The 46708-nt window shown below is 45.6% G+C and carries 44 protein-coding genes and 3 pseudogenes; 25 read left to right on the top strand and 22 right to left on the bottom strand.

Features of this window, described 5'->3' with window-relative positions; genetic code table 11:
- The 3 genes from IQQ51_RS09740 to nfsA form a co-directional block, all read left to right on the top strand.
- Window positions 1-1074: DUF1254 domain-containing protein (locus tag IQQ51_RS09740; RefSeq protein ID WP_228012777.1), on the top strand; the 1074-nt coding region annotated here is incomplete at its 5' end.
- Window positions 1075-1214: 140 nt separating this feature from the next.
- Window positions 1215-2327 (top strand): OmpP1/FadL family transporter, encoded by a 1113-nt coding sequence (locus tag IQQ51_RS09735; protein WP_193840928.1) that lies wholly within the window; start codon window positions 1215-1217, stop codon window positions 2325-2327.
- 227 nt (window positions 2328-2554) lie between these two features.
- Window positions 2555-3277 carry an oxygen-insensitive NADPH nitroreductase gene (gene nfsA / locus IQQ51_RS09730; protein ID WP_012600115.1) on the top strand — a complete coding sequence of 241 codons (723 nt, stop codon included), beginning with the start codon at window positions 2555-2557 and terminating at the stop codon, window positions 3275-3277.
- A gap of 152 nt (window positions 3278-3429) precedes the next feature.
- Here nfsA and IQQ51_RS09725 read toward each other — a convergent pair whose 3' ends face one another.
- Window positions 3430-4962 (bottom strand): phospholipase D family protein, encoded by a 1533-nt coding sequence (locus IQQ51_RS09725; protein WP_059017673.1) that lies wholly within the window; start codon window positions 4960-4962, stop codon window positions 3430-3432.
- 161 nt (window positions 4963-5123) lie between these two features.
- Window positions 5124-5687: a TetR/AcrR family transcriptional regulator gene (locus IQQ51_RS09720; RefSeq protein ID WP_193840927.1), complete on the bottom strand. Its 564-nt coding sequence runs from the start codon at window positions 5685-5687 to the stop codon at window positions 5124-5126.
- A gap of 60 nt (window positions 5688-5747) precedes the next feature.
- Here IQQ51_RS09720 and IQQ51_RS09715 point away from each other — a divergent pair, with 60 nt between their 5' ends.
- The 4 genes from IQQ51_RS09715 (at window position 5748) to IQQ51_RS09700 (ending at window position 8486) form a co-directional block, all read left to right on the top strand.
- A complete protein-coding gene (locus IQQ51_RS09715; protein ID WP_193840926.1) occupies window positions 5748-6314 on the top strand; it encodes a dihydrofolate reductase family protein in 567 nt (188 codons plus the stop codon).
- Between the two features lie 162 nt (window positions 6315-6476).
- Window positions 6477-7268, top strand: a complete 792-nt coding sequence (locus IQQ51_RS09710) for an oxalate:formate antiporter (RefSeq protein WP_048609909.1) — start codon at window positions 6477-6479, stop codon at window positions 7266-7268.
- A gap of 222 nt (window positions 7269-7490) precedes the next feature.
- A complete protein-coding gene (locus tag IQQ51_RS09705; protein WP_193840925.1) occupies window positions 7491-7988 on the top strand; it encodes a hypothetical protein in 498 nt (165 codons plus the stop codon).
- 207 nt (window positions 7989-8195) lie between these two features.
- Window positions 8196-8486 (top strand): putative quinol monooxygenase, encoded by a 291-nt coding sequence (locus tag IQQ51_RS09700; protein ID WP_017062386.1) that lies wholly within the window; start codon window positions 8196-8198, stop codon window positions 8484-8486.
- A gap of 120 nt (window positions 8487-8606) precedes the next feature.
- On the opposite strand, the gene IQQ51_RS09695 is transcribed toward IQQ51_RS09700, so the two are convergent.
- Window positions 8607-9488 (bottom strand): LysR family transcriptional regulator, encoded by an 882-nt coding sequence (locus IQQ51_RS09695; protein WP_193840924.1) that lies wholly within the window; start codon window positions 9486-9488, stop codon window positions 8607-8609.
- Between the two features lie 246 nt (window positions 9489-9734).
- Here IQQ51_RS09695 and IQQ51_RS09690 point away from each other — a divergent pair, with 246 nt between their 5' ends.
- Complete coding sequence (locus tag IQQ51_RS09690) at window positions 9735-10922, top strand: MFS transporter (protein WP_029222798.1); 1188 nt, start codon at window positions 9735-9737, stop codon at window positions 10920-10922.
- A 92-nt stretch (window positions 10923-11014) separates the two neighbouring features.
- Here the strand turns inward: IQQ51_RS09690 and IQQ51_RS09685 are convergent, their stop codons facing one another.
- From IQQ51_RS09685 to IQQ51_RS09675, 3 genes and pseudogenes are all read right to left on the bottom strand, one after another.
- A complete protein-coding gene (locus IQQ51_RS09685) occupies window positions 11015-11578 on the bottom strand; it encodes a sugar O-acetyltransferase (protein ID WP_193840923.1) in 564 nt (187 codons plus the stop codon).
- 203 nt (window positions 11579-11781) lie between these two features.
- A pseudogene (locus tag IQQ51_RS09680) lies at window positions 11782-12783 on the bottom strand (LacI family DNA-binding transcriptional regulator); the annotation flags it as partial.
- Window positions 12784-12879: 96 nt separating this feature from the next.
- Window positions 12880-14319 (bottom strand): 6-phospho-beta-glucosidase, encoded by a 1440-nt coding sequence (locus IQQ51_RS09675; protein ID WP_193840921.1) that lies wholly within the window; start codon window positions 14317-14319, stop codon window positions 12880-12882.
- Window positions 14320-14636: 317 nt separating this feature from the next.
- Between IQQ51_RS09675 and IQQ51_RS09670 the strand changes: the two genes are divergently transcribed.
- Together IQQ51_RS09670 and IQQ51_RS09665 are read left to right on the top strand one after the other, a co-directional pair.
- Window positions 14637-16199: a bifunctional metallophosphatase/5'-nucleotidase gene (locus tag IQQ51_RS09670; RefSeq protein WP_193840920.1), complete on the top strand. Its 1563-nt coding sequence runs from the start codon at window positions 14637-14639 to the stop codon at window positions 16197-16199.
- Between the two features lie 61 nt (window positions 16200-16260).
- Entirely contained in the window at window positions 16261-17640 is a 1380-nt protein-coding gene (locus IQQ51_RS09665) for a hypothetical protein (protein ID WP_193840919.1), read from the top strand.
- Between the two features lie 47 nt (window positions 17641-17687).
- Here the strand turns inward: IQQ51_RS09665 and IQQ51_RS09660 are convergent, their stop codons facing one another.
- Window positions 17688-18212 carry a hypothetical protein gene (locus IQQ51_RS09660; protein WP_193840918.1) on the bottom strand — a complete coding sequence of 175 codons (525 nt, stop codon included), beginning with the start codon at window positions 18210-18212 and terminating at the stop codon, window positions 17688-17690.
- 51 nt (window positions 18213-18263) lie between these two features.
- A complete protein-coding gene (locus IQQ51_RS09655; protein WP_048609928.1) occupies window positions 18264-18653 on the bottom strand; it encodes a VOC family protein in 390 nt (129 codons plus the stop codon).
- A gap of 209 nt (window positions 18654-18862) precedes the next feature.
- On the opposite strand from IQQ51_RS09655, the gene IQQ51_RS09650 reads away from it, so the two are divergent.
- The gene (locus tag IQQ51_RS09650) at window positions 18863-19762 is read left to right on the top strand and encodes a DMT family transporter (protein WP_193840917.1); all 900 of its coding nucleotides are present in this window, start codon (window positions 18863-18865) and stop codon (window positions 19760-19762) included.
- Here IQQ51_RS09650 and IQQ51_RS09645 read toward each other — a convergent pair.
- On the bottom strand, window positions 19759-20661 hold the full coding sequence (locus tag IQQ51_RS09645) for a LysR family transcriptional regulator (RefSeq protein WP_048609931.1): 903 nt from the start codon (window positions 20659-20661) through the stop codon (window positions 19759-19761). The genes IQQ51_RS09650 and IQQ51_RS09645 overlap by 4 nt on opposite strands.
- A 188-nt stretch (window positions 20662-20849) precedes the next feature.
- Between IQQ51_RS09645 and IQQ51_RS09640 the strand changes: the two genes are divergently transcribed.
- Entirely contained in the window at window positions 20850-22922 is a 2073-nt protein-coding gene (locus IQQ51_RS09640; RefSeq protein WP_193840916.1) for an alkyl/aryl-sulfatase, read from the top strand.
- A gap of 128 nt (window positions 22923-23050) precedes the next feature.
- Here the strand turns inward: IQQ51_RS09640 and IQQ51_RS09635 are convergent, their stop codons facing one another.
- The gene (locus IQQ51_RS09635) at window positions 23051-23965 is read right to left on the bottom strand and encodes a LysR family transcriptional regulator (RefSeq protein WP_048614380.1); all 915 of its coding nucleotides are present in this window, start codon (window positions 23963-23965) and stop codon (window positions 23051-23053) included.
- 9 nt (window positions 23966-23974) lie between these two features.
- On the bottom strand, window positions 23975-25348 hold the full coding sequence (locus IQQ51_RS09630) for an MATE family efflux transporter (RefSeq protein ID WP_193840915.1): 1374 nt from the start codon (window positions 25346-25348) through the stop codon (window positions 23975-23977).
- Window positions 25349-25675: 327 nt separating this feature from the next.
- Here IQQ51_RS09630 and IQQ51_RS09625 point away from each other — a divergent pair, with 327 nt between their 5' ends.
- The 3 genes from IQQ51_RS09625 (at window position 25676) to IQQ51_RS09615 (ending at window position 28637) form a co-directional block, all read left to right on the top strand.
- Window positions 25676-26521 (top strand): enoyl-CoA hydratase/isomerase family protein, encoded by an 846-nt coding sequence (locus IQQ51_RS09625; protein WP_048609935.1) that lies wholly within the window; start codon window positions 25676-25678, stop codon window positions 26519-26521.
- A gap of 210 nt (window positions 26522-26731) precedes the next feature.
- A complete protein-coding gene (locus IQQ51_RS09620; protein WP_193840914.1) occupies window positions 26732-27553 on the top strand; it encodes an SDR family NAD(P)-dependent oxidoreductase in 822 nt (273 codons plus the stop codon).
- Between the two features lie 208 nt (window positions 27554-27761).
- Window positions 27762-28637: a radical SAM protein gene (locus tag IQQ51_RS09615; protein WP_017087617.1), complete on the top strand. Its 876-nt coding sequence runs from the start codon at window positions 27762-27764 to the stop codon at window positions 28635-28637.
- Window positions 28638-28768: 131 nt separating this feature from the next.
- Here IQQ51_RS09615 and IQQ51_RS09610 read toward each other — a convergent pair whose 3' ends face one another.
- Window positions 28769-29353: a TetR/AcrR family transcriptional regulator gene (locus tag IQQ51_RS09610; RefSeq protein ID WP_017082605.1), complete on the bottom strand. Its 585-nt coding sequence runs from the start codon at window positions 29351-29353 to the stop codon at window positions 28769-28771.
- Window positions 29354-29472: 119 nt separating this feature from the next.
- On the opposite strand from IQQ51_RS09610, the gene IQQ51_RS09605 reads away from it, so the two are divergent.
- Entirely contained in the window at window positions 29473-30363 is an 891-nt protein-coding gene (locus tag IQQ51_RS09605) for a DMT family transporter (protein WP_193840913.1), read from the top strand.
- A gap of 33 nt (window positions 30364-30396) precedes the next feature.
- Window positions 30397-30798: a tRNA (N6-threonylcarbamoyladenosine(37)-N6)-methyltransferase TrmO gene (gene tsaA / locus IQQ51_RS09600; protein WP_193840912.1), complete on the top strand. Its 402-nt coding sequence runs from the start codon at window positions 30397-30399 to the stop codon at window positions 30796-30798.
- Window positions 30799-30855: 57 nt separating this feature from the next.
- Here the strand turns inward: tsaA and IQQ51_RS09595 are convergent, their stop codons facing one another.
- The 3 genes from IQQ51_RS09595 to IQQ51_RS09585 all read right to left on the bottom strand — a co-directional run bounded on the left by IQQ51_RS09595 (window position 30856) and on the right by IQQ51_RS09585 (window position 32515).
- Window positions 30856-31557 carry a lipoate--protein ligase family protein gene (locus IQQ51_RS09595; protein ID WP_193840911.1) on the bottom strand — a complete coding sequence of 234 codons (702 nt, stop codon included), beginning with the start codon at window positions 31555-31557 and terminating at the stop codon, window positions 30856-30858.
- Between the two features lie 72 nt (window positions 31558-31629).
- Window positions 31630-31977 carry a DUF3024 domain-containing protein gene (locus IQQ51_RS09590; protein WP_193840910.1) on the bottom strand — a complete coding sequence of 116 codons (348 nt, stop codon included), beginning with the start codon at window positions 31975-31977 and terminating at the stop codon, window positions 31630-31632.
- Between the two features lie 61 nt (window positions 31978-32038).
- Window positions 32039-32515, bottom strand: coding sequence for a hypothetical protein (locus IQQ51_RS09585; protein WP_193840909.1), 477 nt, complete (start codon window positions 32513-32515; stop codon window positions 32039-32041).
- 94 nt (window positions 32516-32609) lie between these two features.
- Here IQQ51_RS09585 and IQQ51_RS09580 point away from each other — a divergent pair.
- The 5 genes and pseudogenes from IQQ51_RS09580 to IQQ51_RS09560 all read left to right on the top strand — a co-directional run.
- Window positions 32610-32807: pseudogene (locus IQQ51_RS09580) on the top strand (IS110 family transposase); the annotation flags it as partial.
- Window positions 32808-32943: 136 nt separating this feature from the next.
- Window positions 32944-33843, top strand: a complete 900-nt coding sequence (locus IQQ51_RS09575) for a homocysteine S-methyltransferase family protein (protein WP_193840908.1) — start codon at window positions 32944-32946, stop codon at window positions 33841-33843.
- A gap of 113 nt (window positions 33844-33956) precedes the next feature.
- A complete protein-coding gene (locus IQQ51_RS09570) occupies window positions 33957-34967 on the top strand; it encodes a Gfo/Idh/MocA family protein (RefSeq protein WP_193840907.1) in 1011 nt (336 codons plus the stop codon).
- Window positions 34968-34977: 10 nt separating this feature from the next.
- Window positions 34978-36498 (top strand): SgrR family transcriptional regulator, encoded by a 1521-nt coding sequence (locus tag IQQ51_RS09565; RefSeq protein ID WP_193840906.1) that lies wholly within the window; start codon window positions 34978-34980, stop codon window positions 36496-36498.
- 152 nt (window positions 36499-36650) lie between these two features.
- Complete coding sequence (locus IQQ51_RS09560; RefSeq protein ID WP_193840905.1) at window positions 36651-37049, top strand: DUF1090 domain-containing protein; 399 nt, start codon at window positions 36651-36653, stop codon at window positions 37047-37049.
- 102 nt (window positions 37050-37151) lie between these two features.
- On the opposite strand, the gene IQQ51_RS09555 is transcribed toward IQQ51_RS09560, so the two are convergent.
- The 4 genes from IQQ51_RS09555 to IQQ51_RS09540 form a co-directional block, all read right to left on the bottom strand.
- The gene (locus IQQ51_RS09555) at window positions 37152-38246 is read right to left on the bottom strand and encodes an HDOD domain-containing protein (RefSeq protein ID WP_193840904.1); all 1095 of its coding nucleotides are present in this window, start codon (window positions 38244-38246) and stop codon (window positions 37152-37154) included.
- 236 nt (window positions 38247-38482) lie between these two features.
- Window positions 38483-39538 (bottom strand): alcohol dehydrogenase family protein, encoded by a 1056-nt coding sequence (locus IQQ51_RS09550; RefSeq protein WP_048610362.1) that lies wholly within the window; start codon window positions 39536-39538, stop codon window positions 38483-38485.
- On the bottom strand, window positions 39535-40053 hold the full coding sequence (locus IQQ51_RS09545; protein ID WP_017061096.1) for a TetR/AcrR family transcriptional regulator: 519 nt from the start codon (window positions 40051-40053) through the stop codon (window positions 39535-39537). Before IQQ51_RS09545 ends, IQQ51_RS09550 begins: the two co-directional genes overlap by 4 nt.
- 189 nt (window positions 40054-40242) lie before the next feature.
- Window positions 40243-41376 carry a multidrug effflux MFS transporter gene (locus IQQ51_RS09540; RefSeq protein ID WP_193840903.1) on the bottom strand — a complete coding sequence of 378 codons (1134 nt, stop codon included), beginning with the start codon at window positions 41374-41376 and terminating at the stop codon, window positions 40243-40245.
- A gap of 97 nt (window positions 41377-41473) precedes the next feature.
- Here IQQ51_RS09540 and IQQ51_RS09535 point away from each other — a divergent pair, with 97 nt between their 5' ends.
- A complete protein-coding gene (locus IQQ51_RS09535) occupies window positions 41474-42247 on the top strand; it encodes an AraC family transcriptional regulator (RefSeq protein WP_193840902.1) in 774 nt (257 codons plus the stop codon).
- Window positions 42248-42347: 100 nt separating this feature from the next.
- On the opposite strand, the gene uxuA is transcribed toward IQQ51_RS09535, so the two are convergent.
- From uxuA to IQQ51_RS09520, 3 genes are all read right to left on the bottom strand, one after another.
- A complete protein-coding gene (gene uxuA / locus IQQ51_RS09530) occupies window positions 42348-43535 on the bottom strand; it encodes a mannonate dehydratase (RefSeq protein WP_017068145.1) in 1188 nt (395 codons plus the stop codon).
- Window positions 43536-43742: 207 nt separating this feature from the next.
- Complete coding sequence (locus IQQ51_RS09525) at window positions 43743-44525, bottom strand: FCD domain-containing protein (RefSeq protein ID WP_048610343.1); 783 nt, start codon at window positions 44523-44525, stop codon at window positions 43743-43745.
- A 107-nt stretch (window positions 44526-44632) separates the two neighbouring features.
- Complete coding sequence (locus tag IQQ51_RS09520) at window positions 44633-45616, bottom strand: TRAP transporter substrate-binding protein (protein WP_048610341.1); 984 nt, start codon at window positions 45614-45616, stop codon at window positions 44633-44635.
- Window positions 45617-45915: 299 nt separating this feature from the next.
- Here IQQ51_RS09520 and IQQ51_RS09515 point away from each other — a divergent pair, with 299 nt between their 5' ends.
- Together IQQ51_RS09515 and IQQ51_RS26880 are read left to right on the top strand one after the other, a co-directional pair.
- Window positions 45916-46428: a TRAP transporter small permease gene (locus IQQ51_RS09515; protein WP_048609952.1), complete on the top strand. Its 513-nt coding sequence runs from the start codon at window positions 45916-45918 to the stop codon at window positions 46426-46428.
- Between the two features lie 15 nt (window positions 46429-46443).
- Window positions 46444-46708 (top strand): annotated as a pseudogene (locus IQQ51_RS26880) (TRAP transporter large permease subunit); the annotation flags it as partial.

The following is a 46708-nucleotide window of genomic DNA, read 5'->3' as shown; positions in this document are numbered from 1 at the left end:
CTGGATTTATCAGGTCCAATGGTGATTGATATTCCTCGCACCGATAACCGTTACTACATTGTTCAGCTATTGGATGCTTACTCAGATTCGATTGAAGATCTGCACGTGAAGAATGTAGGCGACCAAGGTTCAAAAGTGCTTTTGGTCAACAAAGGATGGGCTGGTGAAGTACCAGAGGGAATTGATCGTGTCGTAGAATCTCGCACTCCTATGGTTTGGTTGATTCAACGAACGGGCGTGTTTGGCGAGCAAGACCTCAATGACGCACTGGTTATTCACGATAAATTCCTCAGCTACCCACTCGATCAACTCGGCGCAGAGCATGACATCGTAGAGCTCAAAGCTTCGACAGGTCGTATCCCACCCATGGCGAGGCCTGAAGGGTTAGAGTGGTATTCGCTAATTGACCGTGAACTACGTAAAAGCCCGATTCCAGAAGATGCTGCCATCGTTGATCAATTCCAACAAATTGGTATTGGAGGATCGACCCCCTTTAACCCTGAAGCGCTAACCTCAGCACAGAAAAAAGGGCTAATGCGCGCGATTGAGTCTTCACAGCAGATCATTCAATACGCTGGTCGAAGCATCGGCGATGTCAATAATGGCTGGTCGATGATGTACGAGGGAGGCCGTTACGGGAATGATTACCTGAGCCGAGCGAGCATCAATATGCGTGCGGCTGGTTTGAATGTGCCAGAGCGAGCACTCTACCCAAATCGATACACGGACTCGAATGGCGAGCAGCTGTCGGGAGACAATCAATATCGAATGACCATGCCTGCCGATGCACCCGCTGACGCCTTTTGGTCTTTGACCATGTACGACGCTAAAAACCTGTTCATGGTTGAGAACTTCATTGAACGTTACTCCATCTCAACCAATCGTAGAGATGAGCTGAAATACGCAGAAGACGGCACCTTGCCAATATGCATTCAATACGTAAAACCGTCCGATCCAACGTGTAACTGGCTGCCAGCCCCTCAAGATGACTTCTATCTTCACATGCGCCTGTATGAGCCAACTCAAGCCGTTCTCGACAATGAATACCCACTGCCACAAGTTGAAAAACTCTAACCCCAATTAGGTCAATTAAGTCGATCAAGTCAATTGCCACTGCGTTCTTAATGTTCGCTCGTGGCAATTCGTTTTATCCCTTAATACATGACTCAAACTGCTAGCAACATAACTCATACACTGAAAATAAGGTTCTATTCTTGAAAACACCTTTCATCACACTGTCTCTGTTAGTAACAGGGATATTCAGCTCTCTTGCTCACGCGGGAGGGTTAAATCTATCTCAGATTGCGACCACTAAAAGCGTTGGTACGGCCGGCACGGGAAACGTAACCGCGAACGATGCATCCGCCGTGATCACCAATGCTGCGGGGTTATCTGCTATTGAAGAAAGCGCTTGGATTCTCGGCGTTCAATACCTCGATGTTGAAACCACTTTTGTCCGTGACGATAACTCGGCTTCTACCACAGGAAGCAGCACCGATATTCTCCCTCACCTGTCTTACGCATCAAGGTTAAATGACCAATGGGTCGTCGGCGCAGCATTGCACGCAGCAGGCGGTACTGGCGTTGAATACTCACACGGCGTTGGCGCACACCCCGCTTTATTGATCAAAGAAAACAGCATTTCGGCACTCAACTTAACGTCGTCATTGTCGTATCAAGTTAGTGAACAACTGTCTCTTGGTGGTTCTTTAATATTGCAGCACGCAGCGCTTGAAACTCAAGCTTTGAACGGTCGCGAACTTGAAGGAGATAGCCTTGATCTAGGGTTCGGCCTGAGTCTCAATCACCACATCAGTGACAACACACAATTGGGTGTCAGTTATCAGGGCCAATTTGATCACGACCTTTCCCTTGATAACGCCAACGCTTTTGGAATTAGCTCTGAACTGACGTGGGTTCGAAGCTTAAACTTAGGGTTGAAACATTCATTAAATGAAGACTTAAACCTTCTACTCAGCTCCAACATGGAGACATGGCAAGATTATGATGACAAATACTCCACTACCTACTCTCTTGGGGTTGGTGTGGAATACGCATATGAGGATTGGTTGCTGTACAGCGGAGTGAGCGGTGACACGAGCCCTTTGAGCAGTCAAAACAGAGATGTGTTACTCCCGCTCGATAAACAGTGGCGTATCGGATTCGGCGCTGAGAAGAAGATATCCAGTGATTTACATCTAGGGTTGAGCTACCAATACCAAGATTTAGGCCATGGTGAAATTAGTGCGGACTCAGGACTATTTCAGCCTTCTGGCAGCTACTCGACCAACAGAGTTCATTTCATCACTTTGTCTCTTCGCCATTAAAGCGAACTCTTGAGCGTTCCATTCTAGCTTCTAGCTTCTAGCTTCTAGCTTCTAGCTTCTAGCTTCTAGCAGGAAACCGTACAAAAAAGGATTGGCTGTGACAGCAATCCTTTTAAATTCATGAATATCATTCTGCCAACCAGAAAGGCTCTAACGCCCTTTACGCTCATGGTAATTGTCGTTATTGTGATTCTCTACGCCATCATCACAAGGACTGTCTGAGAGTTATGAACAGCACGATTGAAACTATTCTGGGGCACCGCTCCATTCGTCAATATACAAATCAACCGATTGAAAAAGCACAACTTGATGTGATTATTCAGGCTGGTCTCGCGGCTTCATCATCGAGCTTACTGCAGGCTGTTTCTATCGTGAGAGTGACAGACAAAGAGAAGCGCAAACTGTTAGCCGAATACGCAGGTAACCAAGCTTACGTTGAGAACGCGGCTGAGTTTTTGGTGTTCTGTATAGACTATCAACGCCACGCTCAAATTAACCCTGAAGTGAAAACCGACTTTACTGAACTGACCCTGATTGGCGCTGTCGATTCTGGCATCATGGCGCAAAACTGCATGCTGGCTGCAGAGTCTCTAGGTTTGGGTGGCGTATACATTGGCGGGCTGCGTAACAGCGCACAACAAGTCGATGAACTGTTAGAACTACCACAACACACCGCCGTATTGTTCGGAATGTGCTTAGGTCACCCGGCACAACAACCAGAGGTTAAGCCTCGCCTCCCTGCTCATGTGGTGATGCACGAAAACCAATACCAACCGCTGAGCCTAGATGAAATTGCCAGCTACGATGATTCGATGCAAAGCTACTACGCAAGCCGTTCAAGCAACCAAAAGCAGAGCAGTTGGTCACAGCAGATCACTCAAAAACTGTCTGGCGAATCTCGCCCGCATATCCTGCCTTACTTGAACAGCAAGCAGCTGACCAAGCGTTAAGCCGTTAAGCCGTTAAGCCGTTAAGCCGTTAAGCCGTTAAGCCGTTAAGCCGTTAAGCCGTTAAGCGATTAGAGCTAGCAGCAAACAACAGCACAAACAAAAATGTCAGCGTAATATACGCTGACATTTTCATTTATCCGGAGGCGGCTAGCTTACAGATATTTCTCAATCGGTAACAACTGTAGGAAGCCAGACTGCATTCGTTCCCATTGACCAGTGTCAGGTTCGCTGTCCCAACGTTGATCGCCTGAATACCAATACACATCACCGTCTTCCAGTTCCAAGCGCCAGCTATTATCTTCACTCATCGCTTGCTCAATGGTGTCAGCTAATGTTTCAGCAATCTCTTTATTCTCGATGATCAAAACCGATTCCGTGTTCAAGTAGGTAGAACGCAAGTTGAAGTTAAATGAGCCGATGCTCGCGATGCTACGATCGAATACGACTGATTTAGCGTGCAAGCCATAGGCCGTCTCTGGAGCACATTTAGACACGTCTTGAGTCGATGCTTCACACAGCTTGGATTCTGGTTTTAGCTCAAACAGGTCGATGCCATGCTCCAACATGTCGTAACGTCTGCCCGCATAAGCGGAGTGATTAGTCACCAGATCATTAGAGGCCATAGAGTTCGTTAGCGCTTTTATCTCAACGCCCTTATTGTTCAATACTTGCCACTCTTCAAGCTGACCATCATCGAATACAAGGTAAGCGGATTCCAGCAAGATCTCTTGTTTCGATTCGCTCGCTAATTTCCCTAAAAGAATCGCGGTCGCTTTCGGTTCATCGGTATTGTCTGAATCATCAGGGACGGGTTGATCGTAAACAAAACGCGCATTCACCCATGTCATCTCACCAATCACCTCTTTCAGCAAACTATCAGCAGCCTCACGGTCTAATGGTAATTCAGGGTAATTTTGATAATGCGGCACGACAATATTATCTATCTTCGAGAGATCAGGTTGTTCGTCATCCCCCAGCATATCGACAGGGTAAGACCAACGGCTGTTCCAGTATTCAACAAAACTGGTTTGGATGGTGTTAACTACCGAGCCCATGACTAATACATCGCGGTCTCGGAAATTGATTTCATCAGAAAGGTCAAAGTATTCATCACCAATATTACGGCCGCCCACCACAGACAAAATGCCATCTACGGTAAACGACTTATTGTGCATACGGCGATTTAAGCGAGAAAAGTCACCGACAAAGCTCAGCCATTTACTGAAGCCACGGCGTGTTGGTGTTGGATTGAAGATACGAATCTCGACGTTCGGGTGCGCATCCAGTGCCGATAACAAGCCTTCGCGCTCGTTAAGATTGATGTCATCAAGCATCACTCGCACCTTAACACCACGCTCGGCCGCCGCTAACAAACGGCTGGCTAGGTATCTGCCCGATTCGTCAGAGTTCCAGATGTAGTATTGAATGTCGATGCTGTGCTCGGCACTTTCGACCAGCGCTAGTCGCTGTGCCAAGGCATCCCAACCAGACTCTTGCAGATGAACCGCAGTGGTGCCTTGCTCTAAAGCTTCAGGCTGAAATTCATTGGTTAGAACCGATAAAGTGCTGGGTGCAGGAGAGGCTGGCGGTTCTGTCGGGTGGTCGATGCCTTCAGGAAGTGAAGAACACCCACCTAAAACGGCGATTAAGATTAACGTTAAACTGATGCGTTGGAGCACAGGCATGTATCTGACTTCCTTTTCACGATGACGTCTTTAGAAACTTTTCGTACAGCTTTTCAATGAACAAGCTATTCCGATCTATTCATTGATTATTACTGCTAAATCCTGAAATTTATAGGTAATTATCCAGTATAAATTTGAAGGTCGTTAAATTGGCCTACAGATCACTTAAGTTGAGTGAGTGCCAAACAGTATAAACTCAGCGGCTTTTCGACCATTTCAATGGTGAGCTCTGTTCGGTCTGGGTTACAGTTCAACGCCAAAGCGTAGCCGTGTAAATAATCCACCAGCAAGTCCAACGCATTTTTAGTTTGCTGTTCGGTTAACGCTAACGGGCTCAACACCGCTTCAAAACGTTCGCTAAAAACTTCCATCGGCCCGAGGGATTTCATGGTCAGTAAGGTCTCTAACAAGCCTCTATATTCGTTGAGCATCGACAAGTAACTCACACTGAGCCGATAAAGGTTATCTCGCCAGTCTTGGTTCAGCTCTGGCTGTGCCACTTCTTCAATCAAAGAAACCGTGATTGCCTCAAGCAGATCGTTTTTGTTTTTGAAGTAATAGTATATAGCCATCGCATCGACCCCGAGTTCCGTCGCCAACCCTCGAACACTTGGCACTTTGCCACTCTCTCGCATCATGCTTTTAGCAATAGTGAGAATTCTCTCTGCGCTGAGTTGGCTTGATCCACTCTTTGGTCGACCTCGTTTCTGATCCTTGACAGTCATACCGTCACCTCTTAAACTTTATTTCTACACTGTAGAATATTTTAATTTATTACCGTGTAGATGCCAAGTTTCTCATTGATATCGGAGTTAAAAATGTCAAATATTGTATTCATCGCAACCAGCCTTGACGGTTACATTGCAGACAAGCAAGGTGGCTTAGATTGGCTGCAAGCGATTCCAAATCCAGACGGTGACGACATGGGTTACAACGCTCATACTGATCATATCGATGCACTGGTCATGGGACGTAATACAATGGACATGGTGTTGAGCTTTGGCATTGATTGGCCTTACAGCAAGCCAGTCTATGTACTGAGCAACACTTTAAATGAAGTACCTCAAGAGCTTGAAGGTAAAGTATTTTTGATGAAGGGTGAGCTTGAACAGATTGTTGCGGATTTGAATAACAAAGGCTTAAAGAACTTGTACATCGATGGCGGCATCACCATTCAAAACTTCCTGAAAGAAGACCTGATTGACGAGCTGATCATCTCGACCATTCCAGTCTTACTTGGTGGTGGGTCTCCGTTATTTGGTGACTTAGTATCTCCCGTCGATTTTACATTGAAAGACGTCACGACGTACCTTGATGAGATAGTGCAAACTCATTACTTACGTAAGCGTTAGAAAGCCTTAGCTACACAGTCAGATAATAGCTTCTAATGTTATCTAAACTTATTCGGCTTATATTCTATTGACAATATAAGCCGACATTGACATTCTATAATGCTGCGTTGATTTTACCGCACTAACTGTAATGCAGTTCTAACTTTTTAAGATAGGTAAAATATGAACTTCCCAAGTACTCTTCCAGCACCTCACAAAGCACTTCTTATCAAAGTGATTGATGTCCTGTCTCAAGACCCTCGAATCTGTGGTATTGCCGCAAGTGGTTCTTTTGGTTCTGATTCTATGGACAAATACAGCGACTTAGATTTTGTTATCGCGGTAAACCCAGCCGACTACAACAGCGTGATGCAAGAACGATTCGGCATCCTTGACCAGATCGGTGGTAAAGTCGCCGCCTTCACGGGCGAACACGTAGGTGAACCACGTTTAATTGTGTCGATATTCGGTCCTGAGCCAGTGCACGTCGATTTCAAATTCGTCTCTCTGCCAGACGCAGCAGCACGAGTCGATAACAACCACGTGTTGTGGGAGCGAGACAGCTTATTAACCGACGTATTCTGTACAGCAGAACCAGATTACCCTCAGCCAAACCCGCAATGGATTGAAGATCGTTTCTGGATCTGGACTCACTACGCTGCAACAAAAATTGCTCGTGGCGAATACTTTGAGACCATTGAATTCTTATCATTCCTGCGTCAAAACGTATTGTCTCCACTGGCACTAAAGCAAGCGGGTTTAACGCCCTCTGGCGTGAGAAAAATTGAAGCACGCTTGCCAGAATTTGCACAAGAACTCGCTAAAACCGTTTCAATGCCAGAACGTGATGCGTTGATTCCCGCTTTAGACCAAGCGGTAAAGCTTTACCTAGAATTAAGAAGCAACGAGCAAGTATCTGTAGATGAACATGCTCAGTCGTTTTGCCTTCAATACGTGCAAGACGAATTGAGCTAACGCGACTGAAAATGCAGTAACCAGTCTGGTTCAATTACTAATACACATTAAACGCCGAAAGTATGAAAGCTATCGGCGTTTTCATTTTTTCGCACCAAAAGCTCCCCCTCACTGGCTTTCAAATCCTTCTTATTAATCTCTCTGCACTAACGCCTTTCCTATCAAAATCCGACCTATAGTAGTACCCTTTATCGTCTCTCATTCTTAATGGTATTGGATATTATGAAGCTTTTGGTCGATCGCACTGGTGAACAGTTTTTAGAAATTCTGCAAGAATCGGGAGACACGCTGACCGTTCAATTCATTACCAATGAAGGCAATCGAAAGGGTAAGCCGTTCCAAGATAACTTGAGTGGATTGTTCCTCACAGGGTGGAAGCCGCGCACCACTTCAACCGCCATCGGATTAGAACGCTTTAAGCAAGGCAAACTTGAAGATCCCAAAGTGAGTTTCGCATTGCACCAACTCTATCCACTCGGTCGAGATGTGAAATTACCCTCTGGCGATATCGCCACAGTCGCAAGTTACGCCAATACCCATGCCGACGGCTACTATATGTTTGTGCGCCTCAACGATGAATTAACCCGACTCAAGATTACACCCGATTGGGAACTGCAACCTTCAGCTCAAAGATTGGCTCTGCCTTATTACCCAGCCCCAAGAACTAAAGAAGAGCTCGACAACATTGACGATTTTGATGCGTGGGCGGGCGGCTTCTAAACACTCCTAACCTACGCTCATTAGCACATAATACCTAAGTTATTATCAATTATTTTTTGACAATAATTCAAATGTAGCACTGTTTATCGTTTAAAATATTCCTACTATTATTTATCCATCGACACAGACTGCAGCTCAATGAACAAAGAGTGGCGCTGTATACACAGACAAATCACCATTTCGGTGAAAAATAATATAGGTACGAACATGACTCAACTAACTATCGTCGCAAACATCGTCGCTAACGAAGACAAAATTGAATTGGTTAAAGCAGAGCTGCTAAAACTGATTGATATTACTCGCGCTGAAGAAGGCTGCATCAACTACGACCTTCACCAAGACAATGAAAACCCAGCACATTTCACTTTCTACGAAAACTGGACGTCGCGTGAACTTTGGCAAACACACATGGGTAATACCCACCTTGCTGAATACATGGCAGCAACCGAAGGCAGTGTTACGTCATTTACACTTAACGAGATGACTAAGATCGCTTAAGTACAGTTTCAGTAGTCTGTTACTAGAAAGCAGACTGACAAGCTATCGAGTTCGATTTGAAAGCCCCGCTGCACGTCAGCGGGGCTCTTTCATTTAAGCGGATATCGTCAGCTGCCTTAGTTAGAGCTTCAAACGGGGCTGAATAAAATCGATAAACGCCGAGATACGTTTAGAGACCGATGACGACTTGTAGTAAACCGCATTCACTCGCTCTCGATCTGTGTTGGTAAGTTTGTCTTGTTCCAGAATAGGGATTAGTCGCCCTGCTGCCATATCCTCCTGCACCATAAACCCCGATAAACAAGCAATCCCATTTCCAGCTAAGACTAGTTGACGCACGGTTTCACCATTACTGGCTGTCACAGTAGGCGCTACATAACTTTGGTTTGGTAAAGGCCAATGGTTAAGCACTTTGTTCCCTGCAAAACCCACAATTTGATGTGAACTCAAATCTTCAGGTTTGGTGGGGAACCCACGCTTAGCGAGATAATCAGGTGACGCCACAATATGGAGTAAACTTTTTCCTAACGGGCGAGCGTGCAATGTTGAATCGGACAACTTACCGATTCGAATCGCAACATCGGTTCTCTTTTCGAGAAGATCAACGAAGCCTTCGTTGGAAGTGAGTTCCAACTCAATGTCTGGGTAAGCCTCTTTGAATGACTGCACCAACGGCACTAGCTGATGGAATACGAATGGACTGGCGGCATCGACTCTTAAACGACCTTTTGGCAACTCACCGCGCGACACGATTTCTTCTTCCGCGCTCTGGATCATTTGTAATCCCACCCTGACTGAATCGACAAACTGCCGCCCTTCCTCCGTCAATTCCACGCGTCTCGTTGTTCGGTTGAATATTGAGACGCCGAGTTGCGACTCAACCTTACTCACCGAACGAGATACCTTGGCGACCTGCACATCCAGCGCCTCTGCCGCCGCAGAAAAACCACCAGCATCGACAACGGTGAGTACCATTTCTAAATCATCTGAACGGGTTAACATAAGGCTCCTTCGCTATCTTCATTTTGTTTAATGTCATTTCGCTTGTGCTCATCAGCTTAATCCAATGATCGGTTACCCCTTCAATTATTGCAAATTTAACAAAAGTTATTTGCTAATTATGTCATTTATCACAAATATATATTGCTAGATAATCCTCGCCATCAAACGAAGCGCTCCTATTGCAGTCACAAGCTGCCCCATTTTATCGCGCTCGGTATTTAACAAAGAACAGTAAGAGAGATGATTATGCCACTAGCATTACTTGCATTGACGCTCAGCGCCTTTGCCATCGGAACCACAGAATTTGTCATCGTAGGCTTGATTCCTACCATGGCGAGCGACTTGAATGTATCTCTGCCATCGGCGGGCCTATTAGTCAGTTTATACGCGCTTGGCGTTGCTATTGGCGCACCAGTATTAACGGCATTAACCGGCAAATGGAATCGTAAATCGGTGTTGCTGACCGTGATGGCATTGTTTGTCATTGGTAACTTATTGGCGTGGCAAGCTCCAGGCTATAACACGCTGATCGCCGCACGAATTTTGACTGGCCTTGCCCATGGTGTGTTCTTCTCGATTGGGTCGACCATCGCGACAGGTTTGGTTTCAAAAGATAAAGCAGCCAGTGCCATTGCGATCATGTTTACGGGCTTAACGGTTGCATTGGTGACAGGCGTACCACTGGGCACTTACATCGGCCAAACCTTTGGCTGGCAAGCAACCTTCTTGATCGTTGCCTTGCTTGGTCTTATTGCTCTTATCGGTAGCGCTATCTTGGTTCCAAGCAACCTTAAGCAACCACCAGCGGCGAAGATTTCGGCACAACTAAAGGTTCTAACTCAACCACGCTTGCTGTTGGTTTACGCTATCACAGCACTAGGTTATGGCGGTACATTCACAGCGTTTACGTTCCTTGCTCCGATACTGGAAAACGTATCAGGATTTGATTCGAGCTCTATCAGTCTCATCATGTTGGTTTACGGTGTGTCAGTGGCGGTAGGTAACATCTGGGGCGGAAAAATGGCCGACAAGATGGGCCCGATTAAAGCACTGACCGTTATCTTCTCTGGTTTAGCCGCGGTACTGGTAGTATTCAACTTTACCGCAGTAAACCCTTACGCAGCTGTTGCTACCATTTTGGTTTGGGGTGCATTCGCATTCGGTAACGTTCCGGGGCTACAAGTGTATGTTGTGAAACTGGCTGAGAAATACACACCAGACGCAGTCGATGTCGCTTCTGGGTTGAACATTGCAGCCTTCAACGTCGGTATCGCATTAGGCTCATGGGGCGGTGGTTTGATTGTCGCGAAATCTGGATTAATGAACACCCCTTGGGTAGGTGCTGTGATCGTTTTGATCGCTCTTGTTCTGACTCGATTCAGTGGTGCGTTAGATAAGAAGCAAGCACAACAAGCTGTTCCATCTAGCATCTAGCATCTAGCATCTAGCATCTAGCATCTAGCATCTAGCAAGGATAGAAAAAACAAAGCCCGAACCTAGGTTCGGGCTTTGTCATTTACATCTGATTATTGTCCGTTATCGATCGATTTCAGCACTTTACATGGATTACCGACGGCAACCACATTGGCTGGGATGTCCTTGGTCACCACACTGCCTGCGCCAATCACGCTGTTTTCGCCAATGGTGACACCGGGGCAGATGATTACACCACCGCCAAGCCAAACATTGTCGCCAACATTAATCGGTGTGCCAAACTCAACGCCTTCTTCTACACGGCCTTTCACATCGAGTGGGTGACCTGCAGTCAGGATTTGAACATTCGGGCCAAGCAGCACATTGTCGCCAATGGTCACTTCAGCCACATCCAAAATCACACAGTTAAAGTTAGCGTAGAAGTTCTTGCCCAGCTTGATGTTCGAGCCGTAATCACAACGAAATGGAGGTTCTAAATGTGCATTTTCACAGCCCGGAATGAGCTCTTGTGTTGCTGCTTCCCATTCCGATGTGTCAGGAATACTGTTATTGAGTTTTTGAAGCACCTTGCGACATTCGATACGAGCGGCATAAAGCTCTTTATCCCAAGCCTGATAAGGCTCACCTGCTAGCATCTTTTTTTTTTCTGTTTTCACGTTACTTACCTGTTCTCACATCAATTAGCTATTTTCATATTACTTATCTAGCTTCACATTACTTAACTAATGGTGGTCAATTCATCGACCAAAAAACGCAATATCGCACATCTAAATAACAGTGAATAAGGAGTGTTTAAGCTTGGTTTAAGAGATGCGCAGCTCGTCACTTTTTGTAGATGAATAACAAAGTTAAATCCGTGCTAATCTAGCTTCGCGATCGAATCACGCAACACCAAACTGCCAGTGGTATTGATGGTCGTCGCTTGTTCCGTTTCACCGACAATTTGGAGGATCGCCTTTTGCGTCATTTGCTCTAATGGCACACTAACAGACGTTAAGCTTGGCGTTAAAAACGCCCCCACTTTGCTGTTATCAAAACCAACGATAGAAACATCTTGAGGTAATGAATACCCAAGTTCGGTTAACGCCTTAATCGCACCTATCGCCATGTCATCGTTTTCCGACAAGATAGCAGTGAATGTTACTTTGCTTTTTACCAGAGCCTGAGCCGCGTGATAACCGCTCTCCATCGTCCAATCACCTTGAACAACTTTGGCCTCATCCAATGCAATACCATGTTTAGTTAGCACATCTTGATAGGCTTGGTAACGCAGCTCATCGGTCGAAGAACCGGCTTTACCACGAATAACCGCAATCTCTGTATGACCCTGTTCGATGATGTGTTCCACCATCAAACAAGCGCTCTGATAATGGTCGGTGGTGATAGCATGATTAGGCTTCGACGGCATTTCTCGGTTGAGCACCAAAATCGGTGTGTCAGTGCTTTCGATGATCTTTGCAATCTCACTTTCAGCTAAGCATTGCGGATAAATGATGATGCCCGCGCACTTCATATCCAGCAGGAAGTTGATCGCCTTTCTTTCGTCTTCTGCGCTGTGTTTACCATCGGTGATCACCAGCTGGTGATTCGACTTTTCGCTATAAGAAGCCGCGTGATACATCAAGGAAGAGAAGTAAGGGCCATTGAACAACTCATTGGTGATTACAAAGCCGATGAAATTGGTCTTCTTGGTCGCCAATTGCTGAGCCAACAAGTTCGGTCGATAACCTGTTTCTTGAATCGCATCAAATACCTTTTTCACCACATCTGGGCGCACGATGTTCTTGCCATTTAAGACACGAGAAACGGTCGATTTAGATACGCCTGCGCGGTTCGCGACATCAAGCATGGTTACCATTCGCTTATGTTCCTTTCTAAAAAATTAGCCGACATAAGCCGACTAATTCATTGCAAAATGACAGCTCACAGTTCACATAACTGCGCTGGGAAATGCATTCTAAATAGTGGCACCGTTAGATGCAATCACGCCTTTATACCACTCAAACGACTTCTTGCGCTTGCGTTCTAGAGAACCAGATTGATCGTTGTGCTTATCTACGTAAATGAATCCGTAGCGTTTTTTCATCTCACCCGTGGTGAACGACACTAAATCGATACAGCCCCAAGGGGTATAACCCATCAAGTCAACACCATCAATCGCAACGGCTTTTTTCATCTCTTTGATGTGGTCGCCAAGGTAAGCGATGCGGTAATCGTCATTAATGCTGCCATCTTCTTCAATGGTATCAACCGCACCAAAACCGTTTTCAACGATGAACAATGGCACTTCATAACGTTCATACAGAGACGCTAAACAGAAACGTAAACCCGTTGGATCAATTGGCCAGCCCCAATCGCTAGACTGGATGAACGGGTTATCAACCGAGTTCTCATGACCGCCGTCCATCGCTTCTTCAGTCGATTGGTGAGAAGAAGAATCCAAGGTATTAGACATGTAGTAGCTAAAGCCAAGGTAATCCGCTTTACCTTCTTTCAAGATCTGCTCATCTTCAGGCTGCATCTCAATGTTGAAGCCTTTGATTGCCCAATCACGCTTAGCGTAATTTGGGTAATGACCGCGAACCATCACATCCGAGAAGAAGTAACGGTCACGCATCGCTTGCTGCGCCACCATGATGTCTTCTGGCTTTGAAGATCGAGGGTAGAAAGGCACCATCGCACACATTGCGCCAATTTGAAGATCTGGATTGATCTCGTGACCTTTCTTAACCACCAAAGCACTGGCTACAAACTGATGGTGAACCGCTTGATACATGGCTTCTTGCGGCTTTTCACATTGCGGAAACTTAACACCAGAGCACAACCAACCGAAGATGTCTGCCGAAGTGTTCATCTGGTTGTTGATCTCGTTAAACGTCATCCAGTATTTCACTTTGTGTTGGTATCGCTCCATCACCGTAGTTGAATACTTAACGAAGAAGTCGATCACTTTACGGTTCATCCAGCCGCCATATTCGTTAGCTAGATGGTAAGGCATTTCAAAGTGGCTCAGTGTGACCACAGGCTGAATGTCGTATTTCAACAGCTCATCAAACAGATCATCGTAAAATGCTAAACCCGCTTCACATGGCTCAGCTTCATCGCCATTTGGGAAAATACGCGTCCAAGCAATACTGGTACGGAAACACTTAAACCCCATCTCAGCGAATAACCTAATGTCTTCTTTGTAGCGATGGTAGAAATCCACTGCGACTTGGTTTGGATAGTTTTCGCCATCAATCACGCCATCGGTGATTCGACGTTGTACACCATGAGCGCCCGCTGTTAATACATCAACAACACTGACACCTTTACCATTCGCATCCCAGCCGCCTTCTAGTTGATGTGCAGCAACCGCACCACCCCATAAAAAATCGTTCGGAAATTCGTTGTTCATACCATTACTCGCTACAAGTTATTCGTGAAAAAGATCAGGATTAGAGAGCTCATTGCAACTCTGAAACCGATTTCAATAGAAGCAAAGATACAGATTGAAACCGATTTCAGCAATGCCTTTTTGATCTTTTTATGATCAAACTTAGGATCAATTTGAGCTCATACCAGCCCACATGACTCCTTTCATTAAAACCAACTCAAAAGGTAATTTCTTAATTTCTAGGATCAATCTAGGCTAAAGACTGTGCTTTAGCGCACACTCATCCCACTCGTGCTCACTAAAATGGCAAACGTTTCCTTCACTGACATGAGCACGCTATGAAAAACCTTAAAATGAAACCTTTATGCTTTGCTGTCTCCGTATTAACGACAGTGGCTTCAATGCCAACCTTAGCCGAAATAAAAGAGATCACTCTGCTTCATACCAACGATATTGAAAGTGTTTACGAACCCGTAGACGCGTTCTGGAATGATGACATTGAGCTGATTGGCGGTATCCCTTACTTGGCGACGTTGATCAAAAACGTTCAAGCTGAAGAAGGAACCAGTTTTCTATTAGACGCTGGTGATATTTATACGGGCGCACTCTCTAAAAAATCGAAAGGTAAGCTGCCTTTCGACCTGTATAACTCAATGGGTTATGACGTAATCACACTGGGTAATCATGAATTCGAATACGGTTGGGTATCACTGGTAGAAACTATGCCGCGTGCTCGTTTCCCTGTGCTCAACGCGAATATCTTCCATGAAGCTTCTGATTCGATGTTTGCTCAACCTTACACAATCCTTGAGCGTGATGGCGTTAAAATCGGCGTAATTGGTGTCATGGGAATTGATGCGTTCTACAACACAATGTGGAAAGGAAACCGTAAAGGGCTAACCGTCAAAGATCCTACGGAAATCGCTCAACAATGGGCTGATAAGATCCGCGATGATGTTGACATGATCGTAGTACTAACGCACCAAAACAAGACGGCGCCAATGCAAACCGACAAAGAAGCCGATGCAGAAGTTCAGCGCGGATTCGATGAAGACTACGAAATGGCCGGAAAGCTCAAAGGTGTTGATGTGATCTTCGGGGGCCACTCTGACAATGGTTTAGTTGAACCAGTCGTTCATCCAAAAACAGGCACGGTTATTGGTTTAACCTTTGGTCAAGGCATGCACCTTGGCTACACCAAATTTACCGTCGATACCGAAAAGCATGATGTGACATTCTTAGGCGGAAAATTGATTCCCGTTGAATCTGCCAAATTAGAGCGTGACGAAGCGACTTACGCATTGATTCAGAAAATTCGCGATGCTCACCCAACATTAGCCGATCAGCTTTCTACCCTAGATAAAGCCGCATCACGCCGTTACTATCGAGAGTCAAATGTTGGCAACCTAGTGGCTGATTTGATGAAAGATGCAGGCCAAGCTGACATCGCGATGATCAGCTCAGGCAGCCTTCGTGTTGACCTAAATCCAGGTGCAGTCACTCGTGAAAATGTAATGAACCTTTTCCCGTTTACTGACACACTAACTGTGGTTGAATTAACAGGTGACAACGTTCAAGAGCTGCTGGAATACAGCTACACATTACCTTACGGTCTGGCGCAATTCTCAGGGATCAAAGCCACTTACGACAGTACACAACCGGAAGGTGAGCGTTTGATTAGCTTGAGTATCAACGGCGAGTCCGTAACCAAGAATCAGAAGTACAAAGTTGCGACGTATTCATACGCGGCAAGTGGCGGCGATGGTTACACTGTATTTAATAAAGGCGAAACACTATCGAACGGAGATCCGGTCATGCAAGTACTGATTGAAGGTTTCCAAGAACGTAAAAACATCACAGTTCCTGAACTTGGTCGTCAAGTCGATGTAAGTCGTCAGTAATAGAGATATCCAACAACCTACGTCATAGGATACGTATAAGGGATTAGCAGGTACAACACTCATGAGAACTCAGTTCAATTGCTGTAAAACATATAACTGTTTTAACCTAGCTAATCCTGATCTAAGCCTTTATCAGCGCAGCTCTCAATTAGGCTTCGCGTCTTATAAATGCCCCTTGTGTGGGGCATTTACTCCGATACTGGAAAACGAGCCGATCCTCGCTTTAGCAAAGCAAATCGAAACTAATCAACTCCGCTTGCCTGAGATTGAATGCCCTACTTGCTTAAAACACACTGAAACCAGTGCCTATGGGAGCACAAAGATCGGCACACCGCGTGTTAAATGCAAACAATGCTCAACGGTGTTCAGCCTACTCAATCCGCACAAGACCAGCAGCAAACTGCAGCCTTTGTTAACGCTGCTCACTTCTGGCATTTCACCTAAAGATCTTCAACGGTTATCTCAACTCAATAGCAAATTGTTCTACGCACGCATAAAACAGTTGGCTCAATTGCTGCGAGAGTTCAATCAACTGCTGATTCAAAAGTATCTTAGCAAGGCCGAAAGCAGCATGTCGCTGCACACCTCAAGCTTCGTATTTTTATCACGCTCAGGAAAAGGAAATACCCTGAAATGCTGGAACCTTTCGACTACCGAAAGCCAGTATGGTTTCCATGTCTTAGACACTGACAACTTTTATCGACATGACACACAGAACAGCCCCGCAGGGCGTTACTACTTAGACTCCGTCGAAACAACGGATGAGTCGTCAACTTCACCTTTAGCAACCGTTCAAGCGACTTACGATAAGATTTTCTCTCGAAGTAAATTTGATGAATTAGGTTACACCTATCAAATGGAGTGTCAGTCCAATGAAGGAAGCGTGCTTCGACCCGTCTATGCAGCCCACGCCCATTGGATAAGTTTGTCTAAAATATTGCCTCAACATCACCGATTCGACTTCTTTCTAGAACACGAGAGTTTCATTCGCGGCGGCGCTATCACCAATCTTACCCAAGGTATAATGGCTGGTCGTTACAATCTTTATTACCTATACACAACACCCTCGGAAAACAATTCCGAGACTGATATTGAGCAAAAGAGTATTGGTTGGTGGGGAGAAAACTGGTCGACTCAAACCAAGCAATATCCAAGCGGCTATTGGGATGTCACTCTATGCGCTCTAACTGCAAACAAAGAGCCTAGCCTTGAATTCAACGGCACGGAATGGCACCAAGACTACTTAAACCAGCTAATTCAATGGCTACCAACCCAGTATCAAAAGACCATTTCTTACCAGATGTCGCAGCATTGGCGTACCATATTCAACTACTTATACAACTTCACCTATAGCCAAGATAGACGCCAATGTTTCGCCGAATGTGAATTCGAATCAATTCTAGAAATAGTCACAGCACTCAACGCCTCAGCTTCCAAATAAAGTTGTACAAACCTCTTATCATAATAAGAACGAATGGCACCCCAACATCAATGCTGCTCAAAATACTGATCATGCTGCGATTTACCAGATAGGTTTTGAATGCCAGGGTAGAACTGTACGAGTGTCTGATCGGCTAGTGTGAGGTGAATCCAACCCTCTTTGACTTTCAGCCAATTGGTGCCGTTTGCCTCATAGACGGCAGGAAACTTGCCCCAACCTGACTCTGATACCTGCAGCTCTTGAAAGTGGTTAATCGGGGTTAGCTTATTACTGTCGAAGTTTGCGTCGGCATAGACTGATAATGGCTCGATGGCATCGTTTGGCTTGAACGTATAACAGCTCACAGAGGCTGAGGTGCGATCAAACCACTGGTAAGGTTGTGCGCCGATTAAATCGTAGACCGTGCAATCATTGAACTGAATCGCCCACTCTTGGTGAGCTTTAAAACCGAGGTAACCTATAGGTTGTGATGGTTCAGGTTTCGAGTCCGTCTCCTGCTCATACGCCGGTTCTGAGGTAGCACATCCCATAAGCCCAAGACTAAAAAGGAAAGTCACAGCACGCTTCATCATTGTAATACCTCAGTTCCGTTAGTAGATGAGTAACTCAATTAAGTCTCTACATTAAACGGTAAGTTCCAAACGATTACCATCAGGATCGAGTACACAGCTCTCATAATAGCCATCCCCTGTTCTTCTTGGGCCATCTAAGCGCTCATAGCCGTCTTCGACCAAGCGTTGAGTGAGTGCATCGACCGCTTGCTCCGACCCCAATGAAATCGCCATATGAACAAAGCCTGTAAACTGATCATAGATGTCATCTTTCGATTCAGGCACCGAATCCATTTCCATGATCTCTAGGCGGCTTCCAGTTTCAAATGAGAGGAAGTACGAAGAAAACCCTTTGGTTGGGTTGTGATATTTTGAGTTCGATGTCGCACCGAAATAGTCTTCGTAAAATCTCTTCAAAACTTCGAGTTTTTTGGTCCAAATTGCGATGTGTTCAATCTTCATTTTGTTTGCCTAAGTTTGATGTCTAACGCTAGATTACCCGCCAAATCAGGAAGGATAAACAGAACAGAATTCATCAAAAGTGTTCCTATTTAGCGAGCCGTTTGGTTATCAAAATCACAACAATTAGCTGCACAGTATTAATATCTAAGCTTGTGTAATATATAGCTTTGATCAATAGTCGGTGTTTTACACATTCTGAGATATACGCCGTGAACTTTCTAAAATTAATAACTCTCGCTGCGATATGGGGCGGTTCGTTTCTGTTCATGAGAATTGCCGCTAATCCATTGGGCCCAGCAGTGTTGATTGAAGCAAGAGTACTATTTGCAGCAATCACGCTACTGTTGGTGTCTTTGTATTTAAGAAAAAAGCTGACGTTCAACACTCACGCTAAACACTTCTTTATTCTTGGGTTGTTTAATACCGCAGTTCCCTTTTTACTGTTCGCTTATGCCGCGCAGACACTGAACGCCTCGACACTCGCCATCTTGAACTCTACCGCGCCAATATGGGCAGCAATCATTGGTGCGGTATGGACTAAAACAGCACTCGAGGCGCGAGTTCTATTAGGACTTGGGATTGGGGTAGCGGGAGTAGGAGTACTCGTTGGTTGGGATGCAATAAACATTGGCCATGAGGCTGTACTTCCTATTTTAGCTGCGGTGATGGCTGCCTTTAGCTACGGAATAGCATCAAACTATACCAAACAAGCACCTAAAGTTGAGGCATTCAATAATGCACATGGCAGCATGTGGGCGGCGGTCTTAATCGTATTGCCGTTTGTCTTTTTTATGCCGATGAGAGAGGCTCCGGATCTAACCATCACCACATCGGTGATCTTATTAGGCGCGGTGTGTACTGGCCTTGCTTACTTGCTTTACTTCAATCTCGTTTCTGAACTGGGTGCGCCTTCGGCTCTGTCTGTAACCTTTTTGATCCCAGTGTTTGGCATCTTGTGGGGCAACCTGTTCCTAGACGAAGCGATCGGTCTTAACACCATTTTCGGCTCGGTTCTGGTTATTACCGGCACCATGCTAGTGACCGGTATGACGCCTTCTCAGATGATAGAGAGCGCCAAACAAAAACGAGCAGCAAGAGCGGCTCGTTAATCAGCCATGTATTGTTGAATCTTGTTTCTCAACCACTGATGAGCAGGATTCAAATCGGTTCTCTTATGCCAGATCATGTATTGCTGCATCGGTAAGATTTCAAACGGCTGATCAAGGACTTGAAGCTGGAAAGGTTCAGAAAATTGATTGGCAAAATCACGCGACGTGCTGCCAACACAATCTGAGCCCGATACCAGCACACACATGGTCATCAGTGAGTCACACTCTGCACTCACTTTTCTCTGTTTCAGTGGTGACTTGGTAAAATAATCTGCCGTATATAAACGGGTTCGACGCATTCTAAAAGTAACATGCTTTTCGTTGTAATATTGCTCTTCAGTCACTGAACCATTGATTCTAGGATGCCCCTTTCGAGCTATCAATACGAGTGCATCCTCAATCACAGGCTGCTTCATGTAGCCGTTAACTTGCGGGTAATGGATATCAATCGCTAAATCAGCTTGTTGCATGCTCAAGCCTTGCAATAATTCTTCTTCGTTGTTCGGGACCATATTGAATTCAATCGAGATATTGCCCAACGTCTCATCTTGCTCGACGAGAGGTTGAAGCTTGGTTAATCCAATCTCATTCACCAGGATACGAAACACATGATGCTGCTGATTATCAAATGTCTTTAAAGTGCTTACTGCGCTGCTTATCCCTTCTAGAGCAGGCTCTACTCGGTCTGCCAATTGCACCGCAGCGTTAGTCGGAATAATCCCACGCCCTTCACGAATAAACAGGTCGGTATCAAGCTGAGATTGCAATCGCTTCAATGCCCCGCTAACCCCAGGCTGAGTCATACCAAGCGATTCTGATGCAAGCGTGATCGACTTTAATCGATACACTTCTAAGAACACGCTCAATAGATTTAAATCCAACTTTTCCACGTCGCTCACCGTTACTCTCCCTGTCAATGTGGTCTTAATCAATCATAGGTCAGGATTCGTGTTCGTTCCCCAACCATTGTATGACTCAATACATAGCCAATCGTGATGTATTAAATAAAGCTTACTTTATTTTTTGCTATATGTCTTATTCCTATAATCGCCTCAACGAAACAAAATTCTGAAATGAAGAGGCTCTTATGACGACTTCACGCACGTTCAAAAATGCATCACTATTCCTAGCTATCTCGCTCGCATTCCCTACAGTTGCAGCTAACCATGACCACGCACACTTCAGCGAAATTGGCGACCAAGGTGGCAAAAGCGCAACCGAGATGACGACCAAGGCAAACCAAGAGTTCGCAAAAACACTTAACTTTGCCGACACTCGCGCTTTCGACAATAACAACAAGGGTCTTATTGCTAGCTTCGACCAAGAGACGGGCGACATCATTCGCAATAGCTTTAACTTTATCGACCCAAGTGTGACGAATGCAGACCAAGCACCAGATTCAGTAAACCCTTCACTGTGGCGCCAAGCGGTATTGAACCAAGCAGCAGAAGGCTTATATGAAGTTGTTCCGGGTAAAGTTTACCAAGTTCGAGGGGCAGATTTAGCGTCTATCTCTTTCATTCGTAGTGACAACGGTTGGATCGCTTACGACGTTCTTCTTACCAAAGAAGCGGCCGCTAAATCACTCAAATTCTTCAAGAGCAATGTGCCTGATGGCGGCGAACTGCCCGTCGTTGCTATGATTTACTCTCACTCGCACGCTGATCACTTTGGTGGCGCAAGAGCAATCAAAGACGCGTACCCAGATGTAAAAGTGTACGGTTCGAAAAACATCACTAAAGAGATCGTCGACGAAAACGTATTGGCGGGTAATGCAATGTCTCGTCGTACTGCTTATCAATATGGCGCAACCCTGAACCGACACGAACACGGTATTGTGGATGCTGCACTGTCGAAAGGCCTATCAACCGGTAGCATTACTTACGTACTGCCAGACTACGAGCTGAACCATAACGAAGAGATTGAAACTCTGGTTATTGACGGCCTAGAAATGCAATTCATGGATGCTTCAGGTACCGAAGCGGCCTCTGAAATGGTGACGTATATTCCAAGCATGAAAGCACTTTGGACTGGCGAGCTGACTTACCAAGGCATGCATAACCTGTACACGCTGCGTGGCGCTAAAGTACGTGACGGCTTGAAATGGTCTAAGAAGATCAACGAGATGTTAGTCACTTGGGGTGAAGATACTGAGGTGCTGTTTGCGTCTCACTCATCGCCAATCTGGGGCGAACAAGAGATCTCTGATTACCTAAAAATGCAGCGTGACGCTTACGGTTTTACTCATAACCAAACGCTTCGCTTAGCCAATAACGGTGTGGTTCTACAAGACATCGGGGACGAGATTTACAAGGTCATGCCAGACAGCATTCAACAGTCTTGGCACACCAACGGTTACCACGGTACTTACTCTCACAACGCCCGCGCGGTGTACAACATGTATCTTGGTTACTTCGACATGAACCCAGCTAACCTAAATCCACTACCAATCAAGCCAGAGTCAGTGAAGTTTGTTGAATACATGGGCGGCAGCGACGCTGTGATTGAAAAAGCGCAGCAAGACTTCCAAGAAGGTGAATATCGCTTCGTTGCAACAGCACTGAATAAGGTGATTCAAGCAGAACCAGAGAACAAAGTTGCACGTGGCTTATTGGCAGATACGTACGAGCAATTGGGTTATCAATCAGAAGGGGCAGGTTGGAGAAACATCTACCTAACCGGCGCTCAAGAGCTTCGTATTGGCACACAACCGGGCGCACCAAAGACTGCATCTCCGGATGTGTTAGCGAACATGACCATTGAGAACTTGCTGGATTACTTAGCAGTAAAAGTGGATTCGCTAAAGGCACAAGAAACACCATTTACGTTGAATATTCAGTTGCCTGATGTAAAAGAGTTCTACTACGTTGAAATGTCTAACGGCAACCTGAACAACATCCAAGTGAACGAGCTGCAAGATGCGGATACAACACTGATCATCAATAAGTCTGACGTGTCTGACATCGTGCTTAAGAAAACAAGCCTTGGAAAACTGTTAGAAGACGGACAAGCAGGCGTGAAAGGTGATAAGACATCACTTAGCAAACTGCTGTCTTCACTAACAGAAGCTGACACCTCTTTTGAGATTGTACCGCGTCCAAACAAAGGCGAAGAAGTTGATGCAGAGCTATACCAAGATTCAGCGGTACACGCCCACTAAACGCCAGATACACTAAATAAAAACAACAGCAGTTAGCTAGAAAAAACGTTCTATGAAGAACATAAAAACAAGCCCCTACCTTTTGGTTGGGGCTTTCTTATTTGTTATCAATAAGTGCTTCTGAATCGCTACTGAGCTTGACCGTTTACTTCGCAATCCCAATAAGAAGGTGAACCATAATATTGCACAAAGTAGTCGATAAATACGCGAACCTTAGGCGCAAGCAGCTGTGCACTCGGGTATACCGCCCAAATAGCCGCCTCATCTTTTAAAGGGTAATCTGGCAACACCTCAACCAACGAACCTTCCGCGAGCTGCTTGTATGCTATCCAAGTCGCACACATGGCAATGCCCAAGCCATCGACACATACATCCCTTACCGCTTCACCGTGATCAACACGGATAGCACCTTTCTTCTTGATGGTGACATCGCCTTCTGGCGTATCGAACGTCCACCCTTCCAAGCCGGTTTGATTGATACATTGATGTTGCTTGAGGTCTTCTGGTGTTTTCGGATAGCCATGAGCTGCCAAATATTCTGGCGACGCACACAGAATACGTTTATCAGTCGAGAGCTTACGAGCGATCAGGCTCGAGTTCTGTAGCTCCGCATTACGGATCGCCACATCGAAACCGCCATCGACCAGATCGACGATTGAATCACTGAGTGAAATGTCTACCGACAGATCTGGATACTTAGCCAAAAAGCCTTTTAGCGCTGGCATAACATGCATGCGACCAAACGATGAAGGCGCAGATATTCGCAACACCCCTTTTGGTAATTCATTACCGGTTCCGACAGAGGCAACGCCCGCTTCGACACTCAAAAGGATTTGCTTGGCGTGAGGAAGAAATGCCATACCTTCTTCGGTCAGGGAAACCTTTCTCGTTGTACGATGCACAAGACGAGCGCCTAGGCTCTCTTCGAGCTTTCCGATATGAATGCTGGCTACCGGAGGTGACAACCCAAGCTCTTGTCCTGCTTGACTGATATTGTGCGTAGACGCGAGTCGCACAAACAATTTTAGATGTTCAATATTCATCAATAATGGCTAGCCTGCGCTGAGTACACGCTGCTTATTGGCCGCAGCGGCACGAGGGACAATGTGAGTTTTAATATAGGCATTAAGCTTAAACCATGCAAAAGCGCCCGCTAAAACATTGGCGACGGTCGCAGCAATAACCGCATTGATCATGTCTCCAGTTATCGAGCCGAGCCATAAAGCAGGAATGTAGAAAACAAACAAGCGTAAGAAAGAGACATTCAAAGCTTTACGAGGCACACCCAAGGCATTAAAGACCGAAGCAACCAACATGCACAGCCCTAGTGGGCCATAGCTGAATGGTATAAATAACAAGGTCACTTCAAACCAGCTGCGTATGCTTTGTTCTTCCGAGATAACAGGAATAATCCAGCCACTAAACAGCGCCAATAATGCGGCCATCACAGTGTGGAAAACCAGTAATAACTTCGCTGTTGTATTCAATAGCTCGGGGATTTTGCATCGCTGCTGCGCCCCTAGGTAACGACCAATCATAGGCGGGATAGACATCGTCAGAGCAAGAGAAAACACCAGCATAAAACTTTCAACACGGGCGAGTAAGCTCCAAAAAGCCATCTCATCGGTTCCGATTCTCGCAATCAAAAGCATTGAGAAGAATGCGCTGACCGCAGGTAATATCTGATTCGCAGTGGTTGGCATTACCGTCTTGAATAGCTCAAAACTGTAGCCTTTAATTTGGTTACGGCACGCGCCATTGAAGCCAAACCAACCCTTGCCGCGAGACTTGATTAGCATGTAGATTGCGCCGAATGCGTAGCCAATGCTCGATGCGATCGCCGCCCCTGCAATGCCCATATCCAATCCAAAGATCAGAATAGGGTCGAGAATTAGGTTAATCACGCTGGCAGCCAAGAACATGCTGCCGGTTGTTTTAGTATCACCATTGGCACGATAAACGCAGGTGGCCAGATAAAGCACTGCCACCATCAACGCACTGAACAGCCACAACGGCCAGTACACATTAAAAATCGACAGCATGGATTGGTATTGAGCGTCAGAGACATCATTCACAAACGACGCGAAAACAGAATCGCTAAAAACAATCAGGCCTAAGCAGATCAGAGCAATCACCAAGACACCAAACCCGACCGACAACGTGGCAATTGAAGTAGATTTACGTTGCTCCTTTGCCCCTACCGCTTGAGAAATAATGGACGTTGCCGCCACACCGATGCCCACTTGAACCCCGGTAAACGCCGCTTGGAATGGCAAGGTGATACCGTGAACCGCCAACTCATTAACCCCTAGCTGACCAATAAAGATCGAATCGACCAATTGCACCATCATGATCGCAAACACACCCAGCGTCAGTGGCAGCGTTTTCTCAATAATGGTTTTCAAAGTCGCGGATCTCATCTGCATAAGTCGGTTCACTCTTGTCTGTACCTTGGGGCTAATTACCTAGTTGAGCAGTATACGAAGCTAAATGAAAAGGATAAGAGCGCCAGACAAGGAATGAGTTTTTAGATTTCGTTGACAATCGAATTAGCAAGATACCTTCAACGTTAAAATAACCACCTAAGACACTGAATATATTGAAATTATAAAACCCACCAAAACTCTTAATAATTCGTTAATAGTGTTTCGTTTAATGGTTAATTGTTGGTTCGAACATTCCTCGCTAGCCTGAATTTAGGTCGCATTCACACTGAATAGGCTGAAATGAAATCTCTCAGAAGGAATATGGAAATGGCATATCAAGGTTATACAACGTTTAAAGCTCAAGCCGAGGATGGAATTCTTACCGTCACTTTTGACTTCGGTACTGTGAATGTTCAAGGGCAAGAGATGCTTGCCGACCTCAATGGTTTAGCAATGAGACTAGAGCGCGATCGTGACATCAAGGTCGTGGTATTTCAGTCAGCAAACCCTGAAGTTTGGGTCTGCCACTACGACACTAATCTATTAAAAGACATGTCGACAGAAGCCGTTTCTCGTGAAGAAGCGAAGTTACTCGACCTGCAAGTGGTGCTAGAAAGAATCAGCAAACTGCCACAAGCCACCATTGCCAAGCTTGAAGGGTTCGCTCGAGGTGGAGGCCACGAATTTGCACTGGCGTGTGACATGCGATTCGCGGCTCGTGGTAAATACAAATTCATGCAAATGGAAGTGGGTATGGGCATCCTTCCTTGTGGTGGCGGCGCATCACGTATGGCACGCCAAGTCGGCTTAGGTCGCGCACTCGAAATCGTCCTAAGTGCACGAGACTTTGATGCTGACGAAGCCGAAGCATACGGCACCATCAACAAGGCACTAGAGCCGGATGAAATTGGTGAATACGTCGATACGCTTGCTAAACGAATCGCTCAATTCCCTGCCGAATCGATCAATGCATGTAAGCAAGCGGTGTACGAGTCTATCGATAAACCGATCGACGAAGCACTCAAAGCAGAGGCTTACTGGTTGTATCAAGCTACGAGCAAAACCCCTGCGGTTAAGCGCTTCCAAATTGCCGATGAGCAAGGCCTAGAGCACGATATGGAAAACCAACGTAACTGGGAAACTCTGGTTATGAACGTTCAAGACATCAAATAACTCATTCACTACTCTTAATTTGGGTCAGCCACAAACTGACCCATAGTCTTACTTAATGCTTAAACGCCATCTGTTAACCACTAAGTGTTAAAATGGTCATTATTTGTCCCATAGGCTCACATTTGAGTCTTCAGCTTGTGAGCCAAATGCAACTATGCGTCATTAATCTTTGTTATAAAGTTGTTCAAACTATTTTTTGAAGGACGGAACATGCAAAAAATAATTCTGATCACAGGGGCCACGGATGGCATTGGTTTAGAGACCGCAAAAGCACTGACGCAACAAGGGCACCATGTTCTGATTCATGGCCGCAACCCAGCTAAGGTCAATAAAATCGTGACCGCTCTGTCTCGCCTGTCTAAGAATGCAATCATCGAAAGCTACATCGCAGATCTATCGACGCTCTCTGAAGTTGAGGCGCTCGCAACCCAAATCAAAAGCGATCACAAACGACTCGATATACTCATTAACAACGCAGGTGTGTATAAGGTGTCGGACATCACCACTCCAGACAATCTTGATGTGCGTTTTGTCGTAAACACCATTGCGCCGTATCTACTGACACAAAAGCTGCTTCCTCTTTTTGATGCGACAGGTCGTATCGTCAACCTATCTTCAGCAGCCCAAGCAACCGTAGATTTAGAAGCATTGATTAGCCCCAATGCGGGTGAACTTGATGGTCCGGTTTACGCGCAAAGTAAGCTGGCACTAACGATGTGGTCCATCGAATTAGCCAATACTCTTTTAGACAAAGGCACCGCAATTATCCCTGTAAACCCAGCCTCTTTCCTTGGCAGTAAATTGGTGAAAGATGCTTATGGTGTTGATGGTAACGACCTTGCTATCGGGGCCGATATTCTTTGTCGTGCTGCGCTCAGTGATGAGTTTGCCAACGCTTCTGGTCAATATTTTGATAATGATTCTGGGTTGTTCAAAGACCCGCACGCCGACGCATTAGACAACACCAAGAACCACAAGCTGGTGACCGTGCTTGATCAATTGCTCGAAGAAAAGCTGTGCGTTGCGCACTGATCATTCATTAGTAAAAAACGACCACTAACACTCCCCCCACACACAATCCAAGCCGCAGTTCTATCCATACAGACAAAGAACTGCGCGCTCTTTCGATTATTAAAATTTCTTTAATACTGATTCCCCGCTTTGCCCAATTATCACCCAAGATGCAGATTGCTAAACTTGCCCTCGTCGAAACAACACAGGCTACGGCCGAGGAGCATTTATGCGTTTTGAAGGTAAAGTTTATCGTCCTTGGATGGAAGCAGAGAGCGTACTCATCCAGACAACATTGGGGTGCAGTAACAACCAATGTACCTTCTGCACGATGTTTGATGATAAGCGTTTCAAAGTAAGAGATATCAAAGACATCTTTGAAGATATTGACGCGGCGAGAAAGATCTACCCGCATGTAGAGTCTATCTTTTTAGTCGATGGTAACGTAATGGCGATTAGAACCGAGATGCTGATTTCGATTCTGGATTACATCAAGATCACCTTCCCAGAGATCAAGAACATTTCTCTGTATTCAGGGTTCAATGACTTCCGTCGTAAGAGCTTGTCTGAATTAAAAGAGATTAAGTCGGCAGGTTTAAGCATGGCCTATTCAGGTTTGGAGTCAGGTGACCCAATTGTGCTTGAACGCATTCAAAAGCGCATGACGCGTGAGCACGCAATTGAGGGCATGAACCTAGCCCGTGAAGCAGACATCAAGGTGCTGGCTTCTTTCATCTTTGGCCTTGGCGGCAAAGAACGTTCTGTCGAGCATGCAATTAATACCACTAGCTTGCTGAACATCATGCAGCCAGATGCAATTGCACCTATGGCTTTAGCCGTTCAACCGGGATCGGTGTTGGAAAAAGAAGTAAACCGTGGCGAGTTTGTTTTACCAACGCCATTGCAGATTCTGGAAGAAGAAAAATACTTACTCGAAAACCTAGAAGATTTCGATTGCTACTACTGGGGCGACCACGGCAACAACATATCACCAATGCGTGGCATGTTGCCTCAGGCTCGCAAGCCGTTTCTTGATAAGATCAATCAAGACATCGCGCATAACCCAATCACCAAGCAAAATGTTATTAAGACCTTTGCTTGGTAATAGCTCGATTTAATTCGTAACCAGTAAACGTAAACAGACCAAACGACAGGCGTTGCAACTCCATATTATGGAATAATCAAAGTCCAGCAGCGCCTAACGTATATCTTACTTTTTCAGATTCACAGCCCTACCTAAGCCAAAGCCGCTAACAACAAGTCAGTACTCGCTTCAACGTGAGCTGTAATCTCTTGTTCTGTGGGTGCAGGCATTCCCATCAACACACCCTCTCTGACACTCATCACCATACCAAGCCAAAGCTTAATTTTGGTTTGTGGTTCTTCAATATCGAATCGCTCATTGAAAAACTGAGCAAGCACGCGATCGGTATCATCTGGGCCAACGTCCATAAAACGACTCACTAATTCTGGAGACTTACTGCCTTCTGCTATCAACAGCTTAAAGGTCGCAATATGCTCGCTCGAAAGGTGAAACAAAACGAAGTCTTTTGCGAAGCCCAATAGCGCTTGTCGAGTATCGGCGTGTTGCAAATGCATCACCAACTTATCGTCTGTCTGGCTACCCATTTGTCTTAACGTCGCTTCAAACAACACATCTTTAGAAGAGAAGTAACGATAAAGCGTTTGCTTCGTCATTTTCGCTTCACTAGCGACTCGGTCCATGCTGGTTTGCACATAGCCTTCCGCGAGGAATATCTCCTTCGCCGCTTTTAAAATCGCGAGTCGTTTCTTCTCTTTGTTCTGCTCAATCTTGCTCATTACTTCATCCACCCCAAAACAGAGATCATACTTTAAAGTATGATTTGTATTGACTCAACCAATTTTTAAAATCATACTCACCAGTATGATTTATTGATGATAGATAATTGGATAGAGAAATGACGACAATGAACCTCCCTAAAACTGAAGCAAGAAACACACGAACCCTCGGCTTTACCCTCGCGATCGCAGGTGCCGTATTAATGAGTATTGATCCAATCTTCATTCGTTATGCCGGTGTCAGCGGATTCGATACTGCCTTTTTGTTCGGCTTATTCAGCGCAATCTCGATGCCGATTTTGCTTAAGTTCAACGACAAACGTGGTATCCGAAAAGCTGTGATTCAGAGCGGTTGGCCATTGTTGGCTGCGGGTATTCTTATGCTCGGCAGTGCCTCAGGCTTGGTGTTCAGCATCAAGATGACCTCGATTGCCAATACCTTTGTCATCCTCAGTGCAGCCCCTGCGGTTGCTGCTATTTTCAGCTGGTTAATCTTGAAAGAAGCCACCAGCCGTTCGACTTTGGTTGCCATTGTCGCGGTGATGATTGGCATTACGGTTGTGGTTTCGGGTTCGTTTTCTTCAGGCAATTGGATGGGAGATGCTTTAGCGGTATTCGCAGTGATCTGTTTATCTATGATGTTTACCTTACTGCGTAAATATCAAGACGTCAGCCGATTGGCGAGCGTTGGCCTAGGTGGTTTGTTGCTCGCGGTTGTGATGTTTTTCTTCGCAACACCATCAAGCTACAGCGTTGAAACGTGGTTAATCATGGGCATGATGGGCTTGTTTACGGCACCTGTAGGGCGAGTGTTATCTATGGTCGCAACGCGCCACATTACCGCACCAGAAGTATCAATGACTCTGATGTTGGAAACTGTGTTAGCGCCAGTTTGGGCGTTTATCTTCTTCACCGAGATCCCGCCAACGACCAGTATTATCGGTGGTGTGGTGATCTTGACTACGATCTTCATCTACACCTTAGTGACCATGAAAAGCGATGACAAATAAATAGATTAATAAAGAGACTAATAGGAGCTAAATATGGCTGCAGAACTGAAATTTATTGGCCGAATTACCACGCCTTATCACTCGGTTTCGGAGTGTCCGAATAACATCCAACCGGACAACGGCCCGACCTGTGAAATCATCTTAGATGACGCTTATCAGCAAGGTTTATTGGGCTTAAACAGTAGCGACCACATCCTGATTCTCTATTGGCTAGAAGGCGCTAACCGAGATGAATTGCTACAAAGCAGGAATGACGAAACACCGACCAAAGGCACCTTCGCACTACGTTCACCGCACAGACCAAACCCAATCGGTGCCGCCGTACTACCGATTGAAAAAATCGAGAATGGCACCGTAACCGTGAGAGGCTTAGATTGCTTGAATAACACACCTCTATTGGACATCAAGCCGGCGATCTATAGAGAGAAGGGATAAGCGAGAAGTTGGTCTTCCTAAACCAAAAGCGAGCTGTCCGTTAACGAAAGGTTGGTATCACGCATGCTTGATGAAAGCTTGGCTTAACTGCTGAAAGAGTGAGTCTACGTTGGGTAGAGTTGTCAGATGTGCGGACAACGGAGTATGAACTTGCGCGTCCACCACGGTTGGATTTCCACAAACTTGATTATAAAAATTCACGGGCGCAACAATGTTCTCTAGGTCGATATCCAACAAGATACAGGCTTGCGAAAGTACGATTTGGCCACCCCCTTGTTTAAGCAAAACACGCTGCGCAGTGCCCACTATTTTTTGTTTATTGATATTGAGGTTATAGTCGCCATCACAATAAGAACCGGGGGTGGCGTGTACATCCACATCGATGCCCAGTTCTTTGAAAAACAGGGTTAAGACGTCGCATAAATGTCGATACGCTTTTTGGATGTTGTAGGCTTCATCACGAGGCCAATGATAAATATGCGATAGGTTAATGATCCCCGGCAGTTGAGGAACGGGAGCACCACCCGTTTTACGTGAGGTGAGTTGCCAGCCTTGTGCCGCGAGTTGCTTTCTAGATTCCACCGTCACTGGCCACTTTTTACCTGCGGGCAAAACGAGTGTCGGCGATTTTGCTTGCCACAGCATTAAGGCTTGTCCAATCTCACCCGCCTGTATCTGCTGCAATAATTCAGCTTCTTTTTCAAACGCACGATCAACATCAATGTGCGGGTAACGTACGAGTTTATTCGTTAGCTTCAATGCACTTTCCTCTACAGATTGTGGTGACTTAGAATTTAGCGTTCTGAAATAATTGGTGGGCGATGGGGCTAGTTATCCCCAAAAACTTCCGTACACATCCGCATTTAGAACCTCAAAAAACGCCTCAAGGCTCTTCACCTCTGCTGTCGGTTCGTAAATGTGCCATTTTAAATCAGATTTTATCCAATAGATTGCCCACTCATTACGTGATTTGTAGTACATCACTTTGGCTATAGGACTTTCCATTTTTTCACTTGGGTCGTTCCATTTCGGGCGAACTTCGAATATTTCTATTGCTTGCCCATTCACTCGATATCCCAAATCTAACTGGTCCCTAATTTCTACAGGTGGTCGACGAGAGTCCAGATAGATCTCAACTGCTTTTTCATATCGTTTTTGTTCGATTTCAGAGAATGCCATATCAGTTACCTAAGCTATTAATCAACTTCAAACCAAAAGTGCCGAGCGTTTGAGTGGTTTGTTATGTTGTTGTATACGTTTGAGCCGAATCTAATTTTGCTACTGCTTGAAACACTGTAATTTTAACATTCACATCTTGTCTCATGACGTTATAGACTGTTTTATCTGGGTTGTTTTTATTAAGAAGAATAAACTGGTTTACCGATTCAAATAGCTCACCAGCTTTGACCCTTATATCTTCACTCCCCACAACTTGAATATGATTGTATGTTTTCAAATATGCAAAATATCCAGAAGAGTCAAATGCACAGCTAACTCGAATATGTTCGTAGACCAACTGGTGCGATTGAGCTAAAAAATCCACATACCTCTGTTTGTTCTCTTCTAGCACAGTATAAAAGCGTTCTCGCTTTTCTTTATCGACAGCATGAGAGTTTGTTTTACAAAGAACGGCATATCCTGCAACTGCCGAGATAAGAGCACCCAAGCCTATTTTTATTGCTGTATCTATAACATCTAAGTAAGTGAGCAATTCCACCTCCGAATTTCAATTGCAATATAACGAATGACATGGATTCCCCCTGCCGAGGATCTGCCACACTTATGTGGTACTTAATTGCACCGGAGGCACCATGTCTGATTTTTCTTATTTCTGCGGTATCGACCTAGCTAAAAACCACTTCAGTCTTCATGCCGTAGACCAAAATGGTAAGGTCATACTTCATAAGTCGGTAACTCGCTCTAAACTACTGACCACAATAGCAAATATGCCACTCATGCGTATAGAAATTGATGCGTGTGGTGGTGAACATTATTGGGAAAGGGTGATCTAAATTATGCCGTGGCTATCTCCAAAGCAGTCCGACACATTTTCTCAATAACACAGAGTCTTGATGGCTTCTGTCTAACAAGGTTGTCTGATATGGTGGCGGCAGAACTTCAGCAATTGTTTAGATAGTATTGAATATGAAAACACTAACCATACTTGATGGCGGCATGGGCCGAGAACTCAAAGAAATTGGCGCGCCATTTTCTCAACCGCTTTGGAGTGCTCAAGCGCTGATTGAAGCACCCGAATTTGTTAGCCAAGCGCATCAAAACTTTGTCGATGCAGGTGCTGAAATCCTAATCACCAATAGCTACGCGTGTGTGCCTTTTCACTTGGGTGCAGAGCTGTTCGAACAACGAGGTTTTGAACTAGCCGCACTGTCTGGTGAGCTGGCTAAAGCAGTTGCTAACAATGCTTCTCACACCGTAAAAGTGGCGGGCGCGATTCCACCGCCATTTGGCAGCTACCGACCAGACTTGTTTAAGGTAGAAGAGGCAGCGCCAATCATTCAAACGCTTTACGATGCCCAGGATCCAAACATCGATCTTTGGATAGCGGAAACCATCTGCAGCCTGCAAGAGTTCGAATCCATTCATGCGGTTCTTAAGCAGTCAGATAAGCCGTGTTACTACGCATTCAGTTTGGAAGATACCAAGGGCGATTCTGCCAATATTCGTTCTGGCGAGAGCGTAACAGACGCCATCAAACTTGCCTGCCAATCAAACGCGACAGGCATTATGTTTAACTGTTCAGTGCCTGAAGTGATGGATCAAGCCATTATCGATGCCAAGAAAGTGATCGATGAGCTAGGCAGTAATTTAGACATTGGTGTCTACGCCAATAACTTTGCGCCTATCAGCAACGAACATGAAGCGAATGATATGTTTCAGGAGATGCGTGAGCTGGATGGCCAAGGTTATTTAACTTACGCCAAACGCTGGCATGCACTGGGCGCGAATATTATCGGTGGCTGTTGTGGCATCGGGCCAAAACACATTCAAGCCCTAGCCGATTGGAAACGCTCCACACAGAGCTGATCCAGATCTTCAACTAGAATAAAATAAATAGAGAACAGGTTGAGAAATCTGTTCTCTATTTGTATGTGACGTCTCTGAGTACACTGATACAAAACAACGATTTGGAGCAACAGATGAGCGACACGCAACGCAAAATAAAATGGGGCATCGCAGGGCTAGGTAATATCGCCAATCGATTCGCAACCGCTGTAACGGAGCACTGTCTGCATGGTGAACTGTATGCGGTTGCCGCAAGAGATCACTCCCGCGCAGCCTCATTCGCCAACAAGTTTGGTTGCGACAAGGCTTATGGCTCTTATGAAGAGATGGCGAATGACCCAGTAGTAGAAGCGGTTTACATCGCCACCGTTCACCCATACCACCAGCCACTCACAGAACTGTTTCTAAAGAACAATAAGCACGTATTGGTCGAGAAGCCGGCTTTTACCAACCTTGCTGACTGGCTTGAGATGAAAGCTCTCGCAAATCAAAATGGTGTTATGTTGCTAGAAGCAATGAAAACCGTGGTGTTTCCCGCGTATCGTGAGCTCCAATCATTCTTGGTAGATAACAACATTCAGATAGACTCCATCGAAGCCAGCTTTGGTAACCATCATGACTATGAACCCGATTTGTTTATCTTCAATCCGGATTTGTCAGGCGGAGCAACGCTTGATGTCGGCGTCTATGGGCTTTGGTTCTTCTACGACCTGTGTCGAACGCTGGGTGTGAAACCTTCAAAACCTCAAGTAGAGATGTCGTGTCTTTATCAAGGGGCAAATGTTGATACCGATGCGTGCTTTACATTCTCTGGTGATATGAACGGTAAGATATCGGCATCAACAGCGCAAAACCTTCCCCGATCAGCACACTTGAGTGGGCCTGATACTAAGATCACCATTCACGAAAAATGGTGGAATCCGGCCTTTATTGAGATTGAACATCAAGGCAACAAGTCGACCATCAACTACCGTGTGAAAGGGAATGGATTCGAGTTTGAAATCGACCATTTTTCAGAGTTAGTCCTTCAGGGCAAAACTGAATCGAATATCCTAAGCTCAGAGATAACCTCTCGAGTTCTCGACACAATGGAAAAAGCACTGATTGACTCTGGCTATCCACATTTAACTCAACCTCGTCGTTAGGGAAAGCACATTGGGCAACCTTAAGCGCAAGCTTGAACTGTATGAAAAGATATTTCAGGCTTTTGGGCCTGGAGTATCACATTGTCAGGTCAACCAACTGGCCACACTGCTGCACGTGAGTGAACGTCACGTTCAGACCTTACTCAAAGCGATGACAGCGCAAGGTTGGATTGAGTGGCAAGCCAGTTCAGGCCGAAGCAAGAAGGCACAACTCACGTGTCTGGTTGAACCCATTGAGGCGTGTTACCAATACGCACAAACCCAAGCTGACGCAGGCAACATAGAACAGGTATTTAGCACCTTGAGCTTCAACGGCCGCAATGCTGGCGCTGAGTTGCAAGCCTTTCTAAGCAGCACCAATCCGTCGGCGCAGAATATCGCGTACATCCCGTTTCACCGAGAACTCGAAGCGCTTCACCCTCAACGAGTACTTAGACGCACCGAACGTTTCTTAGTGATGCAAGTTTGCCAACGTCTAACCTCCGTTAAGCACGGCAAACTCAGCGGCGATCTAGCGTATCATTGGCAGGCGAATCAAGATGCGACACAGTGGCACTTTCAGATTCGCAATGATGTTCGCTTTCATAATGGTCGAACGCTTGAACCTCAAGACATAGCACGGAGCCTTAACTCTCTCTGCCAAAGCAAAATATGGCGTCGCTGTTATCAGCATATTGATGAGGTCTCTGTCTCGGCAGGCAATGTGGTTGTCGTAAAGTTGAATCAACCTGATTGGCATTTACCGCGCCTACTTGCTAGGGCTGAAGCCTCCGTATTTGATCACTCATCACCGACTGATAGGCTGATTGGATCTGGCGCGTTCTCATTAGACATATTCTCAAGCAAGATGTTGAGATTGAGCCGTAATAGCGCCTATTCACACAGCACGCCGATTCTCAATCGAGTCGAGTTGTGGGTCTACCCGGAATGGGCACAGAGTAAAGCCTGCGCTCAAAATCAGGTGTGCGTGAAACTGCCCGAAAAGACGACCACCGTGCGTAACGATGACCATTCTTCTCAACCGGATTTCGGCTCAACGTTTTTCAAAATTCAAAACCCAACGTTGTCGAAAGCCGTTCGTGAGTTCACCGTTGAAGACACCTCTGAATGCCAAGCCCTTTTCGATCAGTTGTCAGTGTCTGGCGACCACAAAACCAGCGTGGAATATGGGAACTACCTAGCTAACTACCTAACTACCAAAGACGTCGCGTTGTGCAGCATTATTGATGAGAACGACACCTTCACTGCGTGGTTAAGCTTTTTCACTCGCTTCCCGTTTGAAGACTTAGCACTGCCTGCTGAGATGCTAGAGAAAATCGAACATGGCTTAACCTCAATAACAAACCAGCCCAACTTTGAGTTAGCGATGAATGCACTGTTAGCGCTTCGGCATTGGTTGCATGAATCTGGGGTTGTGACTGAGCTCAAGCAAGAGGCGTTCAACTTAGAGGTTTCTGAAAAGATACACGGCGCACAAGTGAATGGTTTCGGTTGGTGCGAACTCGACAAGTTGTGGATTAGCCATTTGTAAGTCTAGTCGTGTTCAAAATAAGTCATTAGGCACAGCGACTTATCTTTAACACTCCCCTGCCAATAGCAAAGAAATGGGGTGCTAATGTACTCTCGAAGTGAGACTCAGCAAATATAAGCACAAACTAAATAGACCCAATAAGAAGGTAAACCATGACTCGACACCTAACAGGCTCATTACTGTTTCTTTGCGCATTCTCTTTTAACAGCATGGCGAGCAACCAATGCGACGCGCTAACTGGCTGTGAAAAGAAGTTCTGTGAGATCGAATATCAGATAAAGAAAGCGGAACAGTACGACAATCAGTACAAAGTGGAGCGATTAACAAAAGCGTTAAAAGCTGCGAAAGAGAACTGCACCAATGAAGGTTTGAAGGATGATCTCCGCGAGAAGATTGAATCCAATGAACAAGATTTAGCTGAATACCAAGCCGACTTAGAAGAAGCAAAAAGAGACGAAAGAGCGGATAAGATTCGAAAATATGAGGGTAAGATCGAAAAAGAACTGCGTAAAATCGATGAATTGAAGCAAGAACTGGCTCAGACCCATTAATCGATAATTGAAACAAAAATGGTCTTACTGCTTAGTAAGACCATTTAGAAAATACCGCTTTATGACGACCTCAAGAATCAACCTAGCCAACGCCAGCCGTTATTATCCTACCAGCGCCAATTCAGACTCTTTATAAATCCGGTTAGCCACTTTGTATGCCGCAGGCGACGTTAGCGTATCTTTGCATCTACGCTTAAATTGCTCGACTTCAACCGTTTGTTCTTCCAATAAATAGTACAACTCACTCAAGTAGTTAGCTTCAAACACAGCTTGACCAAGTGGCGTACATTCGTATCGGCTCGACTCTTGGTAGCCAATTGCGGTCAACACAGACTCTGGCAGCTCCCAGAACTTAGCAATGGTGTAAGTCAGACGAATAGAGTAGCTGTTCATCAGGCGCTTCAATGCTAACGAGTTAGGTGGAACAGAAGGATCAACATGCTTGAAAGCTTCTACCATCATCTGGAAAATGATCATCTTGCCTAAGTTTCGAATCAACCCAACAAAGTACGCCGCCGCTTGATCTTCTTGAGATGAAGAGTCTCTCATCAACTCCTTAGAAAACGACGCTGTCTGAACACTGTGATTCCAAATTTTCTCACCGAAGTGACGCCAGTAAATATTGTTCCCCGGCGTGAAGTTCTTCATGTAGCTATTCACTACTCCTTCAACAAGCCCTTGAGAACCCATATTTAGGAATGCTGTTTTTAGGTCGGTAACCTGTTTTTCATTGCGTTTGTAAAAGGCGCTATTCGCCAACTTAATCACATCGGCAGCCATACTCGGCTCGCGCTCAATCACTCTTAACAATGCATCGACATCAAACTCATCACTCTGTAATTCTGCCATTAACGTGGTCACAGAGGCTGGCATCACTGGCAGTTCATTAAGCAAGGCTTTTGGAGAGCGAATCAAGCGTTCGATCTGACAAGCGACAAAATCACTAAATGGGTCTGACTCCGTGCGAAGGCGAGACTCTCCAAACAAATAATCAAGGAACTCACCATCGTGAAGGCTAAGCGTCTTATCGACGATTAATGATGATGGCTGAGCGGACGACGGCGGAACAAAAATTGAAGACTGAACAGAATCAGTAACAACGGTTTGTTGTTGCTCTTGTTGGACAGGCTCTGCAGAAGGTTTGTTTTTTGAATCAACAAAAGGTGAGAATAGTGCCTGCAATACCCTTTTAAACATCAATACGGCTCCTAGATGATTATCAAACAATTCGGGATATATAACGGCGGTGATTATCGCACAGTTAATTCATAAACCACACAGTGACAAATGAATCATTAATTTCTCAGCTGTATAGGATCTGTTACTCAACGGGCTGCGAGACTGTGCCTACCAGCATTCACTAGAAACAAAAAGAGCGAGCACATAACACTTGCTCGCTCTTATATAGGTTAGATGCATGACAATATCTAAAGTTAGCTCTGGGCTACTTCCAACACGATCTTACCAACGTGTTTTTTCTTTAAGAACTCATCTTGCGCTTTATGGATATCGGCTAGCGGATAAGACTCTGCAACGATAGCGCCAATCTGCTGTTTCTCGATACGGTCTACTAGATTCTGGAATACCTGTGGTTCTAAAACCGTGCAACCAAAAAAGCTGAGATCCTTGAGATACAAAGTGCGAACATCAAGCTCAACCATCGCGCCACCAATTGCGCCAGATACGGCATAACGACCGTGTGGTTTCAGCACTTCAAGGAATTCCGGCCATTTGTCACCAGCGACTAAATCGATAACCACATGCACACTGCTTTCGCCTAACGCTTTAACCAAATCAGCATCACGGGCAATCACTTCATCAGCGCCAAGCTCAAGTAACTGTTGGTTCTTGCTTGGGCTAGTGATGGCAATAACATACGCGCCGCGAGCTTTTGCTAGCTGAATAGCCGCAGAGCCCACACCGCCCGATGCACCAGAGATAAGCACGCGATCACCCTCAACCACATTCGAGCGAGTCAGCATATTCTCTGCCGTCGAGTAAGAACATGGGAAAGACGCTAGCTCAACATCCGACATGGTGCTGTTAACCGCGTAAGCATGTTTTGCTGCTACTTTGGTGTATTCAGCGAAACCACCATCGCATTCAGATCCGAAATACCATGGCTGTGGTAGATCTTGTCCATAAACCTCAGTCAAACAAGGCTCAATCAGAACACGCTCGCCAATACGTTCAGCCGAAACTTCGTTACCAACGGCTACGATGAAACCGCACACATCGGCTCCTTGGATGCGAGGGAATTTCAACGCTTCGCCAGACCAACTGGCATCGTCTGAATCATCACTTTTTGCATACCAACCGATTCGCGTGTTGATGTCGGTATTGTTAACGCCTGCTGCCATGACTTTGATCAGCACTTCATTAGGCTCAATTTGTGGAACAGCAATGTCTTCACGGTAACCTAGCATCTCTGCCCCGCCGTGTCCTAGCATCTCTGCGCCTTTCATTGTTTTTGGTATCTCGAAATTCATACTGTTTCCTTGAGTAATTTTGTCACCATATTCTGTGCCGATGCCACTGCTTCTTCGCCTAAGACTGGCCACGCGCTTGATACGCCTTCATGAAGTAAAAACAGCGGTGTCGCGAGATCCTCTCGCAGGCTCTGCTTGCCTATTAGCAAACGAACTTGTTCTTTATGCTGTGTAACCGCTTGGCTGATAAGCTCATTATCGGGAAATGCGGCCATCGCATTCATCGACATACACCCGTGCGGCGCATACTCTTCTAACCATTGTTGGAGCTTGTTGAAGATATGAGTAACCGATGCGAGCCCCTTTTCAGGCGACGTTTCTAACAAGAAATCTAGGTAACGTTGGTGTCGATATTCCAAGGCACCAACGATCATCGCTTCTTTTGAAGGGAAGTGTTTATACAAGGTTCTTAAGCTTACATCGCACGCCGTTTTCAGCTGTGCAACGCTCGGCTCAGCAAAACCTTGCTGGCTAAACGCCACCTCTAAGCTTGCTGCAATCTGTTCTCTCAACATAGTGCTCTCTTAATACCGAATACCAATCTTAGTAAATAACTGTAATTGGCATAATAATGGGTAGAATGATTGTTCTACTTATAGAGTAGAACGATCACTCTACCCCTGTCAATATCCAAATTTACAAACCAAGAAATGATAAATTCCGCGCCAAACAGCACACGGAATTTATCAATACAGATGAGAGACTTAGCGTTTAAGCTGGAGTCGACTGCGTATCGTCACCAGAACAGATAACGCGCCACACAGTACCAACACCACACCTAGATCTTGGAGCATTCCCGCTAAAGCAAGCCCTGAGCCGATCAAGGTGTAATACATCAAACCAAACAGTGCACCTGCACTTCCCGCTTGAGATTGGTAGCTGACTAATGCGCGACTCAACACATTGGGAATCGCAATACCAAATGCCATGACCACCAGCATCATCGGAAGTAAAAACCATATTGAGTGTTGTGAAAAATAGACACCCACCGCACCTAATGTTTGAAGCCCTGCTGCGATACCAATCAGAGACATTGAAGACACTTGTCTCTTCAACAATGTCTTGTTCACCAAGCTTCCCAACAGAGTCCCGAACCCAAGCACAATGCCGCTGTAGCCAAACTGCTCGACGCTAAATCCAAGTTGAATGAAGGCAAATGAACCCAATTGATAATAAGAAAACAGCGCAATATTGAACGACGCGACCAGCAACGCAGACATCCATATATCGCTATCTTTGACCATGTGAATACTGAGTGACTTTAACTGCAATGGCTGCTTAGATTGTTGCGTTTCAGGCAATGACCATAGGCTATGTGCCAACAGCGCTAACACCATAATAAACAGGGCAATAAACACATATTGATGCCCGCCCGCTTGGCTTAATTGGCCGCCAAGAAGCAGCCCGATGATTGGGCTAATCGACAGCCCCATTCCCATGTAACCAAACACCTTGGCCAGTTCAGTGCCGCTAAAAGCATCACGCAGCATGGTTTGTGTCACAACCGAGCCCACCGCAAGCCCGAAAGCGCCCATGGCTCTGGCTATCATCAACCACGTAAAACTGTCGGTTTGCATAGCAATAAGTGCTGAACAGGCGAATAACCCCATGCCCAATAACATGGTTGGTCGGCGCCCCCACTTGTCAGCTAACACACCCCATACCACGACACCGAGCGCAAACGCTGAGAAGTAGATCGAGAGGGTTTGCGCCGCTTGTGCGTAACTCACATCAAAGGATTTCGATATTGAATCCAGAGTCGGACTATAGATGGTTTCTGCGATTTGAGGGAACATCAGCAATAGCACCATTTGCCATAAAGAAGGTTTTGTTTTCATCATTTTTCCAAGACCAGTGAACTTGACGAGGAGTCTAGGGGAAACTAACCTTGGCTCGTTAACAACATTAAAACCAAAAACAACAAGATTAGGACAAATGGCATTAATCAGCGAAACCATTGAGTTTGATGCAGACAGCTTACCTGCGCCCGTAATAGGGATTGCGGCAGAGCTAGGTCAGCATGACTCAGGAATACATCACCACATAAAAGGACAGCTGCTGTATGCTCCGCAGGGTTGCATCACCTTGACCTTAGAAAACGCCATTTGTATTTTGCCGCCGACTAAGGCCGTGTGGATCCCGCCTTATACCAAGCATCGAGCGCAGATGACCAATGTGGTTGCTTATCGGTCGCTCTATTTTGATAGCAGTATTTACACCTGCCCAGAAGCGATTGAAATTGTGGAAGTGAATGAGCTTTTAAAAGCCCTAATCAATAAGATGGCTTTCTGGGATTGGGACGTTGCCCGCGAGCAAACCACCAATACCGCCAACCTATTTTGGGAAGAGTTTTACAGCGCTAACCAACACTCGTTTATCTTGCCGCTACCGACAGATCGCCGCTTTATAAGCTTTTGCAAACGAGTCCGAACCGCTTCCTTTCTGGCCCCAGCCCTCTCGACATTAGCGAACTCGGTTGGTGCAAGTACCAAGACGATTACTCGATTATTCAAAGCCGAAACAGGCATGACTTATCAAGAGTGGCGACAGCAATGGCGCTTGTTTAAAGCGATTGAACTGCTCTCAGAAAACCGACAAGTCGGTGATGTGGCTCATCTGCTAGAGTTCTCATCCAACAGTGCGTTTATCGCTTTTTTCAAACAGCAAACCGGACAAACTCCGTTGGCCTTTACCAAGTTAGCAGCGTGATTGTTGTTATCCAAACTCTGAAGTTTTACTGAGCTCAGATACCAAAAAACCAGAACATGAGTTCTGGTTTTTAGGCGTATTTTAAAGCTAGATGCGGCCGTTACTTGGTGTAGAAAGCGCGTTTCAATGCCATCTCTAAACCACGAACTTCAGCTAAGCCTTTCAATCGACCAATCGCCGAATAACCTGGGTTAGTGGTTTTCTTAAGGTCATCCAGCATTTGATGACCGTGATCCGGACGCATTGGAATTAAGCGGTGATCGCCCACTTCTGCACGACGATTTTCTTCATCCAAAATAGCCATCACAACGTTGTACATGTCCACATCACCATCGAGGTGCGCTGCTTCGTGGAATGTCATTGGGTTGCTCTCTTCACGCTTAGTTGAACGCAGGTGCGTAAAGTAAATTCGGTCACCGTGCTTTTTGATCATATTAACCAGATCATTGTCGCCACGAACACCGTATGAACCCGTACACATCGTCAAGCCATTCATCTTGCTTGGCACATGTTCGGTCAACCAATCAATGTCTTCGATCGTTGAAACGATGCGAGGCAAGCCTAGAATTGGACGCGGTGGATCGTCTGGGTGAACCGCCATCTTCAAGCCATTCGCATCACAGATAGGCATCAGCTCAGCGAGGAAGTAAGACATGTGCTCACGTAGCTTGTCTTTGTCGATTCCCGCATAGCGATCTAGCTGTGCTTGAAACGCTTCTAGTGTGTAACCTTCTTCAGCGCCTGGCAGGCCAGCGATGATGTTATTGGTCAGTTGCTGAATTTGCTCAGGCGTCATGTTGTTGAAGTAATCCAACGCTTGCGCTTGCTCTGACTCTGAATAGTCCGATTCTGCACCTGGGCGCTTCAAGATATGCAGCTCAAATGCCGCAAATGCGATTTGGTCAAATCGCAGTGCGCGCGAGCCATCAGGCATTTCAAATTCTAAATCGGTACGCGTCCAGTCCAACACGGGCATGAAGTTATAACAAACCGTATCGATGCCACACTCAGCAAGGTTAGACAGAGTTTGCTTATAGTTATCAATCCACTGCTGGTAGTTGCCAGTTTGAGTTTTGATCTCTTCGTGCACAGGCACACTTTCTACAACCGACCACGTTAAACCTTTCTCTTCGATAATGGCTTTACGCTTAAGGATTTCTTCTTTTGTCCAAACTTCACCATTTGGAATATGGTGCAGTGCATTCACAATACCAGTTGCGCCCGCTTGACGAATATCGTCTAGCGAAACTTGATCATTAGGGCCGTACCAACGCCACGTTTGTTCCATGAGACTTACCTTTCTTTAAGACGCACTTAGCCGGCTCGAATTAATCAAGCTAAATGCAATAACGACTTCTTAATGGCAGCAATGACAATTACTGCCCGAGATAGCACCGGTCTACGCCGGTCTAAAGACGATTACCTATCTACAACCTAGTGAATGAATCAGCTTTCAAGAGGAGCCTTGTCGCTGAATTCAACATTAGCTTCAGAACTAGCTTTCTGAGCTAAGCAGCACCACTGGGTTGGAGCTAAATAAGTAACCATCAAAGTTTGGGTCATCAATGTCTGACAGCGCTAACAAACGCTGTTTAACATTCTCAAGGTGTTGCCACATTGCGTTCTTAGCAGCGACAGGGTCTTTGCGCTGTAAGGCGGCGAGGATACGAGCGTGATCATCTAACCATTCTTCACGGTAATCTTGACCACTGATGTGAGAGTGGAGTTTATTCCACATTGGACTCTTTTCGCGTCGCTCCCAGGATTGTTTCAACATATCTACCAGCACAGAGTTTTGAGTTGCCTCTGCAATACACATGTGAAATCTTTCATCTCCGCTGCAATCGGTGGTGCCGCTTGCAAGCTCTTCGCGCTCGAGTTCGAGTGCAGAGCGCATCTTAATGATGTCGCCCGGAGTGACCTGAGTTGCCGCAAACTCCGCGATATTACTTTCCAGTAATTGGCGGGCCTGCAGCATCTCGAATGGACCAGCATCATCGCTGACCACATTCTCGCGAGAATGAGTTGGAATGTTCAGGACATAAACACCCGACCCTTTTTTCACCTCAACTAAGTTTTCAAGCTCCAGCATGATGATCGCTTCACGCACCACAGTGCGGCTTACATCTAGACGATCAGCAATATCGCGTTCTGGAGGCAACCTATCTCCGACCTTATACAGACCTTCAATCAGTTCTTTTCTTAGTACTAACCCTATCTCCTGATAAGGTCTTTTCGGCTCGAAAGGCATCATGATGATATTGTCACTTCTTTCCATTGTATTTCTCTCGCCATCATAATGACCAAATATAATTGGTCAACCTCTATATCTTAAAATGCAGTAACACCTTGTTTTTGTATTACTCTTTTTTCTATATTTGCTCGTTATTCAACAGCCTGAATACGGTCAATCAATGCGCTCAATTCTGGGTCCGCTTTATCTAGCGCGTCGTACATAGGTTGAACCGCTAGTGCGAACGCAGCTTTGTCTGGTTCCACGAAAGTAACGCCCATTTTCTCGGCTTTAGCACGCTCTTTTGCTTCCGATTCAGCCCACAATTTTTTCATCAATTCAGATGAATCACTTGCCGCCTTCATTAGCGCATCTTGTTGTTCTGTAGTCAGTTTATCGTATGCTTTGGTTGAGATAACCAACACATCCGGAACCATCGTGTGCTCATCTAAGCTGAAGTATTTAGACACTTCACTGTGACGGCTCAAGCTGAAAGAAGGAATGTTATTTTCAGCCGCATCTACGACACCTTGCTGCAGTGCTGTATACAACTCACCGTAAGCGAGTGGCGTTGGGTTACCGCCTAACGCTTTCACCATCGCAATTGCTGATGGGCTTGGTTGAACACGAACTTTCAAACCTTTCAGATCTTCTGGTGTGTTAATTGGCTTATTGGTATAGAAGCTACGCGCACCAGCGTCGTAGTAAGTCACACCAATAAAGCCGCTATCACGAGAAGAGTTAAGAATGTCACGGCCTACTTCACCATCAGTCACACTGTAGTAGTGCGCTTGATCGCGGAATAAGTAAGGCATGTTGAATGATGAATAAGCAGGAGAAAAAGCTTCTAGCTCAGCAGCATTACTTTTCACCATATCTAAAGCGCCGTTCTGCATCAGCTCCATAGATTCACGCTGTGTACCCAATTGAGCATCAGGGTAAATACGGATACGCACCTCACCATCCGTCAATTCACGTACTTCTTTCGCCATAAACGTCATCGCTTCATGTACTGCATGGTCACGAGGGTGGTTATGGCTCAGTTTCAATGTTGTCGCTGCATAAGCAGAAGCTGTTGCTCCAAAAGTGAAAGCAGCACCGACAACCGCACTAATCAAAGTTTTACGCGTCATCATCATTCTTATTCTCCGTGGATTGGTTATCCAAAATGTAGGGTGTTTTTTGTTATGGGCTCATATTGGGGCTCAAAAAAGGAACCGTCAAAGCTGAAATTAAAATTGATTGACCAATATCACAATAAAAACCCATAAATTGGTCAACCAAAATCATTTGTGAAGTTGCTCACGCCAACCAAAAAATGAATAGCTTATGATTCAGCCAGATTTTTGAACATCCCATCCCTACATAGAAACAATTTCTTACATTGGTAAACCAATTGTTATGAGATACGCAATTTTGTTGAAAGGAAATAAACATGAATAAATTGGTCAGTTACATAAATAGAGGGTTGGCCGCCTTTACAGTGTCTCTATCGTCTTTCTTAGTACTGTGTGTGATATGGCAGGTTTTATCCCGCTATGTTATTGGCAAACCAAGTACTGTTACCGACGAGCTCGCGCGTTATCTCTTTATGTGGGTAGCCTTAATTGGTGCTGCTTACACTACGGGGCTGAAACGCCACCTTGCCATCGACCTGCTTACGATGAAGCTGACTGGCAAACGCAAATTAATCAACGAAATCGTTATCCAAATAGCCATCGCTTCTTTCTCTTATATCGTTCTAGTACACGGTGGAAGCCAACTTGCTGCTAAAACGCTTGCGATGGGACAGCTGACTCCCGCTCTAGGTTTAGAAATGGGCTACATCTACTTCTGCTTACCGATTAGTGGCGCTTTGATGATTTTTTACTCCGTCGTATTTACCTACGAACGCGTTAAACAATTAATGTCAGGTGACGATTTGATCACCGACTCACAACTTGATTGATAGAAGGATTTCACAATGGAATGGCAAGTAATACTGACCTTATTCGGTAGTTTCGCTGTACTGCTTACAATCGGTGTACCGGTCTCTTTTGCGATTGGTTTATCGTCACTAGCAACCATCTTAATGAGCTTACCGCTTGAGCCTGCAATCGCTGTAGTTGCTCAACGTATGGCCGCTGGCCTTGATAACTTTGCACTATTGGCAATCCCGTTCTTCATTTTGGCGGGCAACATCATGAACCAAGGCGGCATCGCGCTGCGTTTGATCAACTTCGCGAAAG

This window comes from Vibrio sp. OPT18 (assembly GCF_015163615.1).
GTDB lineage: Bacteria > Pseudomonadota > Gammaproteobacteria > Enterobacterales > Vibrionaceae > Vibrio > Vibrio coralliirubri.
The sequence above is the reverse complement of the archived record's forward strand: the minus strand, read 5'-3'. Positions and strand labels throughout refer to the sequence as shown.

Bases quoted from the DNA above. Each gene is read 5' to 3' on its own strand.
- IQQ51_RS09655 (WP_048609928.1), bottom strand. From the start codon at position 18,653: ATGAAGATTGAACACATCGCAATTTGGACCAAAAAACTCGAAGTTTTG.
- nfsA (WP_012600115.1), top strand. From the start codon at position 2,555: ATGAACAGCACGATTGAAACTATTCTGGGGCACCGCTCCATTCGTCAA.
- IQQ51_RS09535 (WP_193840902.1), top strand. From the start codon at position 41,474: ATGGCATTAATCAGCGAAACCATTGAGTTTGATGCAGACAGCTTACCT.
- IQQ51_RS09675 (WP_193840921.1), bottom strand. From the start codon at position 14,319: ATGAACAACGAATTTCCGAACGATTTTTTATGGGGTGGTGCGGTTGCT.
- uxuA (WP_017068145.1), bottom strand. From the start codon at position 43,535: ATGGAACAAACGTGGCGTTGGTACGGCCCTAATGATCAAGTTTCGCTA.
- IQQ51_RS09640 (WP_193840916.1), top strand. From the start codon at position 20,850: ATGACGACTTCACGCACGTTCAAAAATGCATCACTATTCCTAGCTATC.
- IQQ51_RS09630 (WP_193840915.1), bottom strand. From the start codon at position 25,348: ATGCAGATGAGATCCGCGACTTTGAAAACCATTATTGAGAAAACGCTG.
- IQQ51_RS09625 (WP_048609935.1), top strand. From the start codon at position 25,676: ATGGCATATCAAGGTTATACAACGTTTAAAGCTCAAGCCGAGGATGGA.
- IQQ51_RS09520 (WP_048610341.1), bottom strand. From the start codon at position 45,616: ATGATGACGCGTAAAACTTTGATTAGTGCGGTTGTCGGTGCTGCTTTC.
- tsaA (WP_193840912.1), top strand. From the start codon at position 30,397: ATGGCTGCAGAACTGAAATTTATTGGCCGAATTACCACGCCTTATCAC.
- IQQ51_RS09605 (WP_193840913.1), top strand. From the start codon at position 29,473: ATGACGACAATGAACCTCCCTAAAACTGAAGCAAGAAACACACGAACC.
- IQQ51_RS09725 (WP_059017673.1), bottom strand. From the start codon at position 4,962: ATGCCTGTGCTCCAACGCATCAGTTTAACGTTAATCTTAATCGCCGTT.
- IQQ51_RS09670 (WP_193840920.1), top strand. From the start codon at position 14,637: ATGAAAAACCTTAAAATGAAACCTTTATGCTTTGCTGTCTCCGTATTA.
- IQQ51_RS09635 (WP_048614380.1), bottom strand. From the start codon at position 23,965: ATGAATATTGAACATCTAAAATTGTTTGTGCGACTCGCGTCTACGCAC.
- IQQ51_RS09620 (WP_193840914.1), top strand. From the start codon at position 26,732: ATGCAAAAAATAATTCTGATCACAGGGGCCACGGATGGCATTGGTTTA.
- IQQ51_RS09515 (WP_048609952.1), top strand. From the start codon at position 45,916: ATGAATAAATTGGTCAGTTACATAAATAGAGGGTTGGCCGCCTTTACA.
- IQQ51_RS09665 (WP_193840919.1), top strand. From the start codon at position 16,261: ATGAGAACTCAGTTCAATTGCTGTAAAACATATAACTGTTTTAACCTA.
- IQQ51_RS09555 (WP_193840904.1), bottom strand. From the start codon at position 38,246: ATGTTTAAAAGGGTATTGCAGGCACTATTCTCACCTTTTGTTGATTCA.
- IQQ51_RS09550 (WP_048610362.1), bottom strand. From the start codon at position 39,538: ATGAATTTCGAGATACCAAAAACAATGAAAGGCGCAGAGATGCTAGGA.
- IQQ51_RS09690 (WP_029222798.1), top strand. From the start codon at position 9,735: ATGCCACTAGCATTACTTGCATTGACGCTCAGCGCCTTTGCCATCGGA.
- IQQ51_RS09560 (WP_193840905.1), top strand. From the start codon at position 36,651: ATGACTCGACACCTAACAGGCTCATTACTGTTTCTTTGCGCATTCTCT.
- IQQ51_RS09525 (WP_048610343.1), bottom strand. From the start codon at position 44,525: ATGGAAAGAAGTGACAATATCATCATGATGCCTTTCGAGCCGAAAAGA.
- IQQ51_RS09695 (WP_193840924.1), bottom strand. From the start codon at position 9,488: ATGTTAACCCGTTCAGATGATTTAGAAATGGTACTCACCGTTGTCGAT.
- IQQ51_RS09575 (WP_193840908.1), top strand. From the start codon at position 32,944: ATGAAAACACTAACCATACTTGATGGCGGCATGGGCCGAGAACTCAAA.
- IQQ51_RS09710 (WP_048609909.1), top strand. From the start codon at position 6,477: ATGAACTTCCCAAGTACTCTTCCAGCACCTCACAAAGCACTTCTTATC.
- IQQ51_RS09700 (WP_017062386.1), top strand. From the start codon at position 8,196: ATGACTCAACTAACTATCGTCGCAAACATCGTCGCTAACGAAGACAAA.
- IQQ51_RS09590 (WP_193840910.1), bottom strand. From the start codon at position 31,977: ATGGCATTCTCTGAAATCGAACAAAAACGATATGAAAAAGCAGTTGAG.
- IQQ51_RS09610 (WP_017082605.1), bottom strand. From the start codon at position 29,353: ATGAGCAAGATTGAGCAGAACAAAGAGAAGAAACGACTCGCGATTTTA.
- IQQ51_RS09660 (WP_193840918.1), bottom strand. From the start codon at position 18,212: ATGATGAAGCGTGCTGTGACTTTCCTTTTTAGTCTTGGGCTTATGGGA.
- IQQ51_RS09615 (WP_017087617.1), top strand. From the start codon at position 27,762: ATGCGTTTTGAAGGTAAAGTTTATCGTCCTTGGATGGAAGCAGAGAGC.
- IQQ51_RS09570 (WP_193840907.1), top strand. From the start codon at position 33,957: ATGAGCGACACGCAACGCAAAATAAAATGGGGCATCGCAGGGCTAGGT.
- IQQ51_RS09720 (WP_193840927.1), bottom strand. From the start codon at position 5,687: ATGACTGTCAAGGATCAGAAACGAGGTCGACCAAAGAGTGGATCAAGC.
- IQQ51_RS09715 (WP_193840926.1), top strand. From the start codon at position 5,748: ATGCCAAGTTTCTCATTGATATCGGAGTTAAAAATGTCAAATATTGTA.
- IQQ51_RS09540 (WP_193840903.1), bottom strand. From the start codon at position 41,376: ATGAAAACAAAACCTTCTTTATGGCAAATGGTGCTATTGCTGATGTTC.
- IQQ51_RS09705 (WP_193840925.1), top strand. From the start codon at position 7,491: ATGAAGCTTTTGGTCGATCGCACTGGTGAACAGTTTTTAGAAATTCTG.
- IQQ51_RS09545 (WP_017061096.1), bottom strand. From the start codon at position 40,053: ATGTTGAGAGAACAGATTGCAGCAAGCTTAGAGGTGGCGTTTAGCCAG.